This window comes from Pseudarthrobacter sp. NPDC058196 (assembly GCF_042882685.1).
Taxonomy (GTDB): Bacteria; Actinomycetota; Actinomycetes; order Actinomycetales; family Micrococcaceae; genus Arthrobacter.
Genome location: NZ_JBHVVN010000003.1, coordinates 172,059 through 227,498, shown reverse-complemented (window position 1 = coordinate 227,498; position 55,440 = coordinate 172,059). Strand labels below are relative to the sequence as shown.

Below are 55,440 nucleotides of genomic sequence, written 5' to 3'. Positions count from 1 at the left end.
TAGCGGCGATTAATTTGGGCTTCTGAAGGCTGTGGGCGGCAACCCGTTGTGCAGCAGAACGTGCAAGAACACCGTATTCGTCAGGAAAGGACGCAACGTGAAAACTATGGGAAACCGTCTCGTCGGGCTGTTTATCGGATTGGCCGCTCTGGTGCAGTTTGAAATACAACGCCCGGTGAGAGGGCGCCGCTCCAAAGGGAGTCCGGGCGACAACCCCGAACGTGGGGACGTGCCGGGTTGGGTAATGATCACACTGATGTCCGCCGTCCTGGTGGCGGCACTCCTGGCGCTCGCCGGCCCGGCCCTGGAAGCCATGTTCAACCAGGCCATGGACAAAGTAGGGAACTGATCCATGGCACGATCCGCTCCAGGGCCCGAAGCGCGTCCCGGGTTGCCCTCCCAGGGGGAGCGGGGCTCTGCCGTCGTGGACTTCGTTCTGGTCGGCGGGCTGCTCACGATGTTCTTCCTCGCGATTATCCAGCTGACCTTGGTCCTGCACGTTCGGAACACCCTTATCGATGCTGCCGCGTCCGGCGCCCGCTACGGAACCTTGGCAGACCGCAACGCCGCCGACGCGGAGGAACGGACCCGCAGCCTCATCGGAATTGCCCTGAATCCCGGATTTGCCGAGCAGGTCAACACCAGGGAAGTGAATCTGCAAGGCATGCGCACGCTGGAGGTCACTGTCCGGTCACCATTGCCTGTTATCGGCCTGATTGGTCCCCGGGACATGCTGGAGGTGAAAGGGCATGCAGCCGTCCAGCCGTGATGCGTTCGCGCCTGGCAAGCCGCCCGACGCTGCCATCGGGTTCCGCATCAGGACCAGGCTCGCGGACGCACTCTGCCGGGAGCCGGCAACGTACGCCGGGCAACGCCCGGGAAATGCAACCGCCTCCGGCAGGGCGGTGAAACAGCCGCGGCCGGACCGAGGGAACCTGCAGTGGCACTTCAGCGAGCACGAACGGGGGAGTGCGGTCGTCGAGTTCACATTCCTGGCACTCCTGCTGATGGTCCCGCTGGTGTATTTCGTCATCACAGTGGGTCAGATTCAGGGAGGCTCCTTCGCCGTGGTGGGCGCCGCTGACCAGGCAGCGAAGGTATATGTTGCCCAGTCCGACCCCGTCACCGCGCAGGCGGCCGCAGAGGGGGCAGTATCCCTGGCTCTGTCCGATTTCGGGCATGAACCAGGGCGGGCAAATATGACGACAAGCTGCGAACCAGCAGATTGCACCGCTGCGGGAAGTGCGGTCACGGTGACCGTCAGCCTCAGCGTGCCGTTGCCGTTCCTCCCTTTTGCGGAAGGACTGTCGGCCACGAACGTCCAAGCCTCCGCAACCCAGTTGGTGGGGCGGTACCGGTGACGCCCCGTGCGCAAAATGGCGAGGAAGGCCAACTGATGGTGATGATCGTCGGCTACGTGGCCCTGGCCTTGTTGGTGGCAACGGTCGTCATCGGAATATCCAGTGTCTACGTCGAACACAAACGGCTCCTTTCTCTGGCTGATGGAGCATCGCTGGCCGCCGCCGACAGCTACACGCTCGGCGACGTCTCATCGCAAGGCGGAACTCCCTCGGCTGTCCTCAGCCCGGCCCGTGTGCGCAACGTGGCAGCCGACTTCGTCGGCAGGAGCCCGGCATCGCAACGGTTCTCCAGCCTCGCCGTCGCCGCCGGAACCGGATCACCCGACGGTTCTACCGCCGTCGTAGTCCTCACCGCCGCCGTGCACCCGCCGGTGGTGAACTTCCTGGTTCCCGACGGAATCCGCATCGAGGCCACTTCCACGGCGCGCTCCCGGCTGACCCGTTGATGCCTACCCGGCGATCCAGTCCCCGCTGACCGGCAGCGCAGGGCCGTATGCCCGAATAGCGTAGGGTTAAACCACCATGGCCAATATTGATTTTTCCGCTGAAATCCGCGCCCTCCGCGCCACCTACGAGTCCATCGAACGCGTCTCCGACGTGGATGCACTCCGTGAGGACATCGCCGAACTCAGCGAGCGGGCAGGGGAGCCGGACCTGTGGGACGATCCCGCAGCGGCGCAGAAGATCACCTCCCGGCTCTCCCACCGCCAGTCCGAGCTGGAACGCCTCACCAACCTGGCCTCGCGGATCGACGATCTCGAAGTCCTGGTGGAGCTGGGCCAGGACGAGGACGACGCCGCCTCGATGGGGGAGGCCGCAGTCGAACTCGAATCCATCAAGAAGGCCCTCAAGGACCTGGAAGTGGTCACCCTGCTGTCCGGAGAGTATGACGAGCGCGAAGCCGTGGTCTCCATTCGTGCCGGAGCGGGCGGTGTCGACGCAGCAGATTTCGCCGAAATGCTGATGCGCATGTACCTCCGCTGGGCCGAGCGGCACGGGTACCCCACGACGGTCATGGACACCTCCTACGCGGAGGAAGCCGGCCTGAAATCGGCCACGTTCGAGGTCAAGGCGCCCTACGCCTACGGCACCCTCAGCGTTGAAGCAGGAACCCACCGCCTGGTCCGGATCAGCCCATTCGACAATCAAGGCCGGCGCCAGACGTCGTTCGCAGCAGTGGAAGTCATCCCGCTGATCGAACAGACCGATTCCATCGAGATCCCTGACAATGAAATCAGGGTCGACGTATTCCGCTCCTCCGGACCCGGCGGCCAGTCGGTCAACACCACCGACTCCGCCGTGCGGCTCACACACATTCCCACCGGCACCGTCGTCTCGATGCAGAACGAGAAGTCACAACTCCAAAACCGGGCCGCCGCCATGCGCGTGCTGCAATCCCGGCTCCTCCTCCTGAAGAAGGAACAGGAAGACGCGGAGAAGAAGGCCCTGGCCGGGGACGTCAAAGCCTCCTGGGGCGACCAGATGCGTTCCTATGTCCTCAACCCCTACCAGATGGTGAAGGACCTGCGCACGGAACACGAAGTGGGTAACACGTCGGCAGTGTTCGACGGCGAGATCGACGACTTCATCGACGCCGGCATCCGCTGGCGTACTGACAACCGCAACGCCGAAAAGTAGCCGGGCGGGCCTCCCGCAGCCATCGGATCCGGCGACACGCCCCCGAAAGCCCGCCCAAGCGCCGGGCATCCTGCGTATAGTCGAGGGGCCGGGGCCCTACTTCCCCCAAACGAAAACCCGTGCACCGGCTGCAGGACTGGGCTGCATCAGAACAATCAGCCATGCCCTGCAGGGTACTTAGGGCCATGATCCGATTCGAAAATGTCACCAAGGTCTACGACCAAAAAGCCCGGCCTGCGCTGGACTCCGTCAACCTTGAGATTGATCGCGGCGAATTCGCCTTCCTGGTGGGGGCCTCGGGCTCCGGGAAGTCCACCTTCCTAAGGCTGGTGCTGAAAGAGGACCGCGCAACCTCGGGCGCCGTCTACGTCGCCGGCCAAAACGTCGCCAGGATTTCGAGCTGGCGCGTGCCGCGCCTCCGCCGCGGCATCGGCGTCGTCTTTCAGGACTTCCGCCTCCTGCCGCAAAAAAACGTCTTCGCCAACGTGGCGTTCGCCATGCAGGTCATCGGCAAGAGCCGCAGCGTCATCCGCGATACCGTCCCCGAGGTCCTCAAGACCGTTGGCCTCGAAGGCAAGGAACACCGCATGCCGCACGAGCTGTCCGGCGGCGAGCAGCAGCGCGTTGCCATCGCCCGGGCAGTCGTCAACCGGCCCGGGATCCTCCTGGCCGACGAACCCACCGGAAACCTGGACCCCACCACGTCCATGGGCATCATGGGTGTGTTGGACAAGATCAACCAAAACGGAACCACGGTGGTGATGGCCACCCACGATGACGACATCGTTAACGAGATGCGCAAGCGGGTGGTCGAGCTCAAGAACGGCGTGGTGATCCGCGACGAAGCCAAGGCCCTGTACACCTCGATGATCCCCGTCGTCGGCCAGTCCAGGCGGCTTAAGGACGCCAGCGGCAGGGAAGCGCCCGACGACGGCCTGCCGGGCAACAGCGCCGAAGGTGAGGCGCGGCAATGAGGCTTGCATTCATCCTTTCCGAGATTGGCAGCGGCCTGCGCCGCAACGTTTCCATGGTGGTTTCAGTCATCCTGGTGACATTCGTGTCCCTCACATTCGTGGGCGCAGCCGGAATGCTCCAGATGCAGATCAACCAGATGAAGGGGTACTGGTACGACAAGGTCCAGGTGGCCATCTTCCTGTGCAGCGACGGTTCGACCGCGCCGGGATGCGCGTCCGGGCCGGTCACCCCCGAGCAGCAGCAGGGCCTGAACGCGCTCCTGGAATCACCTGCCGTGGCGCAGTACATCAACGACTTCCAGTTCGAGTCCCGCGATGAGGCCTACAAGCACTTCAAGGACCAGTTCTCCAACTCGCCCATAGTCGATTCCGTTACCCCGGACCAACTCCCGGCGTCATTCCGGATCAACATGAAGGACCCGGAGAAGTACCAGATCATCAGTGAGACCTTCTCATCGCAGCCGGGCGTGGAGACCGTGATCGACCAGCGACAGCTCCTCGAACGCCTCTTCTCGGTGATGAACGGCGCCTCCCTGGTGGCGGTGGGCATCGCCGGCGTCATGATCGTCTGCGCCATCCTGCTGATCGCCACCACCATCCGGCTCTCCGCGTTCAGCAGGCGCCGGGAAACCGGGATCATGCGGCTTGTGGGCGCGTCCAAGACCGTGATCCAGTTGCCCTTCATCCTCGAAGGGGTCATCGCCGCGGTCATTGGCGCTGCGCTGGCCTCCGGCACCCTGTGGGCAGTAGCACAGTTCTTCCTGGGTGACTACATGTCCCGCCAGTACCCGGACACCGCATTCATTTCCTCCGGCCAGACACTGATCCTCGCTCCGGCGTTGCTGATCCTTGGCGGATCCTTGGCAGGAATTTCGTCTCTCTTGACCCTTCGCAGATATTTGCGCGTTTAGGCTATGCAAACCGACCAAGGAATGCTCATGAACGTAACCGATCAAACCTCCCCACGCCGCCGGTTCCGCCGGGGGCGGCCGGCTGCCCGCCGCATGGGGATCGTCAGCGGTGTACTGGCTATCATTCTTTCCGCCGGGATGGCCGTGGCGACCCCCGTGGCCTTCGCCGACGACCTTGAAGACCGCAAGGCCGCGCTCGAGGCGGAAGCGGCCCGTGTCCAAGCCTCCCTTGAGTTCGTCGATTCCAAGATCGCGAAGGCCGCCGGCGACCTGGTGATTTACCAAGGCCAGCTGCCCGGTGCGCAGCAGGCCCTCCTTGACGCGCAAGGCCGCGTGGCCAGTGCGGTGAAAGAATCGGAGGCCCTGGCCGCGCGCGTCGACATGGCCCAGCAGAACAAGGCCAAGATCACCCAGCAGCTCGAAACGGACAAGCAGAAGATCGCCGACACCAAGAAGCTGATCGGCCAGATCGCCACCCAGGCCTACAAATCCGGTGGCGTCCCCTCCAACCTGTCGCTCTTCTTCGGGTCAAGCGGCGGCGGCAGCCTGACTGACACCATGGACCTCGCCGACCAGGCCATGCGCAGCCAGAACGCGGCGATGGACAAGCTCAACCAGCAGAACGCCACCAACGTCAACTCCGAAGCCCGGCTGCAGGCTGTGGAAGGGGAGATCAAGGACCTCAAGGCCAAGGCCGATGCAGCACTGGAACGCGAGAAGGCCGCCCGCGACGAAGCCGCGGCCAAGAAAGCCCAGGTTGACCAGCTGATCGCCGACACCACCCGCCTCGATGCGGAGCTCCAGGCGGCTAAACCCGGCATTCAGGCCCAGCTTGCGGGCGTTCAGGCCAACCAGAACCAGGTGGCCAACGAAATCGCCGAACGCGACCGGAAGGCCCGAGAGGCATGGGAAGCCGAACAACGCAGGCAGGCTGCGGCGGCGGCCGCTGCAGCTGCCGCCGCAGCGGCGGCAGCGAACCGCCCGGCCCCGCCCGTCCAGCCGTATGTTCCTCCCGCAGCAGGGTCGCCGTCGGCCTTTGGCCTCCGTCACCCCTTCGACGGCAGCATCCCCATCACCTCCGGCTTTGGCTACCGCACCACCCCTCCGGGCACCATCGACTTCTACGGCACCGGCGGATACATGCACACCGGTATCGACTTCGGCGCGGCCTGCGGCACCCCCGTGTACGCTGCAGCTGCCGGTGAAGTCTTCAGCTCAGGCTGGAATTCCGCCGACGGCGGCGGCTGGCGCGTCAAGATCGACCATGGTGTGGTCCAGGGCAACACCCTGACGACCATTTACTACCACAACTCCAGCATCGTGGTTTCGAATGGACAAAGGGTCTCGCAAGGCCAGCTCATTGCCTACTCCGGCAGCACGGGCAACTCCACCGGCTGCCACGCCCACTTTGAAACCTGGCTCAACGGCGCCGCGGTTGACCCCATGGGACTGCTCTAGGGGCGTCCTGCCCCTGCCGTAGACTGGTATAGCTCCGCGCCGCGGGCACGGAGCAGCCAACCTGAACCTGAGGAGTTTCCCCGTGCCTAAAGAAAGTGGCCGTAAGGTGGTGGCCACCAATCGCAAGGCCCGGCATGACTATCACGTGCTGGACACCTACGAGGCCGGCATCGCCCTGATGGGCACCGAAGTAAAGTCCCTCCGGGAAGGCCACGCCTCCATGGTGGATGGATTCTGCACGTTCTACAACGACGAACTGTGGATGGAAGCCATCCACATTCCCGAGTACAACCAAGGCAGTTGGACCAACCACGCTGCCCGCCGCCGGCGCAAGCTGCTGCTGCACCGCGAGGAGCTCATCAAGATCTCCCACAAGGTGCGGGAATCCGGCTACACCATCGTTCCGCTGCAGTTGTACTTCGTGGACGGGCGGGCCAAAGTGGAAATCGGTGTAGCCCGCGGCAAGCGAGAATACGACAAGCGGCAGACGCTGCGGGAGCAGCAGGACACCCGGGAAGCCCAGCGCGAGATGCGCGAACGCAACCGGCGCCGCTAGGAATTATTTCCGCAGGGCATGCGTTAGTATTGATAGTCCGGCAGGCTTGCCCGCCGGTTTGGTAACAAAATACGGGGATGATCGGTTTCGACGATGTTAGTCGCGACAGGTGAAGCGGGCCGAGGATGCAGAATTATCTCGTAAACGCTGTCTGCAAACCAATAAGTGCCGAATCTAAGCGCACTGACTTCGCTCTCGCTGCCTAAGCAGTAAGACAGTCCGTCAGCCCGGGGTTGCTATCGCCCCGGATCCTGGCGTCATTTAGATAGCCACTGCTGTTTGCTCCCGTCACCGGAGTAAACGGGACTCTTAGGTGACTGGGCCCGGATCAGCCAGCTGTTTGCAGCATGGCTGGGGCCGAGAAAATCCGACGCAAACTGCGCCCGGAGAAGCCCTGACAACACGACATCGGACGGGGGTTCAATTCCCCCCATCTCCACCCACGGCAAGGGCCGGGACATCCCAACGGATGTCCCGGCCTTTGCCGCAACGCCCCGGTCCCAGGACCGGGGCGTTTTCGTTTGTTCGGCGGGGCGCCGGCAGCAGCGTCCCCGGGAGGCCGCGATTTATTGCCGGGCCTCGTTGAACCGTTGGAACAGGACCGGGACCAGGGACCGGATATAGCTGCGGGCGGCATGATCATTGTCGAAATAGACCTGCAGCCCGCCAATGACCGCGTAGCAGCGCCGGCTATCGCAGAACTGGTCCGAGAGGTCGAGGACCCTTACATTGGGCTTGCCCATGCCCTTGGCGGATTCCGCAACCGGGTCCGGTGCCAGTGCCTCTTCACGCGCGTTGACGCAATTTATTGGCTGTTGCTGGTTGAGTGCCACGCAGTCGGGGCTGGTGCGGTGAAGGGTCAGTGGCGGATCCCGAAAGACGAAGACACGGCTGCCTGCCGCTGTCCAGTCACGGAACCTCTGGGTGACGGCGTCTTTGTATTGATCCATTTGCGGACGGCCTGTACCGTCGTCGATCGTTTCACCTGCCCCGAAAGAGGAAGCGAAGACCATGTCTGGCTTCTCTTTGACGATCCGATTGGAGACTTGAGCGCTCCACCCGAGGCACCGCTGCTGTGCGTGCGGGTCCGTGGCAGGCGCGCCCGCCACGGCCACCCGCTTTACGTCAACGAACGGACAACCGCCCAACAGTGATTCCTTCACCTTCCACTTGTGCAGCCGTGCGAGCTCGTACAGCCCGGCCTTCCACTGCTCGGCATGCGAGTCGCCTACCAGCCAGACATTCGCCTCCGGCTGTGCCCCTCCAGTGAAGTCGCACTCGGCCAGGACCTGCAGGTCCTCGTAGACAACCGGATCCGCGGACGGGTGGCATTCGGGCGCGCTGAACCATGGTGCTTCGTTCGGCCCCACATTGGCGACCTTGGCTGCGCCGAAGGGGTCGCTGCAATTGTTTCGCGCGTCCAGGCTGCGCGCCCCGTGGCAAGGCTCACCAATGAGGCTTTCCAGCTTCGCCGCTTCGGCAGCCTGGGCTTTCCCAAAGTTCAGCAAGAGCCCACCGCAGAGTGCGCAGACCACTGCCGCAGTGACTGCCATTGCCGCAAAGACACGGGCGGGTTTGGCTCCCCGGAGGAGGTTCGTGCGGCCTGGATCTTCAATGAGTTTCTTGGAAAGGTACGCCAGCGCAATGGCTGCTACCAGGATGACCGCCTTGTCCCGTGTGCCCAGCGAGTGGCCCAGGAGCGCCGGCGCCAGGACGATCATGGGCCAGTGCCACAGGTAAAGGGAATATGACACATCGCCCAGAAACTGGACGGGCCGCGCAGCCAGGATCTGGTTTGGTGACCACAGCGGTCCGTTCGGACCGGCGGCAATTACCAGGACGGTCCCGGCCACAGGCACCACCGCGGCGAAGCCCGGAAAGAAGGTCTGCTCGTTGAAGCAAAAGGCGGAATACGCGATCAACCCGTATCCGAGGCATTGGGCCGTGCCGGAGAGCGCCAGGTGGTAGTCGGGCAGCCGCAGGCGCAAGGCTGCCATTGCGTGGGGACCCCCGAGGGCTATCAGGGCGCCTGCGCCGAACTCCCAGGCACGTGCGGGCGTGGCAAAATAGGCCGGACTCCGGTTGGTATAGGTGAACCAGACGCAGAATGCCAACGCAAGGGCACTGACCAGAACGACACCCAGTGCCAGTAACGCCCGCCGACGGCGGCGCAAGCGGATCGCGACCAGGGACAGCCCCAGGAACAGCAGGGGCCAGATCAGGTAGAACTGTTCCTCCACCGAGAGGGACCAATAGTGCTGCACCGTCGAAGCGGCTTCGTTGTGGGCCGAGTAGTCCACCGACTTCGCCGCCAAGACCCAGTTTTCGACGTAGAGAACTGACGCAATGGTTTCCTGCGCGATGGCAAGCCAGCGCGAGAATGGCAGCAGTGCCCATGCGGCCAGCAGGGAAACCGTAGCAACGAGGGTTGCGGCGGGAAGCAACCGCCGGATGCGCCGTGAATAGAACTGTCCGAGGTTGATACGGTTTGACCGCTCCAGTTCACCGAGAAGGTGCTTGGAGATCAAATAGCCTGAGATCACGAAGAACACATCGACGCCGACGTAGCCGCCGGGAAGCTGTGCCGGCCACAAATGGTTCAGGACCACAAGCCCCACCGCCAGTGCGCGAAGTGCCTGGATATCCTTGCGGGTTGCGTTGACGGCCTCTGTTCTCCGCATTTCCGCACGGGTTCGCAGGACGACGTGTCCGGTCACAGGTACTCCTTGTCGATCTTCGTTTGAGCGCAGCACGCCTGCCGCTTTCGCTGACAGCATGCGTGGAGGGCCTTCAGGCTGTGCACACAGTGCTTGGCGTGTTCAGGCGACATCCGGAGACAGAACGGCGCCAGCTTCTTTTCGACGCCTGCGGGCAGCACCCCGCAGGCGGAAACAGCTGGACGAATACCGGCCGCCTTGGCGGCGGCGGAGTCGATGAGGTCATGAAACAAGCGAGCTCTGCGTCTGGGCCGCTGTTGCAACCCCCCGGGGTACTCTAGCATCGCGTCATGCCTGGTCCGGTGCTCATCGGGCTTGATGAGGCTGCCCGGGCAATGCCCTGCCGCCACGTCAGCGCCCGGGCCTAAATGCTCTAGCGGCATGCTCCGGCACGCCGCTACCTTCGACTGTATGCACAACGACCCGCCGCAGACGCCCACTGAATTTCTGGACCCAGGCAGCTGCTGGGACCTCCTCCGTGGTGTCTCGGTGGGCCACCTTGCGGTGTTCATCAACGGCTACCCGGAAGTCTTCCCCGTCAACTACAAAGTGGACCAGGAGTCGCTGGTCTTCCGCACGGGCGAAGGAACCAAGCTGCGCGCGGCCGGCGGGCCACTCGCCGTCGCGCTTGAAGCCGACGGCCATGACGACGCCAAAGCCTGGAGCGTCCTGGTCAAGGGAAAAGCCGTCATCCTGGAGCCCTCGGATGAACTCCTCGCCGGAGCGGGCCTTACCCTGTTTCCCTGGCAGGCCGGAGAGAAGGACCATTTCGTCCGTATCGTACCCGCCTCGGTCACCGGCAGGCGCTTCACCATCACGTCGCCGCTGACCTGGTGGAATCACGTTGGGCACGGCACCCGGCAGGACACCGCATAGGCCGTGACAACCGCGGGCGGGCCCAACGGCCCTGTCCGGGATACCGTGCGTGCTGGTACCACTGACCTATGATCGGGTCGCCAACCGCCGCTGCCGCCAAGCCACCATTTGACGCCGTCATCTTCGACCTTGACGGGGTGGTGACCAACACAGCACTGCTCCACCAGGCGGCCTGGAAAGATGCCTTCGACCGGATATTCCAGGACCCGCGGATGCCCGCCGGCGCCAACCGTGCTCCGCTGACCCGGGCGGAATACCTCTCCTTCATCGACGGCATGCCGCGTGAGGACGGCGTGGTCCGGTTCCTGGCAGCGAGGGGGGTGGAGATCGGTAGGGGAGCCGAGGCCGATGAGCCCGGAGCCTGGACCGGTTTTGGACTGGGCGCCTGGAAGAACGAGCTGTTCCATCAGCGCGTGCGCCGGGACGGGGTGCAAAGCTACCCCGGAACGCTGGAGTTGCTGCAGCGGCTTGCCGGCGCGGCGGTCCCCACCGCCGTGGTCACCTCCAGCCGCAACGCCGTACTGGTCCTGGATGCCGCAGGCATCAAGCACCTGTTCACGGTGGTCATGGACGGCACGACGGCGGCAGGGCTGGGTTTGCGGGGAAAACCGGCACCGGACGTCTTCCTCGCCGCAGCCGCCCAGTTGGGCGTCGCACCGCCACATGCCGTGCTGGTGGAGGACTCGGCGGCGGGAGTAGAAGCCGGACGCCGGGGCAGCTTCGGCCTGGTGGTCGGAATCGACCGCAGCGGCAGCCGTCATCAGTTGGAGGCGGCCGGCGCAAGTATTGTCCTGAACGATGTGGGTGAGCTGGACCTGGGACTGGTCATCGGCAACGCCTGGCACCTCGTGTACGAGGGCGTCGACGCCGGCCACGAAGGGCACCGTGAAGCACTGACCACGCTGGGCAATGGCTACATGGGCGTCCGGGGGGCGGCGCCCGAAGGCGGCCCCTTCAGCTACGCGGGCATGTACCTTGCCGGCGTGTACAACCGGGTCACGGTGAAGGCCGCCGACGAGATGCTGGTCGAAGAGCACATGGTCAATGCGCCCGACTGCCTCCCGCTGGACCTCCGGATCGCCGGACTGCAGTGGTGGTCGGACGGCGGCCTGACCGTGGTGCGCGAGCGCCGGGTCCTGGACCTCCGCCGGGCCGTGCTGGAACGCCGCCTGCTGCTGGAGAGCGTGGACCGCCGTCGCCTGGAAGTGGTCCAGGTCCGCTTCGTTTCCATGGCCGAACCCCACCTCCTGGCCGTCGAGACCACCATCACCGCCCTGGGGTGGAGTGGCGCCGTGGAAGTCCGTAGCGGCATCAACGCCGGCGTCCGCAACGCGAACCTGCCAGAGCGGGCCCAGGGCTCGGACATCCACCTGGCCGACCTGACGCCGTCGCGCGGCACCGCCGTCGAACTGCCCCCGGACGCGCCTTCCGTCGTCGAAGTGGAGACCACCCAAAGCCACATCCGTATCGCTGCGGCGTACCGTACGCGCGTGTCCGTGGCGGCGGAACCGGTGGGCGAGCCCGGAAAAGGGGACTTCCACCACCGGACGTTCCGTCTTTCCCTCACGCCGGGTGCCCCTGTCAGGTTGACCAAGACGGTGGCGGTGGTGACGTCCCGTGACCGGGCCATTTCCTCCCCGGAAGCCGGGGCCCGCGCAGTGCTGGAACGAGCGGGCGATTCCTTCCCCCAGCTCCTGGCGTCCCACGAGGAGGCATGGCGGAGGGAACTCCGCCCCGTCCTCGTGGAGATCGACGCCCCGGTCCAGGTACGGCTGGTCCTCAACCTGCACATCTTCCACCTGTTGCAGACACTGACGCGCCACACGGCCGAACTCGACGCAGGCGTCACCGCGCGTGGACTGCACGGCGAGGGCTACCGCGGGCACGTCTTCTGGGACGAACTGTTCGTCCTCCCGGTACTCACGTCCAGGACCCCTGGGGTGGCCCGCTCCGTGATTGAGTACCGGTGGCGGCGGCTGCCCGCCGCCCGGCACGCCGCTGCCGCGGCAGGCCTGGCAGGGGCGAAGTTCCCGTGGCAGAGCGGCAGCGACGGGACTGAGGAGACACCGAAGTGGTTGTACAACGAGCGGTCCGGCCGGTGGGTCCGGGACTATTCCCATCTTCAGGTCCACTCCGGCCTGGCGGTGGCCTTCAACGCGTGGCAGTATTTCCAAGCCACCGGAGACAGGATCTGGCTCCTCCAAAAAGGTGCGGAGCTGGTGATCGAAGTGGCCCGGTTCTTCCGGTCCCTGGCTGCCTTCGACCAGCGAGATGGCAGATATCACCTGCGTGGTGTTGTGGGCCCTGATGAATACCACACGGGATATCCGGGCCGGCTTGAACCTGGCTTGGACGACAACGCCTACACCAACGTCATGGCGGCATGGGTGTGCATGCAGGCGGCGGGAATCCTTCGCTACGTGCACGGAAGCGAGCGTGCCGGGCTGATGGAATCACTCGGCGTTGACGAAGGGGAGCCCGCCGGCTGGGATGCTATGGGCGCCGCCATGTATGTCCCGTTCCACAGCGACGGCGTCATCAGCCAGTTCGCTGGATATGAGCAGCTAAAGGAACTGGACTGGGAGCACTACCGCGACCTCTACGGCGACATTGAGCGGCTGGACCTGATCCTGGAAGCCGAGGGCGACGGAACCAACGGCTACAAGCTGGCCAAACAGGCGGACGTCCTGATGCTCCCCTATCTACTGGGCCACGAAGGCCTGCTGGGTATCCTCGAGCGACTGGGCTACGGTTTCACGAAGGAGCAGCTGAACCGGACCATCGAGTACTACTTGTCCAGGACGGCCCATGGCTCCACGTTGAGCCGGGTGGCCCACGCCTCCGTCCTGGCCGGGGTGGACGCAGACCGTGCCTGGGACAGTTTCCGGGAAGCGCTCGACGCCGACCTCGACGACACCCAGCACGGCACCACCCGGGCGGGTATCCATTTGGGCGCCATGGGAGGAACCATCGACGTGGTGCAGCGCAGCTTTGCCGGCCTGCGCTTCAGCGGGGACAGCATCCTGTTCGCCCCCAACCTGCCAACACGGCTCCGTGCGGTGGCCTTCGAGGTCCTCTATCGGGGACACCGGCTGCGGGTCCACCTCAAGGACGGGCAGATGAGCATCGCGTCCGCCCCGGGTGATGCCGGCCCTATCACCGTGCACGTTTATGGCACCGATGTGGTCCTGCCCCCGGGCCAAGCCCGGCAGTTCCCGCTACCTGCCCGGAGCGCCGGGGTGGCGGCATCGTGAGGCGGCTGGGGATCCTTACGAGCGGCGGCGACTGCCCCGGTGTGAATGCGGTCATTCGTGGAGCCGTGCTGGGCGGCGACGTCGCCCATGGCTACGAATTCCTGGGATTCCGCGACGGATGGCGGGGCGTCCTGGAGGATGACCTCGTTCCCCTGCCCAGGACGGCTGTCCGCGGGATCGCGCGCCTTGGCGGGACTATCCTGGGGACATCGCGGACCAATCCGCTGGCCGCGGGCGGGATCGACGCCGTTCGTGCCGGCTTCCAGCGCAACGGGCTGGACGGCCTTATTGCCATCGGGGGAGAAGGCACCCTGGCGGCGGCCCGGGAGCTGTGCGGACAGGGGCTTAAGGTCCTGGGTGTCCCAAAGACCATCGACAACGACCTGGGCGCCACGGATTACACTTTTGGCTTCGATACCGCAGTCCAGACTGCCACCGAGGCAATTGACCGGTTGCGGACCACGGGCGAATCACACCACCGGTGCATGATTGCCGAGGTCATGGGCAGGAACGCAGGCTGGATAGCGCTGCATTCGGGGATGGCTTCCGGTGCGCATGCCATCCTGATCCCGGAACATCCGGTCTCGATCGATCAGATCTCCGCCTGGGTACGCTCGGCGCGCGACCGCGGCAGGGCTCCGCTGGTGGTGGTGGCTGAGGCTTTCGCGCCGGAGGGGCGCGAGGCACCGTATGCGCCGCGCGGCCTGGACACCTTCGGCCGGCCGCGCCTCGGCGGGATCGGGCTGCTGCTTGAGCAACAGTTGCAGGAACGGACCGGCATCGAAACCCGTGCCACAGTGCTGGGCCACGTCCAACGCGGCGGTGAGCCCACCGCTTTTGACCGGGTCCTTGCCACCCGGCTTGGCCTTGCCGCCGTCGAATCAGCCGCGGCCGGACGGTGGGGCACCATGGTCTCGCTGCGGGGCACTGACATTGTGAACGTGGGCCTGGATGAGGCCCTGGGTGAGCTTAAGCGGGTTCCCGAGGCCCGCTACCGGGAAGCAGCTGTGCTGTTCGGGTGATTCGACCGGCGCGAAGGGGCTGGCATGGGCCGGCCCTAGCCGGGCTGTTCCGGGCGGATGCGCAGGACGGCGGACCCGGTGACCCTGTCGGCGGCCAGGTCTTCCAGCGCCTTGTCGGCCGCGTCGAAAGGGTATGTGGTTGTTTTCAAGGTCAATGACAGCTTGGCCGCCAGGGCCAGGAATTCACGGCCGTCCGCCCGGGTATTGGCGGTGACGCTGCGCAGCTGGCGCTCGTAGAAAAGCTCCCTGCCGTAATTCAAGGCCGGAATATCGCTCAGGTGGATCCCGGCAACGGCAAGGGTCCCGCCACGGTCGAGGGCCGCCAGCGCCACCGGGACAAGATCGCCCACCGGCGCAAAGAGGATGGCCGAATCCAGCGGGACGGGCGGCCGCCCGTAGGCGTCGCCGGCGTACTCGGCCCCCAGTTCCAATGCAAGTGATCGGGCCTCCTCCGACCGGGTCATGACGAACACGGAGGCGCCCTGCCTGATAGCCAGCTGCGCGGTGATGTGGGCGGAGCTGCCAAAGCCATAGATGCCAAGCCGGCCGCCAACCGGCAATGCAGCGCGTTTCAGGGCGCGGTACCCGATGATCCCGGAGCACAGCAACGGCGCTGCCTGCTCATCGGAAAAGGCGGGCGGGATCGGGTAGGCGAAGTCCTCGGCGACTGCCAACCGTTCGGCAAAGCCTCCATCCGTGTCCCACCCGGTGAACACAGGCGACAAGCACAGGTTTTCGTCGCCGCGGCGGCAGTACTCGCACCGGCCGCACACTCCGCCAAGCCAGGCGACGCCCACCCTGTCGCCGGCATGGAACCGTGAGCAGTCCCCACCTGTTTCGATGACGACGCCGACCGCCTCGTGCCCGGGGACCACGTGCGGATAGTGGGGTGCCAGGTCTCCTTCAGCGAGATGGAGGTCGGTGCGGCACACGCCGCAGACACTGACCTGCACCAGGAGCTCACGCGGCCGCGGCTTCGGCGTGTCCCGCTGCCCCTGAACCAGGGGATGCGTGGATATGGGGCCGGGGCCGCCTACCCACCATGCACGCACGGTGCGTCCCGTTCGGTGGCGGTTACTCGAAGCCGGCGCGGGTCGCGTCGTCCAACGGTGTCTGCCACAGCAGTGGTGCCGTCATGGTGAAGCGCCTGCCCGTGATGGACTCGGGCGTGATGCGGATGAAGTATTCCTTGCCCACGCCCTGCCAGGGGAAGAGCGCCCGCCGGATGTCGTCGAGGTCAGGTCCTGTTGGGGTTGTCTCTGCGGCTTTGCCCTTGACCACGACGCTCCATGCCAGGCCGAACTGGGAACTGACCGCGTCCGCCTCGAGGGCCACGACGGCGTCGGACTCGATGGCCTGCTGTTTGGTGCCGCCGCCAGTGCGGAAGACCAGAGTATGGCCGTCCACTTTGTAATTGACCGGAAAGACGTCAGGATGGCCATCCGCCGTGACGGCCAGGCGTCCCACCCCGGTCTGCGCGAGAAGCGACCAGCACTCTTCCGCATCGAGGATTTCAGCTGCAGGTACGTTTGGGTTCTCTGTCATAGGGCACAGCGTAGGGAAGTCGCCCGCCCCCGGAAAGGGCACAAAGGCCCGGCCTTGGCCGGACGACTGTGTAGCGGCTAGAGCCAATCGGCGGAGAAGTCCACCGGCGGCCACCACCGGGTGGGCGGCGTGACCGCAAACCGGCGGCCGGTGAGTTCGGTGGGGGAGATGGCGATCAAATGGTCCTTGATCCCGGTTTCCCACGGTTCACGGTCGGCGTCGCCTGCCGGCAGGCTCATCCGGGTTTCGTCGAACGGTTCCGGCTTGCCTTTGGCAACCACGCTCCACACCTCCGTGGCGTATGGATTGAGTCCGTCAACCTCCAGCGCTGCCACCGCCCCGCTCAGCAAGGCACGAAGCTTGTTTCCCGGCGCCGTCCGGAAGAACAGCGTCTCGCCGGAGACGGAAAAATTCACCGGAAAGATCTCGGGAATCTCGCCGTTGATGACCGCCAGCCGGCCGATATAGGAAGACCTCAAGTACTGCCAGCACGCATCAGCGTCCAATATTTCCGTAGGAGAGCCTGCCCGGGAACCAGTCATGGTACCGATCCTAGAGCCTGGGCGGTAACAGCGCACCGGTGGGAAGGGAATGCTGGACGGCCGGGTGGTGTTCACCGACGGCGTAGCAGCACCGGGACTGGAATCTGCCGCTGCGTCGTTGTCTTCCGTAAGGATCCGATGGAAACCTGCCACGGCCGGCAACGGCCGGGGGGCTGCACCGGGTGAACCCGCACGAGGGCTGGAGGTGCGCCATGGAGCAGGCGCGGAAAATCATGCCACCGGAGGACGACGACATCCTGGACTCGTACTCGCAGACGGTCATGCGGGTGGCGGCGACGGTGACGCCCCACGTGGCGGCGATCGAGATGACCGCCCAGCGCCGCAACGGGCGCGCCAGGGTGGGCGCAGGTTCCGCGGTGCTCTTCACCGAAGACGGCTACCTGCTCACGAATTCCCACGTGGTGGCCGGAACGCACCAGGGTTTTGCGGTCTTCGGCGACGGCGGCAGGATGGAACTCGAACTCGTGGGCACGGACCCGTTGTCCGACCTCGCGGTGGTCCACGGTTCGCGGCCCAAGGTGCCACCGGCCCAGTTCGGTGCGGCCGAGTCCCTCAGGGTGGGCCAGTTGGTGGTGGCGGTTGGAAACCCGCTGGGGCTGGCGGGATCAGTAACAGCCGGTGTGGTCAGTGGCCTGGGCCGGGCCATTCCGGTCTGGTCCGGTGGCAACAGGCGGGTCATCGAAGACGTCATCCAAACGGATGCGGCCTTGAATCCGGGCAATTCGGGCGGCGCACTGGCAGACACGCACTCGCGGATCGTTGGCATCAACACGGCAGTGGCGGGAGCAGGGCTCGGGCTCGCCATCCCCATTAACGCCACCACGCGCCGGATCATCGCTGCTTTGCTGGCGGACGGGAGGGTCCGCCGGGCCTACCTGGGCCTGGTGAGTACGCCCATCCAGCTCACTCCCAGCGCCGTCATCCGCACCGGGCGGCGCGAGGGGCTGCGCGTCGTGGAGGTACTGCCCGCGTCTCCGGCGGACAAGGCGGGGCTGGCGGCCGGGGACATCCTGTTGACGGCGGGAGGCCGCCCTGTCAGCAACGCCGAGAGCCTGCAGCGGCTCCTCTTTGCCGACGCCATCGGCCAGCCGCTCGATGTCGCCGTGCTGCGGGACGGCGCCGAAGTGCACCTCACCGCCGTTCCGGAGGAAATGACGGGCAACGGGACTCCGTAGGCACCGGGGTCGATGCGTCCGGAAGCGCTATGCGCCCGGGGCCGGCGCTTGGACGTCCGCGATGCCTGTGAAACGCGTCCCGACGCCGTCGTACTCGCCGCGGACGCAGCCGGGCTGTACTGGTGGGATCTCTTCGGGTGCGTGGTGCCCGCACACCACATAGGTGAAGTCCGGCCACCACTTCTTGGGCCGTGCCGCTTCCTCGTACCCGCATACGGCGCACTCCAGATGGACCCACACGGGCCGCTTTCCAGTCCGGTTGGCACGTGACTGCACCAGCCACGGGGGAGGATTGTCCAGGATGTCGCGGAGCTCGGACTCGGGCATCCACTTCGGCAGGCCATGGCGTTGTGCCATTTCAAGGGGTACATCAAGGGCTATTGCGGCGTCACGTCTGCTGATCATCACAGTCCACCATACGGGAGCCCGCCAAATCGGGCCGCTGCTCCGGACCCTCTCAGCCGGCTGTCCCGGCAACTCCGCTGGTCAGGGCAGGGCCAGGCTGCAGCCGGGGTGCGGGGCGTCGCTGGAAACCCACAATGCCGAGGCGATCTCATCGGCGAGGTCGTACTCCCGGGCGCCGCCGATCCGCACCACCAACGCACCGCCGAAAGGCCGCCGTCCCAGCACTTCCACGCCGGCGTCAAGCTCGATGTCCTGCGAGGCAAGGTAGCGGAGCAGCTCAGGGTTGTCGTCACTGATCCGGGTGATCCTGCCGGTATGGCCCTCGTCCAGCTCGGCGAGGAGGTGGGCGCGCGGCATCAGCACCTGGCCGTCCGCCGTGGGAATGGGGTCGCCGTGTGGATCCCGGCTGGGGTCCCCGAGCTTGGCGGCGACGCGCTCTATGAACGTGTCCGACACCGCGTGCTCCAGTTGTTCGGCTTCATCGTGCACTTCATCCCAGCTGTAGCCCAGGCGCTGCACGAGATAGGTTTCGATCAGCCGGTGGCGCCGCACCATTGCGAGCGCAAGCCGCAGGCCCGCATCGGTCAGCGTCACCGCGCTGTACGGTTTGTGGTCCACCAGGCCCTGGTCCTTGAGCTTGCGGACCATCTCGGACACTGACGAATTCGCCACCCCGAGCCGCTGGGCCAGTTGGGAGGACGTGATGGGCTTGTCCTGCCATTCCGTGAATGAATAGATGACCTTGACGTAGTCCTCAATGGAGGAGGATGGCGCGCTGGTCTTCACAGGCTCAAGCCTACCGGGTTCCCTGCCGTGGACGGGTCCGGGGAGCCTGCAGCGCCGGGCAAACCCATCCTGTTACGCCTTCCTGGCGCGCCACGCCAAGGTGAGGTAGGGAAGCTCGAGTTCCTGGTCCGGCCCGTAGCCGAGGTGGTCGTGGAGGTACCAGTCCAGGTTCGCCAGGACCTTGGCCCGGGCCGCCTCGCCTGCCCTCAGGTAATAGCTGCGGGACTTGGTCAGTTCCATCAGGTCGGTGGTGGTCACCTTGTCCTGCCAGTGGGTGACATGCCCTTCGAGCCCGGTGAATTCGGGCCCTACTACGGGCTTGTGGCCCGGGCGGTACACATCGCCGGCGTGCATGATCCGGGAGAGCCTGTGCACCCATGGCACCGAGGTATCCAGTTGGTTCCAGATGAGCCCGAGCGTTCCGTGTGGTCGCAGAATGCGGGAAAGTTCGGTGCTCGCCGGCAGCGCATCGCACCAGTGCCAGGCCTGGGCCACGCTGACGACGTCGAACGAGGCATCGGGCAGCCCCGTCGCCTCCGCGGTTCCCGCCACGGCCGTGGCAGCGAGGCAGTGCGCCGCCAGTTGGGCGAGCATGTCCGTGGAGGGGTCGACGGCGGTCACCTCCAGGCCCAGCTCCAGCAGCAGGGCGGTGAACTTTCCGGTCCCGGCACCAACATCGAGTGCGTCACGGGCCTGCGCGGGCACCAGCCACCGGGCTGATTCCGCGGGATATCCCGGCCTGACGCGCTGGTAGTGCTGTCCGCCGTCCCGGAAACTCCCGCCAAGTTCCCGCCGGCGCCCGTGATCAAGCTTGGGGCCACCCCGAACCACGCGTGGACTCCTTCAATTCCGACTGTTGGTGCCCCTCGAATTTACCGCATTATCTGCCGTGGAATGAGCTGGGGGGCCAGGAGCGGGAAGTGCCCGGTTAGTCGTCGATACACGGGGCCGCGCCGGCCGTTCCCGGCGTGTTGGGTGCCCAGTGCGGGTAGGTGCGCGAATCGTTGGCGGGCACCCAGCGGCCTGCGTCAACCACGTAGTCCCAGCCCAGGCCGCTGCTGCGCAGTGCGCGGATGCCGGCAAGGAGGCGCTCGGCATCCTCCAGCCGGGATCCGACGCCGAAACTCGCCCGGAGGGAACCGTTGGGCAGTCCCAGGCGCTTCAGCAACGGGTGGGCGCAGAAGCGTCCGTCGCGCAAGCCCACGCCGTGCTCGGCCGAGAGGTAGGCCGCCACCAGCCCGGCGTCGTAGCCTGCAACCGAGAAATTGACCACGCCGATGGTGTCCGTTTCCGGATTGGTGTCCTTGAAGATCTGGTGGACCGTGACGCTGTCGATACCCTGGAGGCCCTCCACCAGGAAGGAGCGGATGGCGGATTCGTGGGCGTGCCACCGGGCCTGGTCCAGTCCGGCGATCACTTCGGTGGCGCGGGCCAGGGTGGCTGCGCCGAGGACGTTGGGTGAGCCGCCTTCGTGGCGGGCCGGGCCGGTGGCCCAGCTGACGCCGTCGAGCCTTGCTTCCCTGACGGCGCCGCCCCCGGCCAGGTGGGGGACGCCGGCGTCCAGCCAGTCCGGACGTCCGACCAGGACGCCTGCGCCGAATGGTGCGTAGAGCTTATGTCCGGAGAACGCAAGATAGTCGACGTCGTCCGTGCTGATGTCCACCCGGCGGTGCGGCGCAAGCTGGGCGGCGTCCACGACGATCCGTGCGCCGTGCTGGTGCGCCAGGGTAGCCAAGGCCCGGATTGGGAGGATCTCGCCGGTGACGTTGGAGGCGCCGGTGACGGCCAGCAGGCTGACCCCGCCCTGCTCCAGTTCAGCGCGGACTGCCTCCAGCGTGCCGCTGACGGTGTCCGCGGCGACGATGCTGCGGTGCGGGACGCCCTGCCAGGGCAGGAGGTTGGCGTGGTGTTCGATGTCCAGGTAGAGGACGTCTCCGGCGGGGCGGCCGTCGGCCAGCGGCAGGCAGCCGGCCAGCAGGTTCAGGGAGTCGGTGGTGTTGCGGGTGAAGATGACCGAATCATCGGGGCGGCCTCCGACGAAGTCGCGGACAATGTTGCGGGCGTTTTCATACACGGAGGTGCTGATCTGTGATGCGTACCCGGCGCCCCGGTGGACACTCGCGTAATACGGGAGGATCTCGTTCAGGTATGCGGACACCACGGACAGTGCCGGGGCGGATGCACCGTAGTCGAGGTTCGCGTAGCGGACGTGGCCGCCGGAAATCAGGGGCGCCTGGATCTCCGCGCCTGTGACCGCGGCGAGGGGCCGGCCGGCAATGGCCTGGCGCGGATCCGGTGCGGCCGCGTTGGCGGTGGCGGGCTGGGGGGAGACGGTGGCAGTTGTCACAGAGACCTCACTTGGAACAGGACTCCGGCATGCTGGAATCCGCGCTTGCCGTATCCGCTCCGGACCGGCCTGGTCGTCACCCGGGGCACCCCACCGCGAATGGAGGGTTGCCGGCCAGCAAACCGGGGTTTTGCGCTGGCACTCGTGACCTGGATAAAAGCGTAGAACATGGACTGGCCAGGACTGAAGCCGCAGCAATTGTTAAGGGCTTTGTTACGTCCTGCCGAAGAAACAGCCGCGGACGCCCCCCAAAGGAGGCGTCCGGCGTCGTATTATTCGATTTTTTGCCGTCAGGGCGACTGCTGCAGCAGGTCGTCGAGGTCCGGGTTCAGCCGGTGCAGCACCTCTGAGTGCAGGATCGAGTTCGTGGCCAGGGCATTGCCGCCGAACGGTCCGTCCTCGCCTTCGAGGGAGGTGAAGCGGCCGCCGGCCTCTACCACGATCGGCACCAGGGCAGCCATGTCGTACAAGTTCAGTTCGGGTTCGCAGGCGATGTCCACCGAGCCTTCGGCCACCATGCAGTAGGACCAGAAGTCCCCGTAGGCCCGGGTCCGCCACACGTCCTCCGTCAGGCCCAGGAAGTCGTCAAGGTTTCCGCGTTCTTTCCAGCCCCCCAGGCTGGAATAGGAGAGGGAGGCGTCGGCCAGGTTGGAGACGTTGGAGACCCGAAGCCGGGTGGCGGCGGCCAGGGACCTGCCCATGTACGCCCCCATGCCCTTGGCCGCCCACCAGCGCTTGCCCAGTGCCGGCGCGCTGACGACACCCACCACGGGCTCGCCCTCATCCACCAGGGCGATCAGTGTGGCCCAGACCGGGACGCCGCGGACGAAGTTCTTGGTCCCGTCGATGGGATCGATGATCCAGCGCCGCGAGCCGTGGCCGGTGCTGCCGAATTCCTCGCCCAGGACTGCATCGCGGGGCCGGGAGCGGGAAAGCTGGCCGCGGATGGCCTCCTCGGCCGCCTTGTCGGCGTCGGTGACCGGCGTCAGGTCCGGCTTGGTCTCGACGTGGAGGTCCAGGGCCTTGAAGCGGCTCATCGTCTGGTCGTCCACGGAGTCGGCCAGGACGTGGGCCAGGCGCAGGTCATCGTTGTAACTCGAAGCGGGTTGGATCATGGTTCCAAACTACCGTCTGCGGGCGTTTCTGCCGGGAGAACGCGTCAGTTGACGCTGCCAAGCTCCTTGGTTTCCTGTGCTTCCATCCTCGGGTCGGCGCCGAGCAGCCGCCGCAGGGACGACAGGCGGGCGGCTCCGGTGGGGCCGGCGTGTCCGCCATCCACCCACTCGTCCAGCCCGCAGTTGACCGCCGTCGCGGTGTGCTTGCAGCCCCGTTCGCAGTTTTCGATGCCGGGGGAGAGGTCCGGGAACGAGCGGAGGATCCTGTCCGGGTCCACGTGCGCCAGGCCAAAGGAACGGATACCTGGAGTGTCGATGATCCAGCTGCCGGGCGGCGCGTCCGCCAGCCGAAGCGCCAGCGCCGAGGACGACGTGTGCCGGCCGCGCCCGGTCACGGCGTTGACGCCGCCAGTGGCCCGCTCGGCCCCCGTCAGCGCGTTTACCATGGTGGATTTGCCCACCCCGGAATGCCCCAGCATGACGGTGACAGTGCCGTCGAGATGCGCGCGGAGGGCAGCCACCGCAGCGCTGTCCAGCCGGGCGGAGAGGCCGTCGTCGGACCGCGCGTCAATCCCGGACGCCTGAGCGTCGGCGGTCTTGCTGATGATGACCGGGAAATCCAGGTGCGTGTAATTGGAGAGGAGCTCCGCGGGATCCTTCACGTCGGCCTTGGTCACCAGCAGGATCGGCTCGATCCCGGCGTCGTAGGCCGCCACCAGGGCGCGGTCGATGAAGCCGGTGCGGGGCTCGGGGTTGGCAGCCGCCACAACGATGACCAGCTGGTCCGCGTTTGCCACCACGGCGCGCTCCACGGGATCGGTATCGTCGGCGCTGCGGCGAAGGAGGGTGCGGCGGTCCTGGATCTTCACCAAGCGGGCCAAGGTGTCCGGGGCTCCTGAGACGTCCCCCACCAGGGAGACGAAGTCGCCGGCCACCACGGGATTGCGACGAAGCTCGCGGGCCCGTGCAGCGATGACCACCCGCTCATTGTCCGAGTCCTCGCCCACCACCGCGGTGTACCGGCCACGGTCCACCGTGATGATCCGGCCGGTCACGGCGTCATCGTGGCTGGGGCGGTCCTTGGTGCGGGGCCGGGAGCCTTTCTTGCTTGGACGGATCCTGACGTCCGATTCGTCCCAGGAATCAGTGCTCCGCGCCACTGCCGCGCCCTTCAGGTCCGTTTGCGGACGTGCCTTCCCGGGCCAGCATGCCTGCCCAAAGCTGGGGAAAATCGGGCATGGTCTTGGCTGTGGTGGCAATGTCCTCCACCTTGACGCCTTGCACGGCCAGTCCCAGGATTGCCCCGGCAGTGGCTATGCGGTGGTCCGCGTAGCTGTGCACGACGCCGGCGTGCAGCCGGGCGGGGCGGATGAGCAGTCCGTCCGGGGTTTCCTCGGCATCCCCGCCGAGCCGGTTGATCTCCGCCACCAAGGCGGCGAGCCTGTCTGTTTCGTGTCCTCGCAGGTGCGCGATTCCGGTGAGCCGGGAGGGCCCCGAGGCCAAGGCGCACAGCGCAGCCACGGTGGGGGCGAGCTCGCTGGTGTCCGCGAAGTCGCCACCCTTGATCTCCGGACCGCCGGTGACGGTCAGGACGCCGCCGGCCAGCGTGACGGTGGCGCCCATGCTGGTGAGGATGCTGCGCCACAGGTCGCCCACCTGCTGGGTTTCCGCCGGCCAGTTGGGGATCCGGACCGTACCCCGTGAAGCGAGCGCCGCCGCCAGGAACGGGCCCGCATTGGAAAGGTCCTGTTCGATCCGCTGGTCGAAGGCGCGGATCGGTCCGGGTGCCACCACCCAGTGGTTGGGAACAGAGTCGTCCACTGACACGCCTGCGCCGCGCAGGACCGCGACCGTCATGTTGATGTGGTCCAGGCTGGGAACCGGTTTGCCGACGTGCTCAAGGTGCAGGCCGTCGTCGAACCGTGCCCCCACGAGCAGGAGCGCGGAGACAAACTGGGACGAGGCGCTGGCGTCAATCACCAAGTGCCCGCCGCGGACTGAGCCTTGGCCCGCCACGACGAACGGGAGGGACGACGGGGTGCTGCCGTCTTCGGCTGAAACAGCGACACCCAAGGCCTTGAGGGCCTCGATGATGGTCCCCATAGGACGCTTGCGGGCGTGCGGGTCGCCGTCGAATACGCTGGCGCCGTTGCGGAGCGCCGCGAGCGGCGGAACGAACCGCATGACCGTACCTGCCAGCCCGCAGTCGATCCTGGTCAGCGTTGCCGGCGCCGACGCGGACAACGGAACCACATGGAGGTCGGGGCCGAAGCTTCCGTCTCCGGGCACCTCGGTGATCGTGGCGCCAAGCTGCCGCAGCGCATCGATCATCAGAGCTGAATCCCTGGAATGCAGGGGCGCCCGCAACCGGGACGGCCCGTCCGCCAATGCCGCCAGGACCAGGTACCTGTTGGTCAGGGATTTCGAGCCGGGCACCGTCACGGTGGCATTGATGGGCCGGGAAGCGAAAGGTGCGTCCCAGTGCTGGACAGGCGTTCCGGAAGCGTCCCGGGCGGCAGTTGCTGCGGTCATTCGTGCTTAGGCTCCCGTGGCGTGGTCGACGGCGCGGCGGACAGCCTTGTCCGCCTTGTGCAGCTTCTTGTTCGTGGTCTTGCGCGCGTCGGCGGCCAGGTGCGAGGCGTTCCGGCGGGCTCCTGCGGCCAGGTGCTCGGCGCGCCAGGCCAGTCCCGGCTTACCTGCGGTGTCCACCGAGGCGAGCAGTGCACCGCCGCTGAGGGACAGGTTCTTGAGCAGCTGGTTCCGGCGGGTCTCACGCCCTTCCTTGCTGCTGATGTCCGCGCTGCGCCACTCAACGAACGTGTTCAGCAGGGAAACCACCGTCAGGAGGGAGGCGGAAAGCCTGGAGAATTTTCCAAGGCCGAACAGGACGCCGGCGCCCACCTGGGTACCGCCGATGACGCGGGCGAGGGTCTTTTCGCTGGCCTGGAAGGGAAGCGAGGCCGCGGCCTTGCGCAGCAGGGGTGAGAGTTGCTGCGCAGTGTCATCGGAGTTCTTGAGCTTGTCCAGTCCGGCAATGACAAAACTGGAGGCGAGCATGGGCCGTGCGAGCGTGCGGACAAAGGACATGGATTTCCTCCTGGATGGACGAACCGCGGAACGCGGCGGAGTCGGTCCTAGTCTTGCACTTTTGGGGAATATTTGCCTGCGGGAAGGGGTTATGGCAAACGGGTCACTGACATGCGGCCCGATGATCATTCACCCGATACAGAGCGGAGTTGGCCCTTGGGGAAGGTGTTGGACGGAACGAGGCCTGCGGGTCCGGTGGCAGTGGAAGCACTGGCTACCGAACCCCGGGAGTACGGCATGCCCCGGGCGGGGAGCCTGACAGTAGACTTGAAGGCAATGAGCACCCTGGATCCGGCCGTCGCGGCCATGTATGAGGCTTCACCTGGCGCAGCGGACGGCCCGGCAGGGGGCCCGCCCGCATCTGCCGCACCGGCGGAGGTGGTTGCTCCTGCCGCAGGGCCGGACGCCGAGGACGCCGCCTTGGACGTTGCCGCGGAGACTGTCGAGGACCGCCGCCTGCGCTTCGAACGGGACGCCATGCAGTACGTCGACCAGCTGTACTCGGCTGCGATGCGCATGGCACGTAACCCTTCAGATGCCGAGGACCTGGTCCAGGAGGCCTACACCAAGGCATTTTCGGCGTTCCACCAGTACAAGCCGGGCACGAACCTCAAAGCGTGGCTGTACCGGATCCTGACCAACACCTACATCAACCTCTACCGCAAGCGGCAGCGGGAGCCGCTGCAGTCCAATTCGGACACGATCGAGGACTGGCAGCTGGCCCGCGCGGAATCCCACACCTCCAGCGGACTTCGCTCGGCCGAGGCCGAGGCGTTGGATCACCTCCCGGATTCGGACGTCAAGCGGGCCCTCCAGGACATTCCGGAGGAATTCCGGTTGGCGGTGTACTTCGCCGACGTCGAGGGATACGCCTACAAGGAAATCTCAGACATCATGAACACGCCCATCGGCACCGTGATGTCCCGGCTCCACCGCGGCCGGAGAATGTTGCGGGACATGCTCGCGGAATACGCCGCCGAGCGCGGATTCAAAACGGCCGCAGATGCATCGGATGCGGCAGCAAGCAAATCACAGGAGAACAGGAAATGAGCGACTGCCAGGGATTGGGCGATTGCGACGACACCCGGATGCAACGCATCTACGAGTACCTTGACGGGGCGTTGACCCGCGAGGACCTTACCGAAATCAAGGACCACCTTGACGACTGCCCCGAGTGCACGCAGCAGTATGACCTTGAGTGCGTTATCCGCAACATGGTCAAGCGCTCTTGCACGGAGGCCGCTCCGGACAACCTGAAGAACGCCATCCTGGACCGGATCCACGCCATCCGTCCGGTGGAGGCGTAGGAAGCCCCAGGCCGGCGGACAATGGCCGCAGACAGCAAAGGACCCCGAAAGCCGAATGGCTTGCGGGGTCCTTTGCTTGAACCGTAGTCCCTGGCATTTGCCTAGGTGTTGGGGCGCTTCCCGTGGTTCGCGCCGCCACGCTTACGGTCACGACGCTTGCGTGCACGCTTGCTCATAGCTGGCCTCCTTACTGTTGGTACTCAAAAGAGCTGCCCTCCAGTCTCCCACATGATGTGGCGGCCCGCGAACCGGAGCAGGGGGATGACCTGCGGCGGTGCGGCCGGATGTCAGCGCCCTACCTGTGGAGCGTGGTGCTGATGGCGGCGCGGGCTTCGTCCAGGACAAGCCGGACATGATCCAGTGCCACCGCGGTCAGGGGTCCGTGCGGGGCCCCGCCTTGCAGGTCGGCACGGATGCCATCGCGGAATTGCTGCAGCATCAGTTCTACGGCAAGGCGCTGCACGGAAGCGGTGATCCCGCGTTCCACTGCCGCCAGGTCCATCCTGCGGTGGTTCAGCTCGGAAAGTCCCGCTGCCGTGATGCGGTACGTCGTGCGTCGTCCGGACGGCTCAGTGGCCACCAGGCCGTCCGCCTCAAGCTTGCCCAGCCGTGGGTAGATTGTTCCCGCGCTGGGTGAGTAAGCGCCTCCAAACCGGTCCTTGAGTGCCTTGATCAGCTCGTACCCGTGTTTAGGACCGCCCTCGAGCAGGGCAAGCAGGTACAAGCGCAACGCACCGTGTGCGAAGACGGCAGGCATCAGCCGTGCGCTTCCCCGCTGCCGGATTCGGGGGTGTGGACAATGGACGTCCTGCCGGACACCGAGTTGGTCCTGACCAGCATCAGCTGCCCGTCCGGCCCGGCAATCGTTTCCACTTTTCCGTTGGCCAGGAAGCACTGCTGGCCGTCAAGGACCACCGCCCCGCCGGCCGACTTGGCCACGATGTCGACGCCGACATCGTGCGGAATCTTAATGGTGAGGTCCCCGGAGACGGAGTTGGAACCGAAATCATGGGTGAAGCCAAGCAGCTCGAAAGTAAGGTGGCCGCTGACGGTGTTCGTCCGCACATTGGTGAAGTGTCCGGACGCGGTGACCGCCCCGGAGACGCTCTTGACCGTGAGGACGCCTCGGTGGTTCCTGACGGCTGCCGTGCCGCTGACAGTGTTGACCTGCAGCTCACCGGAGGTGCCGTCCGCCACGACGGAGCCTGACACGGTATTGAGGCGGACGTGGGTGGCGACGCCGGAGACGAGTCCCTCACCACTGACGGTGCCGGCCTCCACCTCGACGCCGGGTGGAACGGAAATACTGATCACGGCCGAGTTGTCGCTGCTGTGGTTGACGGTTTCCATCAAATTCTTGAACCATCCCTGCGGACCATTCAGCTGGTGCCGGACTTCCACCCTGCCGCCGCTGGCTGACACCGCCACGGGATCGCCGTGGACCTCCGAGATCTCCACCCGCACCGCCGGCCCGGCATGGGCCACCACGGTGAACCTGCCGCGCACCATGCCCAGCTTCAGGGCGGTAGCGTCCCCGATCTCGATGGTTTGCGGGCCTTGCACACTCCAGTTTCCGTCAGCCATGGTCCCCTCCAGAGGCGATATATCGCGATGGGCTTCAACCTAGCCGCGCCGGCCTGCGCCGGTCAAGGCATCCTGTCGAGGCCTATTGGGGTGCGTCCATCCCAAGCCACTGGAACCAGCCGCGGTGGAGCACCAGCCAGGCCATGAGGCCATATCCGGCCTGGCCCGGAGTCCCCCCGTTTGCGGCGAGGTCCTGGCGCCACTGTTCATGGTTCAGCAGGGGCGAGAACGTATCGACGTATAGATGCTTGCGCCGGGTGGTGACGTCGGCGAAGGCGGTGTTCAGCTCGTCCAGCCTCCGGTTCTGGGTCGGATCGAGCGTGGGCGGCGGTCCCACAACGAACACCTCGATGCGGTTCTGCGAGGCCGAGTCCAGGATGTTGGCCAGGTTCAGCCTGCTCCGCGCGGTTGAAAGGCCGAACTCGATGTCACGCCCGGACAGGCCGATGACCAGCCTGTTCTCGGCTTGGTCGCTGAAGCGCCGGCCGGCTTCGTCCAGCCACCGGGCCGCAAGCCCTTCGGTACCTTCCTGCGGACAGGGGAGGGCATAGCTTTCCAGCAGCATGCCGTCCTGGGGAGTGCGGGCCAGGACGCGGCCAAGCCAGCCCAGCGCCCGGGGATCGCCCAGTCCGGCCAGCAGTTCGTCTCCTACAGCTGCGATCCGCAGCTTCCTGTCTTCCACGCGTTCCTCTTTACTTCCGACCCGGCCGCAGCCTCCGTTGCCGCCGCTGCTGCGGAGGTACGGGGCGGCGCTGTCCAACCATTAAACAGAACTGCCCGGCCGGAGTCTGGTATTTCGACGTCCGGCCGGGCAGCCTTACGGTTTACTTCTTAGCAAATGCCTGCTTGAGCAGCAGATCCTGTTCAGCGGCGTGCCGCTTCATGGAACCCGCAGCCGTGGAGGCGGACGCCGGCCGGGACACCAGCCGGACGCGGCGGTCCAGGGCCTCCGGCAGGTTCAGGCCGATGAACGGCCACGGACCCTGGTTGGCGGGCTCGTCCTGGGCCCACACGACCTCGGCGTTGGGGTACTTGGCAAGCTCCGCGGCGATGTCCGCGTGCGGCAGCGGGTAGAGCTGCTCGACGCGCACGATCGCGGTGGTCTTGTCGCCGGTCTTCTGGCGGGTGGACAGGAGATCGTAGTACAGGCGGCCGGATACCAGGATGACGCGTTCGACGGCGGTGGCCGGCAGCTGCTCATGTTCGCCGATGACCGGGCGGAAGGCGCCGGTGGTGAAGTCCTCCACGGACGAAGCGGCAGCCTTCAGGCGCAGCAGCTGCTTGGGCGTGAAGATGATCAGCGGCTTGCGCGGGCGGCTGTACGCCTGGCGGCGCAGCAGGTGGAAGTGCGAAGCTGCCGTGGTGGGGTTTGCCACGACCATGTTGTCCTCGGCGCACAGTTGCAGGAAGCGCTCGATCCTCGCGGAAGAGTGGTCCGGGCCTTGGCCTTCGTAGCCGTGCGGGAGCATCAGGACCAGCGAGGAGCGCTGGCCCCACTTCTGCTCGGCGGAGGAGATGAATTCGTCGATGATGGTCTGGGCACCGTTGACGAAGTCACCGAACTGGGCTTCCCAGAGGACCAGCGCGTCCGGCCGCTCCACGGAGTAGCCGTATTCGAAGCCCATGGCCGCGTATTCGGACAGCAGGGAGTCGTAGATCCATAGCTTGGCCTGGTCATCGGAGAGGTTGCCCAGGGGCAGCCATTCCTTGCCGTTGGCACGGTCGTGGAAGACGGCGTGGCGCTGGACGAACGTGCCGCGGCGCGAATCCTGGCCGGCGAGGCGGACGGGAACGCCTTCCATGATCAGGGAGCCGAACGCTGCGATCTCGCCGAAGCCCCAGTCGATGCCGCCTTCGCGGGACATCTGCTCGCGCTTCTCCAGCAGCTGCTTGAGCTTGGCGTGGACGGTGAAGCCCTCGGGAACCTCGACGTGGGCCTTGCCGATCCGGGCCAAGGTCTCGGCGCTGATGGCGGTGGCGACCGGTGCACTGACGTTGGAGTCGGACTGCTGGGCCATGGGGCGCTCGATATCGGACACGGCTGCGGAGTCAGCGGTGACGATCGGGATCGGCGAGGTCTGCGCGGCGTGGGTCTCCGCGAAGACCCGCTCCAGCCGTTCCTGGTAGTCGCGGAGCAGCTGCTCGGCTTCTTCCTCGGTGATGTCACCGCGGCCGATCAGCGATTCGGTGTACAGCTTGCGGACGGAGCGCTTGGCTTCGATCAGGTTGTACATCAGGGGCTGGGTCATCGAGGGGTCATCGCCCTCGTTGTGGCCGCGGCGGCGGTAGCACACCATGTCGATGACAACGTCCTTGTGGAAGCGCTGGCGGAATTCGTAGGCGAGCTGGCCGATGCGGACCACTGCCTCCGGGTCGTCGCCGTTCACGTGGAAGACCGGTGCCTGGATCATCTTGGCAACGTCGGTGGAGTACGTGGAGGAACGCGAGGACGACGGGGCCGTGGTGAAGCCCACCTGGTTGTTGACCACCACGTGGATGGTGCCACCGGTGCGGTAGCCGCGAAGCTGCGAAAGGTTGAGCGTCTCGGCCACCACACCCTGGCCGGCGAACGCGGCGTCACCGTGGACCATGATGGGCAGCACGGGGAAGGACTCGCCTTGGTCCAGGCGGTCCTGCTTGGCGCGGACAATGCCCTCAAGGACGGAATCGACGGCTTCAAGGTGCGACGGGTTGGCGGCGAGGTAGACCTTGGTCTCCTTACCGTTGTCGGAGGTGAAGGTGCCCTCAGTGCCCAGGTGGTACTTGACGTCGCCTGAGCCCTGGACGGAACGCGGATCCTGGGTGCCTTCAAATTCGCGGAACACCTGGGCGTAGGTCTTGCCGGCGATGTTCGTCAGCACGTTGAGGCGGCCGCGGTGGGCCATTCCGATGGCAACTTCGTCCAGGCCGTCGTCGGCAGCATCGGACATGATGGCGTCCAGCAGCGGGATCAGTGACTCGCCGCCCTCGAGCGAGAAGCGCTTCTGGCCCACGAACTTGGTCTGCAGGAACGTTTCGAAGGCCTCCGCGGCATTCAGCTTGGAAACGATCCGGATCTGTTCTTCACGGCTGGGCTTGGAATAGGGGTGTTCAAGCTGGTCCTGGAACCATTTGCGCTCGGCCGGTTCCTGGATGTGCATGTACTCGATGCCGGTGGTGCGGCAGTAGGCATCGCGGAGGACGCCCAGGATGTCGCGGAACTTCAGCATCGGCTTGCCGCCGAAGCCGCCGGTGGGCCATTCGCGGTCCAGGTCCCACAGGGTCAGGCCGTAGGTGAGGACGTCGAGGTCGGGGTGCTTGCGCTGGACGTATTCGAGCGGATCCGTGTCCGCCATCAGGTGACCGCGGACCCGGTAGGAGTGGATCAGCTGCTGGATCCGGGCCACCTTGTTGATCTCGTCGGCGGGATCCACCTGAAGGTCGGGGCTCCAGCGGACGGGCTCGTACGGGATGCGCAGGGCTTCGAAGATCTCATCGTAGAAGTTCTGGGCTCCGAGCAGCAGCTGGTGGACCAGCTTGAGGAACTCGCCACTGCCTGCGCCCTGGATCACGCGGTGATCGTAGGTGGAGGTCAGGGTGAGGACCTTGCTGATGGCGTTCTGCGCAATGATCTTCTCGCTGGCGCCCTGGAACTCGGCCGGGTAGTCGAGGGCGCCGACTCCGATGATGGCGGCCTGGCCCTTGGAAAGGCGGGGTACCGAGTGGACGGTGCCGATGCCGCCCGGGTTGGTCAGGGATACCGTGGTGCCCTGGTGGTCTTCAGCCGTCAGCTTGCCGTTGCGGGCGCGCTTGATGAGGTCCTCGTAGGTGTGCCAGAACTCGGCGAAGTTGAGGGTTTCAGCCTTCTTGATGTTCGGGACCATCAGCAGGCGGGTGCCGTCCGGCTTGGGCATGTCGATGGCGATGCCGAAGTTGACGTGGGCCGGCTGGACGGCGACGGGCTTGCCGTCCACTTCGTCGTAGTACACGTTCATGGAAGGGAACTGGGAGAGGGCACGGATGACGGCGTAGCCGATCAGGTGCGTGAAGGAAACCTTGCCGCCACGGGCGCGGGCAAGGTTGGAATTGATGACCACGCGGTTGTCGATCAGCAGCTTGGCGGGGATGGCGCGCACGCTGGTGGCGGTGGGCACCTCGAGGCTGGTCACCATGTTGGTGGCGATGGCCTTGGCAGGGCCGCGCAGGATCGAGACGACGTCCTCTTCGGGAGCCGTGGGGGCCTTGACGTTCTTGGGCAACTGGGCCGGGATGGGCTGGGCGCCGGTGCCTGCACCGGTCTTCGTGCCGCCATCGCGGGCCTCGGTGGCAGGGGCCTTCTTGACCGGGGCCGGGGCCGGGGCCGCGGGTGCAGCGGCAGCAGGGGGAGCGGCGGGGGCTGCTGCCGGCGACGGTGCCGGTGCGGCGGGAGCCGCCTTCACGACCGGGAGTTCCCGGGTGGCGGGGCGGGCTGCGTGTGCGGAATTTCCATTGGAAGAAGAACCGTTGCCCGAGTCGAAGGATTCAAACAGCGGCCACCACTTGGCATCCACAGCGTTCTTATCCTGCTGGTACTGCTCGTACAGTTCGTCAACGAGCCACTCGTTTCCGCCAAATTCCTCTGGTAGACGGTGGCTTGGCTGCTCTGGCACTTGAAATACGCCTCTTCCATGAGTTTGATTTCTCTCCGGCCCCCCGGTGCTTCAGCACTGCGATCGAACCAGTCTCTGCGTCCTCTGAACCCAGACCTTTGCAAGTCTAGTGAGCATCGTGTGTTAACTGCCAATAAGGGTGACCCAAATCATGAAGTGTCGATCGGCGGCCCCTTCACGGGCTCCGCGGATGGCGGAGCAGGGCCTGCGGGAACACCAGGAAAGGCATGCCTGCGGCCGTGCTTCGGGGTCCGGCGACCGCCTGTTGCCGCGTCGTTGCGCGGGGCCGCTCCTGTAGACTGAAATTCTTATGGACAGTAAATCTAGGTGCCGGCCTGGGCGCTGTCAGCGGAGCTCGAAGAGAAGCGCCGCGCAGTCCGCCCCCAGAGCCGGCAAACCCCGACAACGCGCCCATCACCAGAAGACGGCCCAGCTTGCCGCAACCCGCACGGACCAGGCGTCGGTTTCGGCCGATCATCCTCCGCCGGGACGACACATCCTCCCCGCTCCAGGTCTGACTGCTTTTCCCGCGCACCGGGCAAGGTGCTGAATGGAGTGGCTCCTTCTCGCAGCGGGTTTGCTGCTGATTGCCGGCACGGGCTTCTTCGTGGCCGTCGAGTTTTCCCTCATCGCGTTGGACCAGCCTACGGTCCAACGCGCCATTGACGACGGCGATGCCGGCGCGGTACCGCTGCTCACCTGCCTGAAGTCACTGTCCACCCAGCTCTCAAGCTGCCAGTTGGGCATCACCTTGACCACCCTCCTGACCGGTTACGTCATGGAACCCTCGGTGGGCCATATCCTCAAAGGCCCGCTGGCCGCCGTCGGACTGCCTCCCGTGGTGGTGGAATCGGCGTCGCTCGTCCTGGCCATGGTGGTGGCCACCCTGCTCTCCATGCTCCTGGGGGAGCTGGTGCCCAAGAACATGGCGATCGCCCTGGCGTTTCCTGTCGGCCGTGCCTTGGCCGGCCCGCAGCTGGTCTTCACCACCATCTTCAAGCCGGCCATCCTGGTCCTCAACGGATTCTCCAACCGGGTCCTTAACGTGTTTGGCCTGGAAGCCAAAGAGGAAATTTCCGGCGCCCGCACCCCGGCTGAGCTTGCCTCGCTGGTCCGCCGTTCCGCGGCAATGGGAACGCTCGACGCCGGAACAGCCAACTTCATTGCGCGCACACTGGACTTTTCCACCCGAACGGCCGCGGATGTCATGACGCCGCGCATCCGGGTGGAGACGATCGACGCGGACCAGCCGGTATCCGACGTCGTTGATGCCGCGCGCCGGACCGGGTACTCACGGTTCCCCGTGATCGGTGATTCGGCCGATGACATCCGCGGGCTGGTACACGTCAAGAAGGCCGTCGCCGTGCCGTGGGAACGCCGGCGGAACCTCGAGGCGGGAGCCATCATGACCGAGGTCCTGCGGGTGCCCGAGACCATCCACCTTGATGCCCTGCTGGCCGAGTTGCGGGAGGGAAACCTCCAGCTGGCGGTTGTGCTGGACGAATACGGCGGGACCGCAGGTATCGCCACACTGGAGGACCTGGTGGAGGAGATCGTCGGCGAAGTGGCGGACGAGCATGACAAGGTCCGCCCCGGCCTGCTGCAAAGCGCCTCGGGCGACTGGTACTTCCCGGGCCTCCTCCGTCCGGACGAGCTGTCCGAACAGATTCCCGGGCTCAGCGTCCCGGACGAGGCAGCGTACGAGACCGTGGGCGGCTATGTGATGAGCAAGCTGGGCAGGATCGCCGCCGTGGGAGACGCCGTTCCGGTCGGCGGCGGAACCCTGAGCGTGACCAGGATGGACGGCCGCAGGATCGACCGCATCTGCTTCCGGCCCGACAGGGAGACCGGAACACCGGACTCCAGCAACAGGAGCAACCCATGAGCGACTGGGCCGGAATACTGTGGCTGGGCGTGCTCCTGCTCGGCAACGCCTTCTTCGTAGCCGCCGAGTTCGCCATCATGTCGGCGCGCCGCAGCCAGATCGAACCATTGGCCGATGCCGGGTCCAAGCGGGCCCAGACCACCCTGCGTGCCATGGAGAATGTCTCGTTGATGCTGGCGTGCGCGCAGCTGGGCATCACTGTCTGCTCACTGCTGATCCTGCTGGTGGCCGAGCCCGCCATCCACCACCTGCTGGCTGTTCCTATCGAGACGATTGGCCTGCCGGCCGAGGCTGCGGGCGTGGCGGCCTTCGCGGTGGCCCTGCTGCTGGTGACGTTCCTGCATGTCACCTTTGGTGAGATGGTGCCGAAGAACATTTCCGTCTCCGTGGCGGACAAAGCCGCACTGCTCCTGGCTCCGCCGCTGCTCTTCGTTGCCCGGTTGGTCCACCCCGTGATCTCAGTCCTCAACTGGTCGGCCAACCACATCCTCAAACTCCTGAGGATCGAGCCCAAGGACGAGGTAACCTCCTCGTTCACCCTTGAGGAAGTCCAGTCGATCGTCCAGGAGTCCACCCGCCACGGCCTGGTGGACGATGACGCCGGGCTCATCAACGGCGCCCTCGAGTTTTCCGAGCACACCGCCGAGGACATCATGGTGCCGCTGGAGAACCTGGTCATGCTTGGTGCAGCCACCACCCCCGTGGAGTTTGAGAAGGCGGTCAGCAGGACGGGTTTTTCCCGGTTCCCCATGCTGGATGACGAGGACATGCTGTACGGCTACCTCCACGTCAAGGATGTGTTGTCCATCCCGGAGTCCGGCTATGAGTTGCCGATCGCCGAGGGCCGTGTCCGGTCGCTGGCCAACCTTGGCTTGGACGATGAGATCGAAAAGGCCATGTCCGTCATGCAGCGCACGGGGTCCCACCTTGCCCGGGTGATCGGCCCGGATGGCAGGACGCGCGGGGTGTTGTTCCTCGAAGACGTGATCGAACAGCTTGTTGGTGAAATCAGGGACGCAACGCAGGCCACCGGGATTCGCCGGCTGGGCCAGCCCAACGGCAACCAGAAGGCTAAATAGGAATCATTCGCATTTAGGTATAGGCTGGCATTGTTGACGTCCCCTCCTGTGAACTGAGGTATCTCCCGTGCGCCGTAATGCCGCCGCCAGCTCCGTCGTTGCCGCCCTCGCGGGGCTTGGCCTCCTGCTCAGTGCATGCAGCCCGCAGTCCGCACAGGCACCGGACCCGGGGGCCGGCCTCAACGTCGTCGCGTCAACGAACGTCTACGGGGACATCGCCAGGACGATCGGTGGCGACAAGGTGAAGGTCACCGCCATCATCAACAACACGGCCCAGGATCCGCACTCCTATGAGGCAACCGCGCAGGACCGGCTCGCCGTTTCAAAGGCGCAGCTGGTCATCGAAAACGGCGGGGGCTATGACGACTTCCTCCACACCCTGGTGGAGGGGAGCAAGCTGGACAGCTCGGCCGTCCTCACCGCCGTCGAGGTCTCCGGCCTTGCCCACCCGGAGGATGCCACGGCCCAGGCCACGGCGCCCACTCCTGCCGCCACCGACACTCATGATCACGGCGACTTCAACGAACACGTCTGGTACAACCTGACGGCCATGGAGCGGATGGCCGACAGCATCGCCGGCAAGCTCGGCACGCTGGACCCGGCCTCCGCGGCCACCTTCACTTCCAACGCAGCCTCGTTCAAATCTTCGTTGTCCGCCCTGAACGGCAGGCTGGACTCCGTGAAAGCTGCCGCGGCAGGGGGGAAGGTTGCGGTGACGGAGCCGGTACCGCTGTACCTGCTGGAGGACGCGGGCTTGGAGAACGCCACACCGGAGCAATACACTGCTGCGATTGAAGAGGGAAGCGATGTTCCGCCTGCCGTCCTGAAGGAAGCCACTGACCTGGTGACCTCCAAGAGCGTGCGCCTGCTGGCTTACAACGCCCAGACCGAAGGGCCGCAGACCGAGGCGCTGAAGAAGGCGGCGGAGGCTGCCGGCGTTCCGGTGGTGGATTTCAACGAGACCCTGCCCGACGGCAAGACCTACCTGCAGTGGATGACGGACAACGTGGACAACATCAGCAAAGTCGTGGAGGCCAACAGGTGAATTCCGTTGTCAGCCTCAAGGGGGCCGGGCTTGCGTTCGGCCAGCGGACGCTCTGGTCCGACCTTGACCTTGAGATCCGGCCGGGCGAGTTCTTCGCCGTGCTGGGCCCGAACGGCAGCGGCAAGACCAGCTTCCTGAAAGTCCTCCTGGGCCTGCAAAATCTGCACGCGGGGCAAGCCATGCTGGGTGGCCGTCCCGTCGAGCGCGGCAGCAGCCTGATCGGCTACATCCCGCAGCAAAAATCATTTCCGGTGGACACGCCCATGCGCGCCCGCGACCTGGTGGGGCTGGGGGTCGACGGCCACCGCTGGGGCGTCCGGCTGTCCGCCGGGAAAACCAACCGGCGGGTGGACCAGCTCCTTGAACTGGTAGGGGCCACCGACTACGCCAAGGTGCCGGTGGGCCAGCTCTCCGGCGGCGAGCAGCAGCGGCTGCGGGTCGCGCAGGCGCTGGCCACTGATCCCCAGGTTCTGCTCTGCGACGAGCCGCTGCTGTCCCTTGACCTGCACCATCAACAGGCAGTCAGTGCGCTCATCAACAAGCAAAGCCACGAGAAGAACAGCGCAGTCGTCTTCGTCACCCATGAGATCAACCCGATCATCGACTACGTGGACCGGGTGCTGTACCTGGCCGGCGGACGTTTCCGGGTAGGAACGCCGGAGGAGGTCATGACCACGGAAGTGCTCTCGGACCTGTACGGCAGCCACGTGGAGGTAATCCACGCCAACGGCAGGATCGTCGTCGTCGGACTGCCGGATGCCACCACGCACCATCATCATGCCGGGGCGGATGCCCTGGCCGGGGAGGTGGCGTGATGGACGCCAACAGCATCCTGGGGGCCATCTTCAACTTCGACAACTACGGCGAGCTGCTTGTCCTGGTCCAGAATTCGATCTGGGCCGGCGCGGTCCTCGGGCTCCTGGGCGGGCTGGTCGGAACCTTCGTCATGAAGCGCGACCTCGCCTTCGCGGTCCATGGCATTTCCGAGCTCTCCTTCGCGGGTGCGGCCTTTGCCCTGCTCATCGGCGCGGACGTGGTCTTCGGTTCGCTGATCGGATCAGTGGCGGCAGCACTGTTGCTGGGCCTGATGGGCGTCCGGGCCCGGGACAAGAATTCGATCATCGGCGTGATCATGCCGTTCGGGCTGGGCCTGGGAATCCTGTTCCTGTCCCTCTACCAAGGCCGTGCAGCGAACAAATTCGGGCTGCTCACGGGCCAAATCGTCTCCGTGGACACCGTACAGCTCCAGGCGCTGGCCGGGGCGGCCCTCGTGGTGATGCTCGCACTGCTGGCCATCTGGCGGCCGTTGAACTTCGCCAGCATCGACCCTGAGCTTGCGGAGGCGCGGGGAGTTCCCGTGCGCACCCTGGCCATCGTGTTCATGATCCTGCTGGGCGTCAGTGTGGCCCTGTCCATCCAGGTGGTGGGGGCCCTCTTGGTGCTCGCACTGCTGATCACTCCTGCGGCTGCTGCACTGCGGGTCACGTCATCGCCGGTATGGGTGGTCATCCTGAGTGTTCTTTTCGCCGTCACCGCGACGGTGGGCGGAATCCTGCTGGCCCTGGGCGGCCGGATCCCAATCAGCCCCTACGTCACCACGTTGTCATTCCTGATCTACGTGGTGTGCCGCGTTATCGGTTCCGTGCGGGCCTCCCGCGGAATCAACGGCAGGGTCCTTACAGCTGCCCGGCAGCCTTAAGGGCGGTGCAGTCCGGGCACAGCCCGAAAATTTCCACCGTGTGGTCCACCTCAGTGAAACCATGTTCGGCCGCTGTCCGCGCTGCCCAGGTTTCGACGGCGGGCGCCTCCACCTCCACGGCCTTGCCGCAGTTCCTGCAGAGGAGGTGATGATGGTGCACGGTGACGTTGCAGCGCCGGTATACGGCCTCGCCGTCGCCATTGCGCAGCACATCCACCAGACCCTCATCCGCGAGGGACTGGAGGATCCGGTAGGCCGTGGCGAGTGAGACGGACACGCCCTGGTTGTGCAGGATCCGGTAGAGCTCCTGCGTGCTGACGAAGTCATCGAGGTCGTCCAGGGCCGCGCTGACGGCCTTGCGCTGCTTGGTAACGCGCTGTTCTTTGCCGCCTCCTGCCGGGGATGGGGCGGCGGAATCAGCCTTGACGCCGGTCGGCATGGACAAACTCGCTTCCGTGGGGGGCAAACACCAAGATTACCAGCCGGCGCCGCGTGGACACGGTTCCGGGACGCGCCCTAGGCTGGCGCCATGAAGCTGACCAAATACACCCACGCCTGTGTCCGGCTAGAGAAGGAATCCGGGGTCCTGGTCTTGGATCCGGGCACCTTCTCCGAATCAGCCGAGGCCCTTGCCGGGGCCGACGCCGTCCTGGTGACCCATGAGCACCAGGACCACCTGGACACCAAGGCCGTGGTGGACGCCCTCACCGGCAACCAGGACCTGGCGCTGTACGCGCCCGGGTCCGTGGCAGCCCAGTTGCGCGGGGAGGCCGCCGGCGCCGCCGGTAGGATCCACACTGTTGAACCGGGGTCCTCGTTCCAGGTTGCAGGCTTCGAGATCCGCAGCTTCGGCGGACAGCACGCCCTGATCCACCCCCAGATCCCCATGGTGGCGAACATCGGCTACCTGGTGGACGGCAACGTCTACCACCCGGGAGATTCATTCATCATCCCGGATGGCCTCAGCGTGAAGACCCTGCTGGTGCCGCTGCACGCACCGTGGAGCAAATCTGCAGAGGTAGTGGACTTCGTCATCGGCGTGCGGGCACCGCGGGCGTTCCAGATCCATGACGGCCTGCTCAATGAGATCGGGCTGGGCATCATTGAGGGCCATGTGCAGCGGATCGGCGCGAAGTATGGCACCGAGTACAGGCATCTGGCTGCCCGCGAGTCCGTGGAGGTCTAGTCCGCCGTCCACTCGCCGGTGTCGAGGAACCGTGAGATCACGGCCTCGTAGGGCGCTGGATCCAGCCCCTGCGACGCCAGCCACTCCGGGTTGTAGTAGTTGCCCGCATAGCGCTCGCCGCCGTCGCACATCAACGACACAATGCTGCCCCGCCGGCCGTCGGACAGCATCCGGGCCACTGTTTGCCAGACACCCCAAAGATTGGTGCCGGTGGACGGGCCGGCGTGCAGGCCGGCGTAGGAGTCCAGGTGCCGCATGGCGCCGACGGACGCCGCGTCAGGTACCTGGACCATCCGGTCGATCACCGTGGGGATGAAGCTTGGCTCCATCCGCGCCCGGCCGATGCCTTCGATGCGTGACGGCAGGCCGGTGGGCTGTTCAGCCGTGTCCGCCAGCCAGCCGGGGTAGAAGGCCGAGTTTTCGGGGTCCACCACCAGCAGACGGGTGGGATGGCTGTGGTAGCGCAAGTAGCGGCCGATCGTGGCACTGGTTCCGCCGGTGCCCGCGCCCACCACGATCCAGTCCGGCACCGGATGCTGTTCCAGGCCAAGTTGGCCAAAGATCGACTCGGCGATGTTGTTGTTGCCGCGCCAGTCGGTGGCCCGCTCCGCATAAGTGAACTGGTCCATGTAGTGTCCGTTGCAGGTGGCCGCCACGTCTTCGGCCACAGCATAGACATCCGAGGCGTTCTCCACCAGGAGGCAGGACCCGCCGAACTGTTCGATCAACGCAATCTTTTCCTGGCTGGTGGTGCGGGCCATCACCGCGATGAAAGGCAGCCCCAGCAACCGGGCGAAGTAGGCCTCGGATACTGCAGTGCTGCCGCTGGAGGCTTCCACGATGGTGGTGTCCTCGCGGATCCAGCCGTTGACCAGGCCGAACAGGAACAGGGACCGCGCAAGCCGGTGCTTGAGGCTGCCGGAACGGTGGGTGGATTCGTCCTTGAGGTAGAGCTGGATGCCCCACTGCTCCGGCAACGGCACCGCGTAGAGATGGGTGTCTGCCGACCGGTTGTTTTCCGCCCTGATGGTCCGGATGGCGTTGTCTGCCCATTTCCTGTCTGCCCCGCTGCGGCGGCTGCCGTCCGCGTCTGCGCTGCCCTCGATCTTCACCGGACCAGCCTACCCGCGCGGGCAGCCGCGGCGCGCTTAGAGTGGGATCCGTTGGCAAGATCCACATACCAAGCCTGAGCCCGCGGCCCGGATCCGCAGAAGGAGTGCACATGAACCCGCTGATGGATGTCTCCCTCCTCGAGACGCGGCTCGCCGCCGGCCACCGAACAGTCCTGCTGGATGTCCGCTGGGTGCTCGGGGACCCCCGCGGTCACGAGCATTACCTGCGGGAGCACCTGCCGGGAGCTGTCTTCGTTGACCTGGCCACTGAGCTTGCGGATCCGGCCATTCCGGACTGCGGGCGGCACCCGCTGCCTGGCGCCGGGCAGTTCCAGGAGGCGGCGCGGCGGTGGGGGATCCGGAACGGCGACGTCGTGGTCGCCTACGATGACAGCGCCAACATGGCGGCCGCCAGGCTCTGGTGGATGCTGCGCAACGCGGGGTTTACCGAGGCATACCTGCTCGACGGCGGCCTGGCCGCCTGGCGAAAGGCCGGCCTGCCCCTTGAATCCGGGCCCGTCCAGCCCGTGCGCGGCGACGTGGACCTGGGCGCTGGCCGGATGTTGGTGCTCGACGCCGGCGCTGCCGCCACCTGGTCCGGTCACGGCTTGTTGCTCGATGCGCGGGCGGGGGAGAGGTACCGGGGCGAGGTGGAACCTGTTGATCCGCGGGCCGGGCACATTCCGGGAGCGGTCAGCGCGCCCACGGCGGACAATGTGGACGGCTCCGGGCACTTCCTGCCGCCGGCAGAGTTGCGCCGGAGGTTCGAGTCCCTCGGGGCCGGCGGTGACCTGCCCATTGCCGTCTACTGCGGGTCCGGCGTCACAGCGGCCCACCAGGTGGCTGCGCTGGAACTGGCCGGCTTCACGGCTGCCCTGTATCCGGGGTCGTTCTCGGAATGGTCCAACCGCCCCGGCCTTCCGGTGGCGACCGGCCCGGAACCGGGAGGCCCCGGCGCCCCGGCTGGAAACTTCGCAGACGGCAAGGGTAGCGTCGAACCATGACACCTGGACGCCCCGTGCCGCCGCCCCTCGCCCAACCCATTGACCCCGCCGCCGGCTCGCGGCCGGCGGAGGACGACGGACGGCTGGCCGCCGCCTACGGTGCAACCTCCCGGGACAGCGGGCTCGTGCCCTTGACCGTTGCCCGGCGCACTCCCAAACCGGACGACGTCGAGATCGTTATTGAATTCTGCGGGCTCTGCCATTCGGATGTGCACGCCACCCGGGGAGAGTGGGGCACGCAGGCCTACCCCCTGGTGCCCGGGCACGAGATCGTGGGAACCGTCAGCCGGATTGGTGCCGGTGTCACCGACTTCGCCATCGGCGACCGCGTGGGCGTGGGCTGCATGGTGGACTCCTGCCGCGAATGCGAGAGCTGCCTGGACGGCCTGGAACAGTACTGCGAAAGCGGGATGACCGGAACCTACGGTGCCAAGGACCGGAGGAACGGCGACGCCATCACCCAGGGCGGGTACTCCTCCTCCATCGTGGTGGACCGGCGGTACGTCCTCCGGGTCCCCGGCTCCCTGGACCCGGCCGCCGTCGCGCCGCTGCTGTGCGCCGGAGTCACAACGTTCTCTCCGCTGCGGCACTTCGATGTGGAGGAAGGCGACGTCGTGGGCGTCGTGGGCCTCGGCGGACTGGGCCGCATGGCCGTTAAGCTCGCCAAGGCGATGGGCGCCACCGTGGTGGTGTTCACCACGTCCGAGGCGAAAACTGCTGCCGCCCTGGAACTGGGTGCGGACCGGGTTGTCCTCTCCCGGGACGACGCGGCCATGGCCGGTGCCGACCGGAGCATCGACCTCATTATCGATACCGTTGCCGCCCCGCACGACCTGAACCCCTACTTCCGGACCCTGCGGGTCGACGGGGCGCTGTTCCAGCTCGGCTTGCCGTCCGAGGCCATGCCGCCGGTCAACCCCGGCGCATTGATCCGTCGCCGGATAGCCTACGCCGGATCGCTGATCGGCGGCATCGCCGAAACCCAGGAGATGCTGGACTTCTGCGCCGAGCACGGCGTGGTGGCCGACATCGAGCTGGTGGCCGCCGGAGAACTGAATGACGCCTACGACCGAATGGTTGCGGGAGACGTAAAATACCGGTTCGTGCTGGATACCGGCACGTTGCAGGCAGCCGCCGAGGAGGCAGACGCATGAGTACGCTGTTCACCAAGATCCTGAAGGGCGAGATTCCCGGCCGGTTCGTATGGCGTGAGGACCACGTGTCCGCCTTCCTCACCACCGGACCGCTTGCCGACGGCCACACGCTGGTGGTGCCCACCGAGGAAGTGGACCGCTGGACGGACGCATCGCCGGAGACCGTGGCCCGGGTCATGGAGGTCGCCCGGCGCATCGGGGCCGTGCAGGTGGACATATTCAACGCCCGGCGGGCCGGCCTGATCGTGGCCGGGTACGAGGTCAACCACCTGCACGTCCACGTATGGCCATCCCAAAGCATGGCCGACTTCGACTTCGGCTCCGCAGACCAGAACCCGGACCCCGCCGTCCTGGACGCCAACGCGGAAAAACTCCGTGGAGGCCTCCGCGCGGCCGGCTACGGGGAGTTCGTGCCTGAAGGTTAGGTTCCGTAGGGTTCAGCCCCGGCGCGGAGTCATCGCCACCATGCCCGCGTAGGTAAAGCCGCCGCCGAACCCGAACAGCAGCGCGGGGACATCCTCCGGGATCCGCCCGGCATGCCACCATTTGCTCAACCCGAGGGGCACACTGGCCGCGGAGGTGTTCCCGGACTCGGTGACGTCGGTGATGACGATCCGGTCTGTCAGGCCGAGGGCTTCAGCGAGCGGTTCGATAATGCGCAGGTTGGCCTGGTGTGCTGCCAGGACCTGGATGTCGTCCATCGCCAGGCCGGCGCGGGCCACCACCTCCCGGGCGCGCTCCGGGGCCCTGGTCAACGCCCACCGGAGGACCTCCCGGCCGTTCTGCGAAAACCTGCCCGACGGTGGGGAGATGCGCACGGCGTCCGCCATGCCGGCCTCCGAACCCCAGACCACCGGGCCAATCCGCGGTGCGGCGGACGGACGGACGACGGCGGCGCCGGCACCGTCGGCGGTCAGCACCGCCGTCGCGCGGTCCGTCCAGTCCGTGACCGCGGAAAGGGTTTCCGCCCCGACCACGATCGCATGGGTGGCGCTTCCGGTGCGGATGGCCTGGTCAGCCACGCCGAGCGCGTACTCGAAGCCGGAGCAGGCGGTGTTGATGTCCATGATCCCTGGGCCCCGGCCGTCCCGGCCCAGGCCCAGTGCCTCGGCGATGCGGCCTGCGGTGTTGGGGGACCGCTCCGCCGCGGTGGTGGTAGCGACCACCACCAAGTCGATGTCCGCTGCGGCGACCCCGGAATCAACGAGCGCCATGCGGGCAGCCGGAACCGCCAGGTCCACCACGGTTTCGCCCTCGGCCACAATGTGCCTGGTGACGATGCCCGTCCGCTGCCGGATCCACTCGTCGCTCGTTTCCATCATGCCTTCGAGTTCATGGTTGTCCATGACGTGCGCCGGCTGGGCGTGGCCCAGTCCGGCGAGCTCTGTCCCGGCAGGACCCTGGGCAAGCGTGATCTTCATTCGGTTCCTCTTCTCTGGACGGCGCCCTCAGGCCGGTGCCAGTGCCTTGTTAAGCACGGCGCGGATGCGTTTCTCGGACACCGAATACGCCGTTCCCAACTCGACGGCGAACAGGCTCACCCGAAGCTCTTCGAGCATCCAGCGCACCTGGGTTAACTCCCGGCCGGCGCGGCGGCCGGGCAGCAGCGCCGAGACGGCGTCGTCGTAGTCGTCTTCGAGCCGCTGGACCGCGGCCATATTGACGGCGTCGCGCTGGACGTTCCCCGGCAGCCGCTCCAGCCGCTTTTCGATGGCGGCCAGATACCGCGGCAGCTGGCTCAGCTGGGCGTAACCCGTGCGTGCTACAAAACCCGGATAAACCAGTTGTTCCAGCTGGCTCCTGATGTCGTTCAACGCACTGATCAGGGCCAGGCTGGTGGTGCCTTTGAGCTGCTTTTCAATCCGGCGGGTACTGGCCAGGATGCGCTCCACAACCGCGGTCACGGTGAACACGGTGTCGATCAGTTCGGCGCGGACCACCTCATACAGTGAATCGAAGGCCGTGCGATCCCATGGCAGGTCCACCGGCGTGAGCTTGTCGATGGCCGCCAGCGCGCAGTCAGCGATCAGGGCCGAGACCGAACCGTGCGGGTTCTGGCTGAAGGTGAGCTTCTCCGTGTTGCTCAGGTGCTCCAGGACGTAACGGTCCGGGGCCGGCACGCGCAGGGCCAGCAGCCTGATGACGCCGCCGCGCACCGCCTCGAGCTGTTCCTCCGGGGTTTGGAAGACGCGGAGGGAAACGGACTGGCCCTGGTCCACCAGCGCCGGGTAGCCGGTGACGGTGTGGCCTTTGACCATGCTGCTGACCCGGCGCTCGATCGCGCCGAAGCTCCACTCCGTCAGGCCGTCCTGCTCCACGAACCCGGCCGCGGCGCGCTGCCCCGGCACTCCTGGGGCCTGCTGCCGGGCCGCCGGGCCGTCGTCGGACGCCTTGCCTCCCGGGCGCTGCGCCTGGCCTTTACCGCCGGGCGCTGTGGACGCGGGAGTGGCGCCGAGTGATTCGGCGATGGCGCGCCGCGTTGCGGGTGCCAGCTGCTCCTGCAGGAGGGCAAGGTCCTTGCCGTCGCCGAGGACCTTTCCCTTGCTGTCCACCACTTTGAAGCTGACGCGCAGGTGCGAGGGAACTGCATCCCAGTTCCAGGAGCCGGGCGGGATAATCGCGCCGCGGAGGCGCCGCAGTGCCAGCTCCAGCGACGGCTCCAGCTCATCCGTTGCGGGGTCGAAGTCCGTTTCAAGGAGGGCCACCGCCTGGCGGGCAACGTCAGGGGCCGGAACGAAATTCTTGCGGACCTGCTTGGGCAGCGACTTGATCAGGGCAGTCACCAGCTCCACCCGCTGGCCCGGGATAAGCCACCGGAACGGAGCGTCGTCGAGCTGGTTCAGGAACAGGACAGGCACCTCGGCAGTGACGCCGTCGGAGGGGTCGGGCAACGCGCCGGGAGCCACCGGATGGAACTCGTACGTCAACGGGAGTTCGAAGCCCTTGTGCAGCCAGGTCTTCGGATAGGCGGACTCGTCCAGGTCCTCGGCGTCATCACTGAGCAGCAGCGACTTGTCGTAGTCCAGGAGGTCCGGGTTATCGGCCCGGGCCTCCTTCCACCACTTGTCGAAATGGCGCTCGGACACCACGTCGGCGCCGATCCGGGCGTCATAGAAATCGAACAGCGTCTCATCGTCCACCATCAGGTCGCGGCGCCGCATGCGCGCCTCAAGTTCCTCGACCTCGTGCAGCAGCGCCCGGTTGCGGTGGAAAAACTTGTGGTGGGTGCGCCAGTCGCCCTCAACCAGCGCATGCCGGATGAACAGCTCCCTGGCCACCACCGGGTCGACGCGGCCGTAGTTGATCCGGCGCTGGGCGATGATGGGCACGCCGTAAAGGGTGACCTTTTCATACGCCATGACGGCGCCCTGCTTGGTGGACCAATGTGGTTCGCTGTAGCTGCGCTTCACCAGGTCCGGCGCCACCTGCTCTGCCCACACCGGATCGAACTTCGCTGCCACCCGTGCCCACAGCCTGCTGGTCTCCACCAGCTCCGCTGCCATCACAAACGTGGGGGACTTCTTGAACAGCGCAGAGCCCGGGAAAATGGCAAACCGGCTGCCGCGTGCACCGGCGTACTCGCGTTTGCGTTCATCCAGGATTCCGATGTGGCTCAGGAGCCCGGAGAGCAGGCTGATGTGGATCCCTTCATGGTTGCCGACCGGATCCGTCAGGCGCTTGTTGTCCAGGGTGATGCCCAGCGGCCGGGCGAGCTGGCGCAGCTGGGCGAAAAGATCCTGCCATTCACGGACCCGAAGGTAGTTGATGAACTCGGCGCGGCAAAGGCGGCGGAACGCCGACGACGACAGTTCCTGCTGCTTCTCCTGCAGGTAGTTCCAGAGGTTCAGGAAGCCGGTGAAGTCGGAATTTTCATCGCGGAAGCGGTTGTGCTTTTCCGCTGCCAGCTGCTGTTTGTCCGTGGGCCGTTCCCGCGGGTCCTGGATGGTGAGGGCGGCGGCCAGGACCATGACCTCCCGGACACAGCCGCGTTTGCCGGCCTCCACGATCATCCGGCCCAGGCGGGGGTCCACCGGCAGCTGGGCCAGTTTGTGCCCGACAGCGGTGAGGCCGCTGCCCTTGGTCCCGCCCTTGGCGCCGGCCTCCGGGGTGCCGGCTGTGTGCGGTGCCCTGGCCGGGGCCAGGGCGCCAAGTTCGCGCAGCAGGGTGACGCCGTCGTTGATGGCCCGCGTCTCCGGGGGTTCGACGAAGGGGAAGTCCTCGACGTCCTTGGGGCTTTTGGCCACGCCCATGGCGGTCATTTGCAGGATCACGGCGGCGAGGTTGGTCCGCAGGATCTCCGGATCCGTGAACTTTGGCCGGGACTCGAAGTCTTCCTCGGAGTAGAGGCGGATGGCAATGCCATCGGAAACGCGTCCGCACCGGCCGGAGCGTTGGTTGGCTGACGCTTGCGAGACACGCTCGATGGGCAGGCGCTGGACCTTGGTGCGGTGCGAATACCGGGAGATACGGGCAGTGCCCGTATCCACCACATACTTGATGCCCGGAACCGTCAGCGATGTTTCGGCCACGTTGGTGGCCAGGATGATCCGGCGCTTGCTGCCCGGGTGGAACACTTTGTGCTGCTCCTGCAGACTCAGGCGGGCAAAGAGGGGAAGGACCTCGGTGTTGGCCAGCCTGCGGTTGGCCTGGATGCGCGACTGCAGCGCCTCTGCCGCGTCACGGATTTCGCGCTCGCCGGAAAAGAACACCAGGATGTCCCCGGGGGCCTCGGCCGCCAGTTCGTCGACGGCGTCGCACACGGCGTCCAGGGGGTCGCGGTCCTCCTCAAGTTCGTCGTCCGAGGCGTCGTCCTGATCCGATTTTGGCTGCGACAGCGGACGGTAACGTACTTCAACGGGGTAGGTGCGGCCGGAAACTTCGATGATGGGGGCCGGTGTGTCCGGACTGCCGAAGTGGTTGGCGAACCGTTCGGGATCGATGGTGGCCGAGGTGATGATGACCTTCAGGTCCGGCCGCTGCGGGAGGATCCGCCTGAGGTAGCCCAGGATGAAGTCGATATTCAGGCTTCGCTCGTGGGCCTCATCGATGATGATGGTGCTGTATTTGCGCAGCAGCTTGTCTCGCTGGATCTCCGCGAGCAGGATGCCGTCGGTCATCAGCTTGACCTTGGTTTCCTTGCTGACTTCGCCGGTGAACCGTACCTGGAAGCCAACCTCCTGGCCGATCTCCACGCCCAGTTCCTCTGCGATGCGCTCGGCAACGGTGCGGGCGGCCAGCCGCCGGGGCTGGGTGTGCCCGATCAGGCCCTTCTCGCCCAAGCCCAGTTCCAGGCACATCTTGGGGATCTGGGTGGTTTTTCCGGAGCCGGTCTCGCCGGCGATGATGGTCACCTGGTTGGCGGCGATTGCTGCCATCAGGTCCTCGCGGCGCTCGGAAACCGGCAGCTCGGCGGGATAGGAAATATGAAAAGTCATGGCTGCAGACAGTCTACTGCTGCCCGGCGGACCAACCGGCAGGGCCCGGACCGAAGCCCGGCCGTCAGGCGGGCTCGTCCGGCCTGTCCGCGGCACGCGGACCGCCACCGGACTCCTCCGCCGCGGCCCGCGCTGTGTCCACAAGGATCCGCCAGGGACCGGTGAGTGCCTGTTCCGGAAGAGCCGCCCTGCGCCGGCCGGCAGTGATGGCGTAGATGAAGCGGTCCGGCTGCGGCGACTCGATGGCAGCGGCCGCCGCCCGCCTGGTGCTGGGAACCGTATCCCACGGACAGGCCTCAAGGATGGGCTGCCACTGGCTGAGGTCGCTATCCGTCCGGGCATCGACGGTCCATACCCTGGTGACGGCCGCGAGCCCGCCGCTGCGCTCCACCGTGATCTTCATTGCAGGCCCCTGGGCTTTCGGACATTCCGGCGGCCGGAGGCCGGCACGCCGGAACAGTGGCTAAACCTTGACCCTCACAGTTTCCCACGCGCCACGGACGGCGTCATATTCCTTGGTTCCGGCGCCGAACAGGTCCACGGCTGCGCGCACCGTGGCCCGGGCAAAGACGGTGAACGTGGCGGCAGCCGGCAGTGAGCCGCTGGTCAGTGTCTCGTACCAGATCCGGCCGGGCGCTTCCCAAGCGTTGCCTCCGAGTGCGCTGGCCACCAGGTAGAATGCGCGGTTGGGGATGCCGGAGTTGATGTGGACACCACCGTTGTCCGCGCTGGTCCGGACGTAGGAATCCATCGAGTCAGGCTGTGGATCCTTGCCGAGCACGTCGTCGTCGTACGCTGTTCCGGGCGCTTTCATGGAGCGGAGCGCTGCACCTTGGACTTGGGGCGTAAAGAGGCCCTCACCGATCAGCCAGCTTGCCTCGGCGGCCGGCTGTCTCCTGACGAACTGTTCAACGAGCGCGCCGAAGACGTCGGACATCGATTCGTTCAGGGCGCCGGCCTGGTTCCGGTAGGCGAGGCCGGCGGAATACTGGGTGACGCCGTGGGCAAGCTCGTGCCCGATGACACTGACGGATTTGGTGAAGCGTTCGAAGACCTCGCCGTCGCCGTCACCGAAGACCATCTGGCTGCCGTTCCAAAAGGCATTGTCGTAGAGCTTGCCGAAATGCACCGATGCATCGAGCTTCATGCCGCGTCCGTCCACTGAGTCCCGTCCGAAGGCCTCGGCATACAAGCGGTGCGTATGACCCAGCCCGTCATAGGCCTCATCCGCTGCGGCGTCGCCGGAGGGAGCGCCACCTTCAGCGCGGATCAAGGTGCCCGGCAGTGTTTCGGTGCCTCCGGCGTGGTAAATGCTGCGCTTCACCGGTTCAGGCGGTGCCTGGCGCAAACCGGCAGGGACGGCCGGCAGTCCATGAGCACGTGCAGCCTGGAACGATTCGACGTGGCCCAGGGCTTTCCTGGCGGCGCTCGCCGCGGCGGAGTATTGCGGGGCGGCCTCACGGGCCAGCCGCCGCAACAGGTAGGGCGGAACGATGGAACAGAACGGAACATGCATGGCGTACCCCCTCGATTAGGTCTTGTCAGACTACGAGCGGGCACTGACATTCGGCAGAAGGCGCGGCACCCGGACTTGATGGGCCGCGCCGGCGTCCGGAAGCCCGGCAGTTGGGTACGGTAGGCGCATGGCGCAAACCGAAAAGCAATCCAAGTCCAGTTCCACGCTGCTGACGGTCATTATCGCCTTCGCCGCCAATATCCTTGTGGCGGCGGCCAAATCGGTGGCGGCCGTCCTGTCCGGGTCGGCCTCCATGGCCGCGGAGGCAGCGCATTCCTGGGCGGACACCGGAAACCAGGTCTTCCTGTTCTTCGCGGAGCGGCGGTCCGCCCGGCCCCGCGACAAGGGCCACCCCATGGGCTATGGGCGGGAAGCGTACGTGTGGTCGATGTTCGCAGCGTTTGGGCTTTTTACCGCCGGCGCGGTGGTTTCCATCATGCACGGCATCCAGGAGATTATTCAGCCCGAGCCTGCGGCAGACTTCATGGTGGCCTACGTGGTCCTGGCCGTCGCGTTCGTTTTTGAGGGGATTTCCTTCATCCAGGCCTTCCGGGAAACCCGGAAGGCGGCCCACAAGCTGGAACGGCACACCCTGGAGCAGGTCCTCATCAGCTCCGACCCCACCCTGCGGGCCGTCTTCGCGGAGGATGCGGCCGCGTTGATCGGACTCGTCGTGGCCTTTATCGGCGTGTTCCTGCACCAGGCCACCGGCTCGCCGCTGCCCGATGCCATCGGTTCGATCGTCGTGGGGGTGCTGCTCGCCGTCGTCGCCGTCCTGCTGATCGACCGCAACCGGCGCTTCCTGGTGGGCCAAGGCGTCACCCCGGACATCGAACGGTCTATGGCACGGCGGATGTTGGAGCACCAGGACATCGCCAGGCTCACGTATCTGCACCTTGAATTCGTCGGGCCCCGGAAGCTGTACCTTGTCGCCGCCGTGGACTTGCAGGGCGACCATCCTGAGCACGAAGTGGCGGTGGCCCTGCGCCGGATCGAGCGCGAACTGGAGGACCACGAAACGGTAGAGGAAGCCGTGCTGACCCTGGCCACACCGGATGAGGCCGCACTGCATTTCTGATGCGGCCAAAACCGGAAAACCCCGCCGCTTCACTGAAGCGGCGGGGTTTTCCTGTGGTGCCCTCGATAGGATTCGAACCTACGACCTTCTGCTCCGGAGGCAGACGCTCTATCCCCTGAGCTACGAGGGCAATCCGTGTTTCCTGCCGTTGCCGGCGGGACGTCCTAGAGCTTAGCAGGAAGGTGGCCCGCAAGGGAAAACCGTCCTCGTCGGCACGCTTTGGGCCGGCGGCGGCCCCCTCAGTAGCCGGAAAAGGAATCTGTGTGGACGCGGCGCGCACCCGCCCTGCGGGCTGTGCGGCGCAACGCTGCAACGCTCGCCGGGGAACCGGACACATAGACCTCCCGGCCGGCGATATCCGGGACCAGCGCGGTGAGCATCCCCGCGTCCAGCCTTTGACCCGGGGTGTCGGGGCCGGCATCTTCGGGTCCGGGGGAAGCGGGAGCCAGTCCCGGCGGCGGCACGGAACCATCCGCCACCCGGACCAGGACCCGGATGCCCGAGGTGCGGAGTTCGTCCGCATACGCCACCTCGTCCGCGCTCCGGGCCAGCAGCAGGAGCACGGCATCCCGGTCCCGCAGTCCTCCGGCGGACAGATGCGATACGAACGGGGTGATACCGATGCCCGCCGCGACCAGGAGCACGGGCCTGTGGGGATCGCGGGGAAGGACGAAATCGCCGCCAACGGACGTAGCCGTGACTTCATCTCCCGGGCGGAGGTCCATTAGCGCCTTTTTGGCCCCGGACAGCGGCCCGGCCGTCCGCACCCCGAACCGGAGTAACCGGTCGCGCGGGGAGCCCGTCAGGCTGAACACCCGGCGCCGGCCTTTGCCGTCACTCTTCCCGTGCGGAAGATCCAGTTCCATGTATTGCCCGGGCACGAAGCGGACCGGCCGGGACGGTTCGAACGAGAACTCCGTAGTGCTGGGAGTGAGGGGCCGGGTGCCCGCGAGCCGCAGTTTCACCGCGCCGCGCTGGCCGGCCATGAATGCCAGGAGGTTGCCGGCCAAGAGGGCCGCTTCCGGCGAATTCGCAAAAATTCCCAGGTTGTAGGGGACGGCAAACAGGATTCCCACCACGGCGGCCAGGGACAGTTGCTGCCAACGCCGCGGAGGCAGGGTCAAAGGTTCGGTGAGCATGAATCCCACGAAGAACAGCACCGGCCGCTGGGCCACGGCCTGGTAGGCGCCCATGCCGGCCGTCATGCCCGCACGGAGCAGTTCACCGGTGATGACCGCGGTGGCCACCACGGTGAATACCGACGCCATCAGCACCTTGCGGGTCCGGTACAGGACCAGCAGCACGCCCGGAACCACCAGCCACAGCATGGCAGGAGTCGCGGCCCACCAGGTGGCGATGTTCAGCCCGGTGAGCCCGGTGACGAAGGCCCCCGCCGCGGCCGGATTGAAGATGTGCCGGCCCCGCCATGCCAAGGCATATTTCGACGCCGACGCCAGCACGCATGCCAGCGCCACCCCCGCGAGATCCATCGGTTGCAGGGACGGCCAGAACAGGAAATACAACAGGAGCCCGGTAATCAGCGAAGACTCCGAATGGGGGTTCACCCGGAAAAGCGCTGCCAGCCCACGGTTGGTGGCGTAGGTCAGCCCCAGGCACAGTGCCAGGTGTGCCAGCATCTCCGGAATGCCGAACGTCAACCAGCCCAGCACGTCAAGGAGCAGGCTGTAGGCGGCAAGGACGGCCAGGACCAGCAGGATCAGCCGGTACATGGTGAGTTTGCCCACGGCAGAGCCCACCCGGGCGGCCAGGGAGGGAAGCGGGTCCGTTTGGGGCGTTTCCACGGGGTTCATGAGAACAGTGTCCCTTCGAAGGCGGCTGAATAGGCTGCGCTGCCGTCGGAAAAGACAGTCAGCCAGGAAAACTCGAACTCCTCCTGGAGCGTGCCGCCCGGAACGAAGAAAAGCGCCGTTGCCAGGGCGTCGGCCAGCATCGCGGTGTCCGCAAGCGCCCAGGTGGCGACGGCGGTCCGGACCGGCTGTCCGGTTGTTCCGTCGAGTACATGGTGCAGTCCGTCGCCCCAGGCACGCCGGTTTGCCGCGGAAGCACACAGGGCCCGCCCGGCCAGCTCCACGACGCCGATGGCCTGGGCCGGGTTGTAAGGGTGTTCGAGGGCAACACTGACGGGGTCTTCGCCGCGGGCCAGCAGGTCGCCGCTGGCATCGATGATGAAGGAGCCGGCGCCGGCGTCCTCCAGTTCGGCGGCAAGCAGGTCCACCAACAAACCCTTGCCGGCGGCCCCGATGTCCAGCACCACTGGATCACTGGCCGTCAGGTTGGTCCCGGACCAACTAAGGACCGACTCCCAGGCGGGCGCGGGGAGTGGTGGACCTGCCGGCCGGAGCGAGTAGCCGGGATCGTACCCCAGGCGCTCCAGGCTGGCGCCGATCAGCGGCGTCATGGCGCCACCGGTCAACCCGTACAGGGTGGAATAGAGTCTGCCAAGCGCTGCGGCCTCGTCGGGAAACCTGTAACGCCCCGGTGTGCGGGCCATCGCCGCCACCAGCGAGTCGCCCCTGAACCGGGACCATACGGCGTCGAACCTTTCAACGCGGTAAAGGAGGCGCGCCCGCAACTCCGCCGTCAGGGGCAGGGGTGTGGAGATCTCCCAGTCGGTGCCGATCCCCTGGAACGCAAAGCCCTCCCAGTCCGTGCCGGACACCCCCTACTGCGCCTCCGACTTGATCTTGCCCACGGCCTGGTTGAAGCCTCCGCTGGTCAGGGACGAACCGGCGACCTTGGAAACGTTGAGCTCGTCGAGGTTCTTGCCCACCACCTGCGCCGCGATGCCGCCGGCGAATTCGCCCTGGAACTTGCGGGTGTTCGGGTTGGACGGGTGCTGGGTGATCTGCACACCGGTGACTTTTCCCGCGGCCAGCGTCAACTGCACCCCGACGGTCTCCGTGCCGTTGGGCGAGACATAGTTGCCGTCCGCGCTGTAGGTGCCGTCCTTGTAGCTGCCACCGCTGCCGGCCAGGGCGGTGGACCCGCCCGAGGGTGCGGCGGAGGGGTTTCCGGCGGCGCCGTTGGTGGCCGCCGGGGCTTCGGCCGCCGAGGGTGCACAGCCCGCCACGGTTCCGGCCAGTGATAAGCCGGCGATTCCGGCGTAGAGGGTCCGGCGGAGGGCGCCGCCCGCTGCCGGGGAGCCTGCGGGTACGGACGGGCTTGTGCGGGTGGAGGGTCTCATGAAGGCTCTCGTTTCACTCGGGATCATGCCGTGCGGCAGTGGCTACGCTCTGGACAACGCCGGATCGGCCCGAAAGGTTCACCGGGGCTCCGGCCGGCGTTAAATTCTTTGCTGTCACTGGCCCCCGGTAGGCTAGGGGGGTGACTCCCGAAGAACTTTCCCTCGCCATATCCGCCTGCCTCAAGGACGCCGTCGCCGCCGGCGAAATCGCCCTTGCGGAATCAGCGATTCCTGCTGAGGTGCGCGTGGAGCGACCCAAGAACAGGGACCACGGCGACTGGGCCACCAACATCGCCCTCCAGCTCGCCAAGCCGGCAGGGACCAACCCGCGTGAATTCGCTGCCATCCTCAGTACCCGGCTGAAGTCCATCAATGGTGTTTCCGCCGTGGACATCGCCGGCCCGGGCTTCCTGAACATCACCGTTGACGCCGCGGCAGCCGGTGCCCTGGCCAAAGCCATCGTCGAGGACGGCCGGAGCTACGGCACCAACACCGCGCTCGCCGGACACACCGTCAACATGGAGTTCGTCTCCGCGAATCCCACCGGGCCGCTGCATATCGGCCACACCCGCTGGGCAGCGCTCGGGGATGCCATCGCGCGCGTGCTGCGCGCTTCCGGCGCCGACGTCACGGCCGAGTACTACATCAACGACGCCGGGTCGCAGATGAACACCTTCGCCCATTCCGTCTACAACCGGTTGCACGGCCTTCCGGTGCCCGACGGCGGCTACCC

Annotated in this window: 54 protein-coding genes, 1 tRNA gene, 1 other RNA gene and 1 riboswitch (2 of these 57 running past the window's edge); of the genes, 28 read left to right on the top strand and 28 right to left on the bottom strand. The window is 66.2% G+C overall.

Annotated features, from left to right (window positions below; genetic code table 11):
* The 11 genes from ACFVVC_RS06120 to ssrA all read left to right on the top strand — a co-directional run.
* Positions 1–26: the 3' end of a type II secretion system F family protein gene (locus tag ACFVVC_RS06120; RefSeq protein WP_387450218.1), read on the top strand. Its footprint begins 916 nt before the window's first position; only the last 26 of its 942 coding nucleotides appear in the window; its start codon lies beyond the left edge, outside the window; it ends in the stop codon at positions 24–26.
* Between the two features lie 71 nt (positions 27–97).
* Positions 98–349: a hypothetical protein gene (locus ACFVVC_RS06115; protein ID WP_387450216.1), complete on the top strand. Its 252-nt coding sequence runs from the start codon at positions 98–100 to the stop codon at positions 347–349.
* A 3-nt stretch (positions 350–352) separates the two neighbouring features.
* Complete coding sequence (locus ACFVVC_RS06110) at positions 353–769, top strand: TadE/TadG family type IV pilus assembly protein (protein ID WP_387450214.1); 417 nt, start codon at positions 353–355, stop codon at positions 767–769.
* Positions 750–1,361 (top strand): TadE/TadG family type IV pilus assembly protein, encoded by a 612-nt coding sequence (locus ACFVVC_RS06105; protein ID WP_387450212.1) that lies wholly within the window; start codon positions 750–752, stop codon positions 1,359–1,361. The genes ACFVVC_RS06110 and ACFVVC_RS06105 overlap by 20 nt, the downstream gene beginning before the upstream one ends.
* Positions 1,362–1,396: 35 nt before the next feature.
* Positions 1,397–1,807 (top strand): pilus assembly protein TadG-related protein, encoded by a 411-nt coding sequence (locus ACFVVC_RS06100; protein WP_387450210.1) that lies wholly within the window; start codon positions 1,397–1,399, stop codon positions 1,805–1,807.
* 76 nt (positions 1,808–1,883) lie between these two features.
* Positions 1,884–2,999 (top strand): peptide chain release factor 2, encoded by a 1,116-nt coding sequence (prfB, locus tag ACFVVC_RS06095; RefSeq protein ID WP_387450208.1) that lies wholly within the window; start codon positions 1,884–1,886, stop codon positions 2,997–2,999.
* 185 nt (positions 3,000–3,184) lie between these two features.
* Positions 3,185–3,973, top strand: a complete 789-nt coding sequence (gene ftsE, locus ACFVVC_RS06090; protein WP_387450206.1) for a cell division ATP-binding protein FtsE — start codon at positions 3,185–3,187, stop codon at positions 3,971–3,973.
* On the top strand, positions 3,970–4,884 hold the full coding sequence (gene ftsX / locus ACFVVC_RS06085; protein ID WP_387450204.1) for a permease-like cell division protein FtsX: 915 nt from the start codon (positions 3,970–3,972) through the stop codon (positions 4,882–4,884). The genes ftsE and ftsX overlap by 4 nt, the downstream gene beginning before the upstream one ends.
* A 27-nt stretch (positions 4,885–4,911) precedes the next feature.
* A complete protein-coding gene (locus ACFVVC_RS06080; RefSeq protein ID WP_387450202.1) occupies positions 4,912–6,342 on the top strand; it encodes a peptidoglycan DD-metalloendopeptidase family protein in 1,431 nt (476 codons plus the stop codon).
* Positions 6,343–6,424: 82 nt separating this feature from the next.
* On the top strand, positions 6,425–6,898 hold the full coding sequence (gene smpB, locus ACFVVC_RS06075; RefSeq protein ID WP_387450200.1) for an SsrA-binding protein SmpB: 474 nt from the start codon (positions 6,425–6,427) through the stop codon (positions 6,896–6,898).
* Positions 6,899–6,971: 73 nt separating this feature from the next.
* Positions 6,972–7,340: a transfer-messenger RNA gene (gene ssrA / locus ACFVVC_RS06070) on the top strand.
* Between the two features lie 124 nt (positions 7,341–7,464).
* On the opposite strand, the gene ACFVVC_RS06065 is transcribed toward ssrA, so the two are convergent.
* Together ACFVVC_RS06065 and ACFVVC_RS06060 are read right to left on the bottom strand one after the other, a co-directional pair.
* A complete protein-coding gene (locus ACFVVC_RS06065) occupies positions 7,465–9,615 on the bottom strand; it encodes an acyltransferase family protein (RefSeq protein WP_387450198.1) in 2,151 nt (716 codons plus the stop codon).
* Entirely contained in the window at positions 9,612–9,848 is a 237-nt protein-coding gene (locus ACFVVC_RS06060) for a hypothetical protein (RefSeq protein WP_387450196.1), read from the bottom strand. The genes ACFVVC_RS06065 and ACFVVC_RS06060 overlap by 4 nt, the downstream gene beginning before the upstream one ends.
* Before the next feature lie 178 nt (positions 9,849–10,026).
* On the opposite strand from ACFVVC_RS06060, the gene ACFVVC_RS06055 reads away from it, so the two are divergent.
* The 3 genes from ACFVVC_RS06055 (at position 10,027) to ACFVVC_RS06045 (ending at position 14,767) form a co-directional block, all read left to right on the top strand.
* Positions 10,027–10,491, top strand: a complete 465-nt coding sequence (locus tag ACFVVC_RS06055) for a pyridoxamine 5'-phosphate oxidase family protein (RefSeq protein WP_387450195.1) — start codon at positions 10,027–10,029, stop codon at positions 10,489–10,491.
* A gap of 68 nt (positions 10,492–10,559) precedes the next feature.
* Positions 10,560–13,745 carry an HAD-IA family hydrolase gene (locus tag ACFVVC_RS06050; RefSeq protein WP_387450193.1) on the top strand — a complete coding sequence of 1,062 codons (3,186 nt, stop codon included), beginning with the start codon at positions 10,560–10,562 and terminating at the stop codon, positions 13,743–13,745.
* On the top strand, positions 13,742–14,767 hold the full coding sequence (locus tag ACFVVC_RS06045) for an ATP-dependent 6-phosphofructokinase (RefSeq protein WP_387450191.1): 1,026 nt from the start codon (positions 13,742–13,744) through the stop codon (positions 14,765–14,767). The genes ACFVVC_RS06050 and ACFVVC_RS06045 overlap by 4 nt, the downstream gene beginning before the upstream one ends.
* A 35-nt stretch (positions 14,768–14,802) precedes the next feature.
* Here ACFVVC_RS06045 and ACFVVC_RS06040 read toward each other — a convergent pair whose 3' ends face one another.
* From ACFVVC_RS06040 to ACFVVC_RS06030, 3 genes are all read right to left on the bottom strand, one after another.
* Positions 14,803–15,819: a zinc-dependent alcohol dehydrogenase family protein gene (locus ACFVVC_RS06040; RefSeq protein ID WP_387450189.1), complete on the bottom strand. Its 1,017-nt coding sequence runs from the start codon at positions 15,817–15,819 to the stop codon at positions 14,803–14,805.
* 22 nt (positions 15,820–15,841) lie between these two features.
* Positions 15,842–16,312, bottom strand: a complete 471-nt coding sequence (locus ACFVVC_RS06035; RefSeq protein ID WP_387450187.1) for a pyridoxamine 5'-phosphate oxidase family protein — start codon at positions 16,310–16,312, stop codon at positions 15,842–15,844.
* Positions 16,313–16,389: 77 nt separating this feature from the next.
* On the bottom strand, positions 16,390–16,854 hold the full coding sequence (locus ACFVVC_RS06030; protein WP_387450185.1) for a pyridoxamine 5'-phosphate oxidase family protein: 465 nt from the start codon (positions 16,852–16,854) through the stop codon (positions 16,390–16,392).
* Positions 16,855–17,066: 212 nt separating this feature from the next.
* Here ACFVVC_RS06030 and ACFVVC_RS06025 point away from each other — a divergent pair, with 212 nt between their 5' ends.
* Positions 17,067–18,050 (top strand): S1C family serine protease, encoded by a 984-nt coding sequence (locus ACFVVC_RS06025; RefSeq protein WP_387450183.1) that lies wholly within the window; start codon positions 17,067–17,069, stop codon positions 18,048–18,050.
* 27 nt (positions 18,051–18,077) lie between these two features.
* Here the strand turns inward: ACFVVC_RS06025 and ACFVVC_RS06020 are convergent, their stop codons facing one another.
* The 8 genes from ACFVVC_RS06020 to ACFVVC_RS05985 form a co-directional block, all read right to left on the bottom strand.
* Entirely contained in the window at positions 18,078–18,455 is a 378-nt protein-coding gene (locus tag ACFVVC_RS06020; RefSeq protein ID WP_387450181.1) for a hypothetical protein, read from the bottom strand.
* Positions 18,456–18,536: 81 nt separating this feature from the next.
* Positions 18,537–19,241, bottom strand: coding sequence for a metal-dependent transcriptional regulator (locus ACFVVC_RS06015; protein ID WP_387450179.1), 705 nt, complete (start codon positions 19,239–19,241; stop codon positions 18,537–18,539).
* 72 nt (positions 19,242–19,313) lie between these two features.
* Entirely contained in the window at positions 19,314–20,072 is a 759-nt protein-coding gene (locus ACFVVC_RS06010) for a class I SAM-dependent methyltransferase (RefSeq protein WP_387450177.1), read from the bottom strand.
* A 97-nt stretch (positions 20,073–20,169) separates the two neighbouring features.
* Entirely contained in the window at positions 20,170–21,588 is a 1,419-nt protein-coding gene (locus ACFVVC_RS06005; RefSeq protein WP_387450175.1) for an aminotransferase class V-fold PLP-dependent enzyme, read from the bottom strand.
* Between the two features lie 36 nt (positions 21,589–21,624).
* Positions 21,625–21,738: riboswitch (SAM riboswitch) on the bottom strand.
* Between the two features lie 140 nt (positions 21,739–21,878).
* Positions 21,879–22,703 carry a histidinol-phosphatase gene (gene hisN / locus ACFVVC_RS06000; RefSeq protein ID WP_018760166.1) on the bottom strand — a complete coding sequence of 275 codons (825 nt, stop codon included), beginning with the start codon at positions 22,701–22,703 and terminating at the stop codon, positions 21,879–21,881.
* A 44-nt stretch (positions 22,704–22,747) separates the two neighbouring features.
* Entirely contained in the window at positions 22,748–23,863 is a 1,116-nt protein-coding gene (gene rsgA, locus ACFVVC_RS05995; protein WP_387450173.1) for a ribosome small subunit-dependent GTPase A, read from the bottom strand.
* Complete coding sequence (gene aroA / locus ACFVVC_RS05990) at positions 23,847–25,235, bottom strand: 3-phosphoshikimate 1-carboxyvinyltransferase (RefSeq protein ID WP_387450171.1); 1,389 nt, start codon at positions 25,233–25,235, stop codon at positions 23,847–23,849. The genes rsgA and aroA overlap by 17 nt, the downstream gene beginning before the upstream one ends.
* 6 nt (positions 25,236–25,241) lie before the next feature.
* The gene (locus ACFVVC_RS05985) at positions 25,242–25,790 is read right to left on the bottom strand and encodes a DoxX family protein (protein WP_018760163.1); all 549 of its coding nucleotides are present in this window, start codon (positions 25,788–25,790) and stop codon (positions 25,242–25,244) included.
* 276 nt (positions 25,791–26,066) lie between these two features.
* On the opposite strand from ACFVVC_RS05985, the gene ACFVVC_RS05980 reads away from it, so the two are divergent.
* Both ACFVVC_RS05980 and rsrA read left to right on the top strand, forming a co-directional pair.
* Positions 26,067–26,840, top strand: a complete 774-nt coding sequence (locus tag ACFVVC_RS05980) for a sigma-70 family RNA polymerase sigma factor (protein ID WP_387450168.1) — start codon at positions 26,067–26,069, stop codon at positions 26,838–26,840.
* A complete protein-coding gene (rsrA, locus tag ACFVVC_RS05975) occupies positions 26,837–27,097 on the top strand; it encodes a mycothiol system anti-sigma-R factor (protein WP_387450166.1) in 261 nt (86 codons plus the stop codon). Before ACFVVC_RS05980 ends, rsrA begins: the two co-directional genes overlap by 4 nt.
* Positions 27,098–27,198: 101 nt before the next feature.
* Here the strand turns inward: rsrA and ACFVVC_RS05970 are convergent, their stop codons facing one another.
* The 5 genes from ACFVVC_RS05970 to ACFVVC_RS05950 all read right to left on the bottom strand — a co-directional run bounded on the left by ACFVVC_RS05970 (position 27,199) and on the right by ACFVVC_RS05950 (position 33,309).
* Entirely contained in the window at positions 27,199–27,273 is a 75-nt protein-coding gene (locus ACFVVC_RS05970) for a 50S ribosomal protein bL37 (RefSeq protein WP_369299106.1), read from the bottom strand.
* 119 nt (positions 27,274–27,392) lie between these two features.
* Positions 27,393–27,854 carry a PadR family transcriptional regulator gene (locus tag ACFVVC_RS05965; protein ID WP_387450164.1) on the bottom strand — a complete coding sequence of 154 codons (462 nt, stop codon included), beginning with the start codon at positions 27,852–27,854 and terminating at the stop codon, positions 27,393–27,395.
* A complete protein-coding gene (locus ACFVVC_RS05960) occupies positions 27,854–28,681 on the bottom strand; it encodes a hypothetical protein (RefSeq protein ID WP_387450162.1) in 828 nt (275 codons plus the stop codon). Before ACFVVC_RS05960 ends, ACFVVC_RS05965 begins: the two co-directional genes overlap by 1 nt.
* 82 nt (positions 28,682–28,763) lie before the next feature.
* Complete coding sequence (locus ACFVVC_RS05955; protein WP_387450160.1) at positions 28,764–29,363, bottom strand: GDSL-type esterase/lipase family protein; 600 nt, start codon at positions 29,361–29,363, stop codon at positions 28,764–28,766.
* 142 nt (positions 29,364–29,505) lie between these two features.
* Positions 29,506–33,309: a multifunctional oxoglutarate decarboxylase/oxoglutarate dehydrogenase thiamine pyrophosphate-binding subunit/dihydrolipoyllysine-residue succinyltransferase subunit gene (locus ACFVVC_RS05950; RefSeq protein WP_387450158.1), complete on the bottom strand. Its 3,804-nt coding sequence runs from the start codon at positions 33,307–33,309 to the stop codon at positions 29,506–29,508.
* Positions 33,310–33,859: 550 nt separating this feature from the next.
* Here ACFVVC_RS05950 and ACFVVC_RS05945 point away from each other — a divergent pair.
* From ACFVVC_RS05945 to ACFVVC_RS05925, 5 genes are all read left to right on the top strand, one after another.
* Complete coding sequence (locus tag ACFVVC_RS05945; RefSeq protein ID WP_387450156.1) at positions 33,860–35,194, top strand: hemolysin family protein; 1,335 nt, start codon at positions 33,860–33,862, stop codon at positions 35,192–35,194.
* Positions 35,191–36,273, top strand: a complete 1,083-nt coding sequence (locus tag ACFVVC_RS05940; RefSeq protein WP_387450155.1) for a hemolysin family protein — start codon at positions 35,191–35,193, stop codon at positions 36,271–36,273. Before ACFVVC_RS05945 ends, ACFVVC_RS05940 begins: the two co-directional genes overlap by 4 nt.
* A gap of 67 nt (positions 36,274–36,340) precedes the next feature.
* Positions 36,341–37,318 (top strand): metal ABC transporter solute-binding protein, Zn/Mn family, encoded by a 978-nt coding sequence (locus tag ACFVVC_RS05935; protein ID WP_387450153.1) that lies wholly within the window; start codon positions 36,341–36,343, stop codon positions 37,316–37,318.
* Positions 37,315–38,133 (top strand): metal ABC transporter ATP-binding protein, encoded by an 819-nt coding sequence (locus ACFVVC_RS05930; RefSeq protein WP_387450150.1) that lies wholly within the window; start codon positions 37,315–37,317, stop codon positions 38,131–38,133. Before ACFVVC_RS05935 ends, ACFVVC_RS05930 begins: the two co-directional genes overlap by 4 nt.
* The gene (locus ACFVVC_RS05925; protein WP_387450148.1) at positions 38,133–39,017 is read left to right on the top strand and encodes a metal ABC transporter permease; all 885 of its coding nucleotides are present in this window, start codon (positions 38,133–38,135) and stop codon (positions 39,015–39,017) included. The genes ACFVVC_RS05930 and ACFVVC_RS05925 overlap by 1 nt, the downstream gene beginning before the upstream one ends.
* On the opposite strand, the gene ACFVVC_RS05920 is transcribed toward ACFVVC_RS05925, so the two are convergent.
* Positions 38,995–39,456 (bottom strand): Fur family transcriptional regulator, encoded by a 462-nt coding sequence (locus ACFVVC_RS05920; RefSeq protein WP_387450424.1) that lies wholly within the window; start codon positions 39,454–39,456, stop codon positions 38,995–38,997. The two genes, ACFVVC_RS05925 and ACFVVC_RS05920, sit on opposite strands and share 23 nt — an antisense overlap.
* A 90-nt stretch (positions 39,457–39,546) precedes the next feature.
* Between ACFVVC_RS05920 and ACFVVC_RS05915 the strand changes: the two genes are divergently transcribed.
* Positions 39,547–40,203: an MBL fold metallo-hydrolase gene (locus ACFVVC_RS05915; RefSeq protein ID WP_387450147.1), complete on the top strand. Its 657-nt coding sequence runs from the start codon at positions 39,547–39,549 to the stop codon at positions 40,201–40,203.
* On the opposite strand, the gene ACFVVC_RS05910 is transcribed toward ACFVVC_RS05915, so the two are convergent.
* Positions 40,200–41,315 carry a PLP-dependent cysteine synthase family protein gene (locus ACFVVC_RS05910; RefSeq protein ID WP_387450145.1) on the bottom strand — a complete coding sequence of 372 codons (1,116 nt, stop codon included), beginning with the start codon at positions 41,313–41,315 and terminating at the stop codon, positions 40,200–40,202. The two genes, ACFVVC_RS05915 and ACFVVC_RS05910, sit on opposite strands and share 4 nt — an antisense overlap.
* Positions 41,316–41,425: 110 nt before the next feature.
* Between ACFVVC_RS05910 and ACFVVC_RS05905 the strand changes: the two genes are divergently transcribed.
* From ACFVVC_RS05905 to ACFVVC_RS05895, 3 genes are read left to right on the top strand one after another with little or no spacing between them, the layout of a single operon-like run.
* Positions 41,426–42,319, top strand: a complete 894-nt coding sequence (locus ACFVVC_RS05905) for a sulfurtransferase (RefSeq protein ID WP_387450143.1) — start codon at positions 41,426–41,428, stop codon at positions 42,317–42,319.
* Entirely contained in the window at positions 42,316–43,473 is a 1,158-nt protein-coding gene (locus tag ACFVVC_RS05900) for an NAD(P)-dependent alcohol dehydrogenase (RefSeq protein ID WP_387450142.1), read from the top strand. Before ACFVVC_RS05905 ends, ACFVVC_RS05900 begins: the two co-directional genes overlap by 4 nt.
* Complete coding sequence (locus ACFVVC_RS05895) at positions 43,470–43,898, top strand: HIT family protein (RefSeq protein ID WP_387450140.1); 429 nt, start codon at positions 43,470–43,472, stop codon at positions 43,896–43,898. The genes ACFVVC_RS05900 and ACFVVC_RS05895 overlap by 4 nt, the downstream gene beginning before the upstream one ends.
* A gap of 12 nt (positions 43,899–43,910) precedes the next feature.
* Here the strand turns inward: ACFVVC_RS05895 and ACFVVC_RS05890 are convergent, their stop codons facing one another.
* From ACFVVC_RS05890 to ACFVVC_RS05875, 4 genes are all read right to left on the bottom strand, one after another.
* Positions 43,911–44,894: a beta-ketoacyl-ACP synthase III gene (locus ACFVVC_RS05890; protein WP_387450138.1), complete on the bottom strand. Its 984-nt coding sequence runs from the start codon at positions 44,892–44,894 to the stop codon at positions 43,911–43,913.
* Positions 44,895–44,921: 27 nt separating this feature from the next.
* A complete protein-coding gene (hrpA, locus tag ACFVVC_RS05885; RefSeq protein WP_387450136.1) occupies positions 44,922–48,908 on the bottom strand; it encodes an ATP-dependent RNA helicase HrpA in 3,987 nt (1,328 codons plus the stop codon).
* A gap of 64 nt (positions 48,909–48,972) precedes the next feature.
* A complete protein-coding gene (locus ACFVVC_RS05880; protein WP_387450134.1) occupies positions 48,973–49,311 on the bottom strand; it encodes a protealysin inhibitor emfourin in 339 nt (112 codons plus the stop codon).
* Positions 49,312–49,371: 60 nt separating this feature from the next.
* A complete protein-coding gene (locus tag ACFVVC_RS05875) occupies positions 49,372–50,424 on the bottom strand; it encodes a M4 family metallopeptidase (protein ID WP_387450132.1) in 1,053 nt (350 codons plus the stop codon).
* 127 nt (positions 50,425–50,551) lie between these two features.
* On the opposite strand from ACFVVC_RS05875, the gene ACFVVC_RS05870 reads away from it, so the two are divergent.
* Entirely contained in the window at positions 50,552–51,502 is a 951-nt protein-coding gene (locus ACFVVC_RS05870; RefSeq protein ID WP_387450130.1) for a cation diffusion facilitator family transporter, read from the top strand.
* 54 nt (positions 51,503–51,556) lie between these two features.
* Here ACFVVC_RS05870 and ACFVVC_RS05865 read toward each other — a convergent pair.
* From ACFVVC_RS05865 to ACFVVC_RS05850, 4 genes are all read right to left on the bottom strand, one after another.
* A tRNA-Arg gene (locus tag ACFVVC_RS05865) sits at positions 51,557–51,632 on the bottom strand.
* 109 nt (positions 51,633–51,741) lie between these two features.
* A complete protein-coding gene (locus ACFVVC_RS05860; protein ID WP_387450128.1) occupies positions 51,742–53,313 on the bottom strand; it encodes a ferredoxin--NADP reductase in 1,572 nt (523 codons plus the stop codon).
* Complete coding sequence (locus ACFVVC_RS05855; protein WP_387450126.1) at positions 53,310–54,182, bottom strand: FAD:protein FMN transferase; 873 nt, start codon at positions 54,180–54,182, stop codon at positions 53,310–53,312. The genes ACFVVC_RS05860 and ACFVVC_RS05855 overlap by 4 nt, the downstream gene beginning before the upstream one ends.
* A gap of 3 nt (positions 54,183–54,185) precedes the next feature.
* Complete coding sequence (locus tag ACFVVC_RS05850) at positions 54,186–54,707, bottom strand: hypothetical protein (RefSeq protein ID WP_387450125.1); 522 nt, start codon at positions 54,705–54,707, stop codon at positions 54,186–54,188.
* A gap of 140 nt (positions 54,708–54,847) precedes the next feature.
* Here ACFVVC_RS05850 and argS point away from each other — a divergent pair, with 140 nt between their 5' ends.
* Positions 54,848–55,440, top strand: partial view of an arginine--tRNA ligase gene (argS, locus tag ACFVVC_RS05845; RefSeq protein WP_387450123.1) — the 5' portion only. The gene runs 1,072 nt beyond the window's last position; 593 of the gene's 1,665 nt are visible here — the first part of the coding sequence; its start codon is at positions 54,848–54,850; its stop codon lies beyond the right edge, outside the window.

Excerpts from the sequence above, each read along its gene's own strand:
- ACFVVC_RS05850 (WP_387450125.1), bottom strand. The coding sequence starts at position 54,707 with ATGAGACCCTCCACCCGCACAAGCCCGTCCGTACCCGCAGGCTCCCCG.
- ACFVVC_RS05980 (WP_387450168.1), top strand. The coding sequence starts at position 26,067 with ATGAGCACCCTGGATCCGGCCGTCGCGGCCATGTATGAGGCTTCACCT.
- ACFVVC_RS06035 (WP_387450187.1), bottom strand. The coding sequence starts at position 16,312 with ATGACAGAGAACCCAAACGTACCTGCAGCTGAAATCCTCGATGCGGAA.
- ACFVVC_RS05870 (WP_387450130.1), top strand. The coding sequence starts at position 50,552 with ATGGCGCAAACCGAAAAGCAATCCAAGTCCAGTTCCACGCTGCTGACG.
- prfB (WP_387450208.1), top strand. The coding sequence starts at position 1,884 with ATGGCCAATATTGATTTTTCCGCTGAAATCCGCGCCCTCCGCGCCACC.
- ftsE (WP_387450206.1), top strand. The coding sequence starts at position 3,185 with ATGATCCGATTCGAAAATGTCACCAAGGTCTACGACCAAAAAGCCCGG.
- ACFVVC_RS05925 (WP_387450148.1), top strand. The coding sequence starts at position 38,133 with ATGGACGCCAACAGCATCCTGGGGGCCATCTTCAACTTCGACAACTAC.
- ACFVVC_RS05915 (WP_387450147.1), top strand. The coding sequence starts at position 39,547 with ATGAAGCTGACCAAATACACCCACGCCTGTGTCCGGCTAGAGAAGGAA.
- ftsX (WP_387450204.1), top strand. The coding sequence starts at position 3,970 with ATGAGGCTTGCATTCATCCTTTCCGAGATTGGCAGCGGCCTGCGCCGC.
- ACFVVC_RS06050 (WP_387450193.1), top strand. The coding sequence starts at position 10,560 with ATGATCGGGTCGCCAACCGCCGCTGCCGCCAAGCCACCATTTGACGCC.
- ACFVVC_RS06110 (WP_387450214.1), top strand. The coding sequence starts at position 353 with ATGGCACGATCCGCTCCAGGGCCCGAAGCGCGTCCCGGGTTGCCCTCC.
- ACFVVC_RS05945 (WP_387450156.1), top strand. The coding sequence starts at position 33,860 with ATGGAGTGGCTCCTTCTCGCAGCGGGTTTGCTGCTGATTGCCGGCACG.
- ACFVVC_RS05875 (WP_387450132.1), bottom strand. The coding sequence starts at position 50,424 with ATGCATGTTCCGTTCTGTTCCATCGTTCCGCCCTACCTGTTGCGGCGG.
- ACFVVC_RS05940 (WP_387450155.1), top strand. The coding sequence starts at position 35,191 with ATGAGCGACTGGGCCGGAATACTGTGGCTGGGCGTGCTCCTGCTCGGC.
- hrpA (WP_387450136.1), bottom strand. The coding sequence starts at position 48,908 with ATGACTTTTCATATTTCCTATCCCGCCGAGCTGCCGGTTTCCGAGCGC.
- ACFVVC_RS06020 (WP_387450181.1), bottom strand. The coding sequence starts at position 18,455 with ATGATCAGCAGACGTGACGCCGCAATAGCCCTTGATGTACCCCTTGAA.
- ACFVVC_RS06100 (WP_387450210.1), top strand. The coding sequence starts at position 1,397 with ATGGTGATGATCGTCGGCTACGTGGCCCTGGCCTTGTTGGTGGCAACG.
- ACFVVC_RS06025 (WP_387450183.1), top strand. The coding sequence starts at position 17,067 with ATGGAGCAGGCGCGGAAAATCATGCCACCGGAGGACGACGACATCCTG.
- ACFVVC_RS06030 (WP_387450185.1), bottom strand. The coding sequence starts at position 16,854 with ATGACTGGTTCCCGGGCAGGCTCTCCTACGGAAATATTGGACGCTGAT.
- ACFVVC_RS05860 (WP_387450128.1), bottom strand. The coding sequence starts at position 53,313 with ATGAACCCCGTGGAAACGCCCCAAACGGACCCGCTTCCCTCCCTGGCC.
- ACFVVC_RS06105 (WP_387450212.1), top strand. The coding sequence starts at position 750 with ATGCAGCCGTCCAGCCGTGATGCGTTCGCGCCTGGCAAGCCGCCCGAC.
- ACFVVC_RS05895 (WP_387450140.1), top strand. The coding sequence starts at position 43,470 with ATGAGTACGCTGTTCACCAAGATCCTGAAGGGCGAGATTCCCGGCCGG.
- ACFVVC_RS05905 (WP_387450143.1), top strand. The coding sequence starts at position 41,426 with ATGAACCCGCTGATGGATGTCTCCCTCCTCGAGACGCGGCTCGCCGCC.
- ACFVVC_RS05900 (WP_387450142.1), top strand. The coding sequence starts at position 42,316 with ATGACACCTGGACGCCCCGTGCCGCCGCCCCTCGCCCAACCCATTGAC.
- hisN (WP_018760166.1), bottom strand. The coding sequence starts at position 22,703 with ATGATCCAACCCGCTTCGAGTTACAACGATGACCTGCGCCTGGCCCAC.
- ACFVVC_RS05960 (WP_387450162.1), bottom strand. The coding sequence starts at position 28,681 with ATGGCTGACGGAAACTGGAGTGTGCAAGGCCCGCAAACCATCGAGATC.
- ACFVVC_RS05920 (WP_387450424.1), bottom strand. The coding sequence starts at position 39,456 with ATGCCGACCGGCGTCAAGGCTGATTCCGCCGCCCCATCCCCGGCAGGA.
- ACFVVC_RS05880 (WP_387450134.1), bottom strand. The coding sequence starts at position 49,311 with ATGAAGATCACGGTGGAGCGCAGCGGCGGGCTCGCGGCCGTCACCAGG.
- aroA (WP_387450171.1), bottom strand. The coding sequence starts at position 25,235 with ATGACCGCAGCAACTGCCGCCCGGGACGCTTCCGGAACGCCTGTCCAG.
- ACFVVC_RS05965 (WP_387450164.1), bottom strand. The coding sequence starts at position 27,854 with ATGCCTGCCGTCTTCGCACACGGTGCGTTGCGCTTGTACCTGCTTGCC.
- rsrA (WP_387450166.1), top strand. The coding sequence starts at position 26,837 with ATGAGCGACTGCCAGGGATTGGGCGATTGCGACGACACCCGGATGCAA.
- ACFVVC_RS06055 (WP_387450195.1), top strand. The coding sequence starts at position 10,027 with ATGCACAACGACCCGCCGCAGACGCCCACTGAATTTCTGGACCCAGGC.
- ACFVVC_RS05985 (WP_018760163.1), bottom strand. The coding sequence starts at position 25,790 with ATGTCCTTTGTCCGCACGCTCGCACGGCCCATGCTCGCCTCCAGTTTT.
- ACFVVC_RS06080 (WP_387450202.1), top strand. The coding sequence starts at position 4,912 with ATGAACGTAACCGATCAAACCTCCCCACGCCGCCGGTTCCGCCGGGGG.
- ACFVVC_RS05890 (WP_387450138.1), bottom strand. The coding sequence starts at position 44,894 with ATGAAGATCACGCTTGCCCAGGGTCCTGCCGGGACAGAGCTCGCCGGA.